Annotated in this window: 50 protein-coding genes and 2 riboswitches (1 of these 52 running past the window's edge); of the genes, 24 read left to right on the top strand and 26 right to left on the bottom strand. The window is 73.8% G+C overall.

The window, feature by feature from the left end; translation table 11 throughout:
• Nucleotides 1-374 carry the 3' end of an MFS transporter gene (locus tag ACLBXO_RS24400; protein WP_447686984.1) on the top strand. The gene continues 757 nt to the left of window position 1, outside the view, so the window shows 374 of its 1,131 coding nt (coding positions 758-1,131); its start codon lies off the left edge, out of view; it ends in the stop codon at nucleotides 372-374.
• Between the two features lie 4 nt (nucleotides 375-378).
• Here ACLBXO_RS24400 and ACLBXO_RS24395 read toward each other — a convergent pair whose 3' ends face one another.
• Both ACLBXO_RS24395 and ACLBXO_RS24390 read right to left on the bottom strand, forming a co-directional pair.
• A complete protein-coding gene (locus ACLBXO_RS24395) occupies nucleotides 379-804 on the bottom strand; it encodes a cupin domain-containing protein (RefSeq protein WP_447686983.1) in 426 nt (141 codons plus the stop codon).
• Nucleotides 805-808: 4 nt separating this feature from the next.
• Complete coding sequence (locus ACLBXO_RS24390; protein ID WP_331318824.1) at nucleotides 809-1,828, bottom strand: zinc-binding alcohol dehydrogenase family protein; 1,020 nt, start codon at nucleotides 1,826-1,828, stop codon at nucleotides 809-811.
• 109 nt (nucleotides 1,829-1,937) lie between these two features.
• On the opposite strand from ACLBXO_RS24390, the gene ACLBXO_RS24385 reads away from it, so the two are divergent.
• On the top strand, nucleotides 1,938-2,297 hold the full coding sequence (locus ACLBXO_RS24385; RefSeq protein WP_331318826.1) for a winged helix-turn-helix transcriptional regulator: 360 nt from the start codon (nucleotides 1,938-1,940) through the stop codon (nucleotides 2,295-2,297).
• Nucleotides 2,298-2,399: 102 nt separating this feature from the next.
• A complete protein-coding gene (locus ACLBXO_RS24380) occupies nucleotides 2,400-4,448 on the top strand; it encodes a methyl-accepting chemotaxis protein (RefSeq protein WP_447686982.1) in 2,049 nt (682 codons plus the stop codon).
• 18 nt (nucleotides 4,449-4,466) lie between these two features.
• Here the strand turns inward: ACLBXO_RS24380 and ACLBXO_RS24375 are convergent, their stop codons facing one another.
• From ACLBXO_RS24375 to ACLBXO_RS24365, 3 genes are all read right to left on the bottom strand, one after another.
• Entirely contained in the window at nucleotides 4,467-4,847 is a 381-nt protein-coding gene (locus ACLBXO_RS24375; protein ID WP_447686981.1) for a hypothetical protein, read from the bottom strand.
• Between the two features lie 244 nt (nucleotides 4,848-5,091).
• Complete coding sequence (locus ACLBXO_RS24370) at nucleotides 5,092-5,346, bottom strand: hypothetical protein (protein ID WP_024830472.1); 255 nt, start codon at nucleotides 5,344-5,346, stop codon at nucleotides 5,092-5,094.
• A 221-nt stretch (nucleotides 5,347-5,567) separates the two neighbouring features.
• Nucleotides 5,568-6,413, bottom strand: a complete 846-nt coding sequence (locus tag ACLBXO_RS24365; RefSeq protein WP_447686980.1) for a TrmH family RNA methyltransferase — start codon at nucleotides 6,411-6,413, stop codon at nucleotides 5,568-5,570.
• A gap of 906 nt (nucleotides 6,414-7,319) precedes the next feature.
• On the opposite strand from ACLBXO_RS24365, the gene ACLBXO_RS24360 reads away from it, so the two are divergent.
• From ACLBXO_RS24360 to ACLBXO_RS24350, 3 genes are all read left to right on the top strand, one after another.
• Nucleotides 7,320-8,414 carry a replication protein RepA gene (locus tag ACLBXO_RS24360; RefSeq protein ID WP_447686979.1) on the top strand — a complete coding sequence of 365 codons (1,095 nt, stop codon included), beginning with the start codon at nucleotides 7,320-7,322 and terminating at the stop codon, nucleotides 8,412-8,414.
• A gap of 121 nt (nucleotides 8,415-8,535) precedes the next feature.
• Nucleotides 8,536-9,147, top strand: coding sequence for a hypothetical protein (locus ACLBXO_RS24355; RefSeq protein WP_447686978.1), 612 nt, complete (start codon nucleotides 8,536-8,538; stop codon nucleotides 9,145-9,147).
• 137 nt (nucleotides 9,148-9,284) lie between these two features.
• The gene (locus tag ACLBXO_RS24350; RefSeq protein ID WP_447686977.1) at nucleotides 9,285-9,500 is read left to right on the top strand and encodes a hypothetical protein; all 216 of its coding nucleotides are present in this window, start codon (nucleotides 9,285-9,287) and stop codon (nucleotides 9,498-9,500) included.
• Nucleotides 9,501-9,542: 42 nt separating this feature from the next.
• On the opposite strand, the gene ACLBXO_RS24345 is transcribed toward ACLBXO_RS24350, so the two are convergent.
• The 7 genes from ACLBXO_RS24345 to ACLBXO_RS24315 all read right to left on the bottom strand — a co-directional run bounded on the left by ACLBXO_RS24345 (nucleotide 9,543) and on the right by ACLBXO_RS24315 (nucleotide 16,778).
• Nucleotides 9,543-9,899 carry a hypothetical protein gene (locus ACLBXO_RS24345; protein ID WP_447686976.1) on the bottom strand — a complete coding sequence of 119 codons (357 nt, stop codon included), beginning with the start codon at nucleotides 9,897-9,899 and terminating at the stop codon, nucleotides 9,543-9,545.
• 290 nt (nucleotides 9,900-10,189) lie between these two features.
• A complete protein-coding gene (locus ACLBXO_RS24340; protein ID WP_447686975.1) occupies nucleotides 10,190-11,770 on the bottom strand; it encodes a SulP family inorganic anion transporter in 1,581 nt (526 codons plus the stop codon).
• Between the two features lie 2 nt (nucleotides 11,771-11,772).
• Nucleotides 11,773-12,450 (bottom strand): carbonic anhydrase, encoded by a 678-nt coding sequence (locus ACLBXO_RS24335; protein WP_331318832.1) that lies wholly within the window; start codon nucleotides 12,448-12,450, stop codon nucleotides 11,773-11,775.
• Between the two features lie 257 nt (nucleotides 12,451-12,707).
• Nucleotides 12,708-13,061 carry a hypothetical protein gene (locus ACLBXO_RS24330; protein ID WP_331318833.1) on the bottom strand — a complete coding sequence of 118 codons (354 nt, stop codon included), beginning with the start codon at nucleotides 13,059-13,061 and terminating at the stop codon, nucleotides 12,708-12,710.
• A 312-nt stretch (nucleotides 13,062-13,373) separates the two neighbouring features.
• The gene (locus ACLBXO_RS24325) at nucleotides 13,374-15,329 is read right to left on the bottom strand and encodes a sensor histidine kinase (protein WP_447686974.1); all 1,956 of its coding nucleotides are present in this window, start codon (nucleotides 15,327-15,329) and stop codon (nucleotides 13,374-13,376) included.
• 194 nt (nucleotides 15,330-15,523) lie between these two features.
• Nucleotides 15,524-16,390 carry an alpha/beta hydrolase gene (locus tag ACLBXO_RS24320; RefSeq protein WP_447686973.1) on the bottom strand — a complete coding sequence of 289 codons (867 nt, stop codon included), beginning with the start codon at nucleotides 16,388-16,390 and terminating at the stop codon, nucleotides 15,524-15,526.
• Nucleotides 16,391-16,457: 67 nt separating this feature from the next.
• On the bottom strand, nucleotides 16,458-16,778 hold the full coding sequence (locus ACLBXO_RS24315) for a hypothetical protein (RefSeq protein WP_331318836.1): 321 nt from the start codon (nucleotides 16,776-16,778) through the stop codon (nucleotides 16,458-16,460).
• Between the two features lie 272 nt (nucleotides 16,779-17,050).
• Between ACLBXO_RS24315 and argE the strand changes: the two genes are divergently transcribed.
• Nucleotides 17,051-18,283 (top strand): acetylornithine deacetylase, encoded by a 1,233-nt coding sequence (gene argE / locus ACLBXO_RS24310; RefSeq protein WP_331318960.1) that lies wholly within the window; start codon nucleotides 17,051-17,053, stop codon nucleotides 18,281-18,283.
• A 91-nt stretch (nucleotides 18,284-18,374) separates the two neighbouring features.
• Here argE and ACLBXO_RS24305 read toward each other — a convergent pair whose 3' ends face one another.
• A complete protein-coding gene (locus ACLBXO_RS24305) occupies nucleotides 18,375-19,172 on the bottom strand; it encodes a glycosyltransferase family 2 protein (protein WP_331318837.1) in 798 nt (265 codons plus the stop codon).
• A 433-nt stretch (nucleotides 19,173-19,605) separates the two neighbouring features.
• Here ACLBXO_RS24305 and ACLBXO_RS24300 point away from each other — a divergent pair, with 433 nt between their 5' ends.
• Complete coding sequence (locus tag ACLBXO_RS24300) at nucleotides 19,606-20,079, top strand: DoxX family membrane protein (RefSeq protein ID WP_331318838.1); 474 nt, start codon at nucleotides 19,606-19,608, stop codon at nucleotides 20,077-20,079.
• A 23-nt stretch (nucleotides 20,080-20,102) separates the two neighbouring features.
• On the opposite strand, the gene ACLBXO_RS24295 is transcribed toward ACLBXO_RS24300, so the two are convergent.
• The 3 genes from ACLBXO_RS24295 to ACLBXO_RS24285 all read right to left on the bottom strand — a co-directional run bounded on the left by ACLBXO_RS24295 (nucleotide 20,103) and on the right by ACLBXO_RS24285 (nucleotide 21,581).
• On the bottom strand, nucleotides 20,103-20,708 hold the full coding sequence (locus ACLBXO_RS24295; RefSeq protein ID WP_331318840.1) for a glutathione S-transferase N-terminal domain-containing protein: 606 nt from the start codon (nucleotides 20,706-20,708) through the stop codon (nucleotides 20,103-20,105).
• A 95-nt stretch (nucleotides 20,709-20,803) separates the two neighbouring features.
• Nucleotides 20,804-21,055 (bottom strand): hypothetical protein, encoded by a 252-nt coding sequence (locus tag ACLBXO_RS24290; RefSeq protein ID WP_331318842.1) that lies wholly within the window; start codon nucleotides 21,053-21,055, stop codon nucleotides 20,804-20,806.
• Between the two features lie 166 nt (nucleotides 21,056-21,221).
• Nucleotides 21,222-21,581, bottom strand: coding sequence for a hypothetical protein (locus tag ACLBXO_RS24285; protein ID WP_447686972.1), 360 nt, complete (start codon nucleotides 21,579-21,581; stop codon nucleotides 21,222-21,224).
• A 217-nt stretch (nucleotides 21,582-21,798) separates the two neighbouring features.
• Nucleotides 21,799-21,900: riboswitch (glycine riboswitch) on the top strand.
• A 3-nt stretch (nucleotides 21,901-21,903) separates the two neighbouring features.
• Nucleotides 21,904-22,013, top strand: a riboswitch (glycine riboswitch).
• Between the two features lie 65 nt (nucleotides 22,014-22,078).
• Between ACLBXO_RS24285 and ACLBXO_RS24280 the strand changes: the two genes are divergently transcribed.
• From ACLBXO_RS24280 to ACLBXO_RS24255, 6 genes are all read left to right on the top strand, one after another.
• Nucleotides 22,079-23,341: a D-amino acid dehydrogenase gene (locus ACLBXO_RS24280; RefSeq protein ID WP_447686971.1), complete on the top strand. Its 1,263-nt coding sequence runs from the start codon at nucleotides 22,079-22,081 to the stop codon at nucleotides 23,339-23,341.
• 156 nt (nucleotides 23,342-23,497) lie between these two features.
• A complete protein-coding gene (locus ACLBXO_RS24275; protein WP_331318846.1) occupies nucleotides 23,498-24,637 on the top strand; it encodes a pyridoxal-phosphate dependent enzyme in 1,140 nt (379 codons plus the stop codon).
• A 44-nt stretch (nucleotides 24,638-24,681) separates the two neighbouring features.
• Nucleotides 24,682-25,803 (top strand): DSD1 family PLP-dependent enzyme, encoded by a 1,122-nt coding sequence (locus ACLBXO_RS24270; RefSeq protein ID WP_331318848.1) that lies wholly within the window; start codon nucleotides 24,682-24,684, stop codon nucleotides 25,801-25,803.
• Nucleotides 25,804-25,943: 140 nt separating this feature from the next.
• Complete coding sequence (locus tag ACLBXO_RS24265; protein WP_447686970.1) at nucleotides 25,944-26,882, top strand: ornithine cyclodeaminase family protein; 939 nt, start codon at nucleotides 25,944-25,946, stop codon at nucleotides 26,880-26,882.
• A gap of 43 nt (nucleotides 26,883-26,925) precedes the next feature.
• Nucleotides 26,926-27,714, top strand: coding sequence for a precorrin-6A synthase (deacetylating) (gene cobF, locus ACLBXO_RS24260; RefSeq protein WP_447686969.1), 789 nt, complete (start codon nucleotides 26,926-26,928; stop codon nucleotides 27,712-27,714).
• 9 nt (nucleotides 27,715-27,723) lie between these two features.
• Nucleotides 27,724-29,433, top strand: a complete 1,710-nt coding sequence (locus tag ACLBXO_RS24255) for a DEAD/DEAH box helicase (RefSeq protein WP_447686968.1) — start codon at nucleotides 27,724-27,726, stop codon at nucleotides 29,431-29,433.
• A 760-nt stretch (nucleotides 29,434-30,193) separates the two neighbouring features.
• On the opposite strand, the gene ACLBXO_RS24250 is transcribed toward ACLBXO_RS24255, so the two are convergent.
• The 3 genes from ACLBXO_RS24250 to ACLBXO_RS24240 form a co-directional block, all read right to left on the bottom strand.
• The gene (locus ACLBXO_RS24250; RefSeq protein WP_447686967.1) at nucleotides 30,194-31,138 is read right to left on the bottom strand and encodes an alpha/beta hydrolase; all 945 of its coding nucleotides are present in this window, start codon (nucleotides 31,136-31,138) and stop codon (nucleotides 30,194-30,196) included.
• Nucleotides 31,139-31,227: 89 nt separating this feature from the next.
• On the bottom strand, nucleotides 31,228-32,361 hold the full coding sequence (locus ACLBXO_RS24245) for a hypothetical protein (protein ID WP_447686966.1): 1,134 nt from the start codon (nucleotides 32,359-32,361) through the stop codon (nucleotides 31,228-31,230).
• A 104-nt stretch (nucleotides 32,362-32,465) separates the two neighbouring features.
• Nucleotides 32,466-33,779: a sensor histidine kinase gene (locus tag ACLBXO_RS24240; protein WP_331318855.1), complete on the bottom strand. Its 1,314-nt coding sequence runs from the start codon at nucleotides 33,777-33,779 to the stop codon at nucleotides 32,466-32,468.
• 250 nt (nucleotides 33,780-34,029) lie between these two features.
• Here ACLBXO_RS24240 and ACLBXO_RS24235 point away from each other — a divergent pair, with 250 nt between their 5' ends.
• The 6 genes from ACLBXO_RS24235 (at nucleotide 34,030) to ACLBXO_RS24210 (ending at nucleotide 39,765) form a co-directional block, all read left to right on the top strand.
• On the top strand, nucleotides 34,030-34,293 hold the full coding sequence (locus ACLBXO_RS24235) for a hypothetical protein (RefSeq protein WP_331318857.1): 264 nt from the start codon (nucleotides 34,030-34,032) through the stop codon (nucleotides 34,291-34,293).
• 91 nt (nucleotides 34,294-34,384) lie between these two features.
• On the top strand, nucleotides 34,385-34,615 hold the full coding sequence (locus tag ACLBXO_RS24230) for a hypervirulence associated TUDOR domain-containing protein (protein ID WP_331318858.1): 231 nt from the start codon (nucleotides 34,385-34,387) through the stop codon (nucleotides 34,613-34,615).
• Nucleotides 34,616-34,731: 116 nt separating this feature from the next.
• Nucleotides 34,732-35,226 (top strand): (2Fe-2S)-binding protein, encoded by a 495-nt coding sequence (locus ACLBXO_RS24225; protein ID WP_210035279.1) that lies wholly within the window; start codon nucleotides 34,732-34,734, stop codon nucleotides 35,224-35,226.
• Complete coding sequence (locus tag ACLBXO_RS24220) at nucleotides 35,223-36,266, top strand: FAD binding domain-containing protein (protein ID WP_331318860.1); 1,044 nt, start codon at nucleotides 35,223-35,225, stop codon at nucleotides 36,264-36,266. Before ACLBXO_RS24225 ends, ACLBXO_RS24220 begins: the two co-directional genes overlap by 4 nt.
• Nucleotides 36,267-36,437: 171 nt before the next feature.
• Nucleotides 36,438-38,714: a xanthine dehydrogenase family protein molybdopterin-binding subunit gene (locus ACLBXO_RS24215; RefSeq protein WP_331318861.1), complete on the top strand. Its 2,277-nt coding sequence runs from the start codon at nucleotides 36,438-36,440 to the stop codon at nucleotides 38,712-38,714.
• Nucleotides 38,715-38,829: 115 nt separating this feature from the next.
• The gene (locus ACLBXO_RS24210) at nucleotides 38,830-39,765 is read left to right on the top strand and encodes a dihydrodipicolinate synthase family protein (RefSeq protein ID WP_331318863.1); all 936 of its coding nucleotides are present in this window, start codon (nucleotides 38,830-38,832) and stop codon (nucleotides 39,763-39,765) included.
• A gap of 82 nt (nucleotides 39,766-39,847) precedes the next feature.
• Here ACLBXO_RS24210 and ACLBXO_RS24205 read toward each other — a convergent pair whose 3' ends face one another.
• Together ACLBXO_RS24205 and ACLBXO_RS24200 are read right to left on the bottom strand one after the other, a co-directional pair.
• Nucleotides 39,848-42,277 (bottom strand): membrane-bound PQQ-dependent dehydrogenase, glucose/quinate/shikimate family, encoded by a 2,430-nt coding sequence (locus ACLBXO_RS24205; protein ID WP_447686965.1) that lies wholly within the window; start codon nucleotides 42,275-42,277, stop codon nucleotides 39,848-39,850.
• Nucleotides 42,278-42,472: 195 nt separating this feature from the next.
• Nucleotides 42,473-43,744 (bottom strand): efflux RND transporter periplasmic adaptor subunit, encoded by a 1,272-nt coding sequence (locus ACLBXO_RS24200; protein ID WP_447686964.1) that lies wholly within the window; start codon nucleotides 43,742-43,744, stop codon nucleotides 42,473-42,475.
• Nucleotides 43,745-43,949: 205 nt separating this feature from the next.
• On the opposite strand from ACLBXO_RS24200, the gene ACLBXO_RS24195 reads away from it, so the two are divergent.
• From ACLBXO_RS24195 to purD, 3 genes are all read left to right on the top strand, one after another.
• The gene (locus ACLBXO_RS24195) at nucleotides 43,950-45,176 is read left to right on the top strand and encodes an oxalate decarboxylase family bicupin (protein ID WP_331318866.1); all 1,227 of its coding nucleotides are present in this window, start codon (nucleotides 43,950-43,952) and stop codon (nucleotides 45,174-45,176) included.
• A gap of 86 nt (nucleotides 45,177-45,262) precedes the next feature.
• Nucleotides 45,263-45,589, top strand: coding sequence for a hypothetical protein (locus tag ACLBXO_RS24190; RefSeq protein ID WP_331318867.1), 327 nt, complete (start codon nucleotides 45,263-45,265; stop codon nucleotides 45,587-45,589).
• Nucleotides 45,590-45,698: 109 nt separating this feature from the next.
• A complete protein-coding gene (gene purD, locus ACLBXO_RS24185; protein WP_331318868.1) occupies nucleotides 45,699-46,973 on the top strand; it encodes a phosphoribosylamine--glycine ligase in 1,275 nt (424 codons plus the stop codon).
• A gap of 117 nt (nucleotides 46,974-47,090) precedes the next feature.
• On the opposite strand, the gene ggt is transcribed toward purD, so the two are convergent.
• Nucleotides 47,091-48,860, bottom strand: a complete 1,770-nt coding sequence (ggt, locus tag ACLBXO_RS24180; protein ID WP_447686963.1) for a gamma-glutamyltransferase — start codon at nucleotides 48,858-48,860, stop codon at nucleotides 47,091-47,093.
• Between the two features lie 220 nt (nucleotides 48,861-49,080).
• A complete protein-coding gene (locus ACLBXO_RS24175) occupies nucleotides 49,081-50,091 on the bottom strand; it encodes a 1-aminocyclopropane-1-carboxylate deaminase (RefSeq protein ID WP_331318870.1) in 1,011 nt (336 codons plus the stop codon).
• 250 nt (nucleotides 50,092-50,341) lie between these two features.
• Between ACLBXO_RS24175 and ACLBXO_RS24170 the strand changes: the two genes are divergently transcribed.
• Nucleotides 50,342-50,806: an Lrp/AsnC family transcriptional regulator gene (locus ACLBXO_RS24170; protein ID WP_020095546.1), complete on the top strand. Its 465-nt coding sequence runs from the start codon at nucleotides 50,342-50,344 to the stop codon at nucleotides 50,804-50,806.
• A gap of 6 nt (nucleotides 50,807-50,812) precedes the next feature.
• Here ACLBXO_RS24170 and ACLBXO_RS24165 read toward each other — a convergent pair whose 3' ends face one another.
• From ACLBXO_RS24165 to ACLBXO_RS24155, 3 genes are all read right to left on the bottom strand, one after another.
• Nucleotides 50,813-52,156, bottom strand: a complete 1,344-nt coding sequence (locus ACLBXO_RS24165) for a replication-associated recombination protein A (RefSeq protein WP_331318871.1) — start codon at nucleotides 52,154-52,156, stop codon at nucleotides 50,813-50,815.
• A gap of 102 nt (nucleotides 52,157-52,258) precedes the next feature.
• Complete coding sequence (locus ACLBXO_RS24160; RefSeq protein ID WP_331318872.1) at nucleotides 52,259-53,716, bottom strand: Do family serine endopeptidase; 1,458 nt, start codon at nucleotides 53,714-53,716, stop codon at nucleotides 52,259-52,261.
• A gap of 131 nt (nucleotides 53,717-53,847) precedes the next feature.
• Nucleotides 53,848-54,339: a MucR family transcriptional regulator gene (locus ACLBXO_RS24155; protein ID WP_331318873.1), complete on the bottom strand. Its 492-nt coding sequence runs from the start codon at nucleotides 54,337-54,339 to the stop codon at nucleotides 53,848-53,850.
• Nucleotides 54,340-54,965: the final 626 nt, after the last annotated feature.

The raw sequence follows: 54,965 nt of genomic DNA, 5'->3' as shown, positions 1-54,965 counted from the left end.
GGCTCGGCGGGGACGCGATCGTGGCCCGCCTCGGCCGGCGGCCCGTGGTGATCCTCGGCGGCCTGCTGGCGGCGGCCGGCCTCGCGCTCTCGGTCGTCATCCCGGCCTGGGAGGCGGCGCTCGCCGGCTACGCCCTGGTCGGGGCGGGCTGCGCCAACATCGTCCCGGTCCTGTTCACGGCGGCGGGGCGCCAGACCGCGATGCCCGCGCGCGTGGCGGTGCCGGCGGTGACGACGCTGGGCTATGCCGGGGTGCTGGCGGGGCCCGCGCTGATCGGCTTCGCCGCGCAGGCGCTCGGCCTGCCCGCGTCCCTGCTGATCGTGGCGGCGCTGCTCCTCGGCGTGGCGGCGGCCGGCCGGTCCCTGCGGGTGTGACCCCTCACGCCTCGGCGTTGCGCGCCATGAAGGTCGCGGGCGTCCCGTCCTCCGGGTTCACGAAGACGATGTCGGTCGGCGCCCGCCGGGGCGTGTCGATCGACAGGAACACCACCGGGTCCCCGGGCTCGAGCGCCGGCATCGCGTGGACCGTGCCCTTCTCGAAGAACAGGAGCTGGCCCGGGCCGAACGCCGTCTCGGCGGCCGGATCGCCCAGCCAGACCCGGCCCCAGCCCGAGAGGCAGTAGAGGTACTCGTCGCAGGTGGCGTGATAGTGCGGCGGGGTCGGCCGGTAGACCCGGAACACCCGGGCGCTCGCCGCCTCCCGGTCGGTCAGGTAGGTGTCGACCAGGAGGGTCTGGGCGCTGTCGGGCAGACCTGCCGCCAGCGCCGCCACGTCGAAGAGGCCGGTCCCCGCCGCTTTCGCCATCGCTTCACCCCGTAAAGCCCTCGAGCACGATCTTGCCCTTGGCGCGCCCGCTCTCGATCAGCGCGTGGGCGCGTTTCAGGTTCGCGGCGTCGATCCGCCCGTAATGCTCCCCCAGGGTGGTGCGCAGGCGCCCGGAATCAACGAGGCGGGACACCTCGTCGAGGAGCGCCCCCTGGGCGGCGATGTCGGCGGTGGCGAACATCGAGCGGGTGAACATGAACTCCCAGTGCAGCGACAGGCTCTTGCGCTTGAGGAGCCCGACCTCGAGCCGCTCCGGATCGTCGATCAGGGCGAGGCGGCCCTGCGGGGCGATCAGCTCCACGATCTCCCCGAGATGGGCGTCGGTGCTGGTCGTGGAGAAGACGAGGCCCGGCGCGCCGATCCCCAGGGCCGCCACCTCCGCCGCCAGGGGTCTGGAATGGTCGACCACGTGGTGGGCACCGAGGTCCCGGCACCAGGCCGCCGTCTCCGGCCGCGACGCGGTGGCGATCACGGTGAGGTCGGTGAGTTCCCGGGCGAGCTGGATCGCCACCGAGCCGACGCCCCCCGCGCCGCCGACGATCAGGATCGCCGCGGCGGCACCCGGAACCGGCTTTCCCGTGTCGAGCCGGTCGAACAGGGCCTCCCAGGCGGTGATCGCCGTGAGCGGCAGGGCGGCGGCCTGCGCCCAGTCGAGGCTCTTCGGCTTGTGCCCGACGATGCGGGCATCGACGCAATGGTATTCGGCGTTCGTCCCCGGCCGGGTGAGGTCGCCCGCGTAGAACACCGCGTCGCCCGCGGCGAAACCCTGGACCTCCGCGCCGGCGGCGACGACCGTGCCGGCCGCGTCCCAGCCGAGCACCTTGGTGCCGCCTGCCTCCGGCTCGGCCCGCCGCCGGACCTTGGTGTCGACCGGGTTCACCGAGACCGCCTCGACCTTCACCAGCAGGTCGCGCGGGCCGGGCTCGGGCTGGGGCAGGTCGAGATCGACCAGGGCCTCGGGATCGGTGATCGGCAGGGACTTGCGGTAGCCGACGGCGCGCATGGTGATCTCCTCGGATTGTCGCCGCAGGAGATGCCGCCCGCCTTCACGGGCCGCAAGTACGCACATAAAACGCCACTGGTGCCGGAAATGATACCGTCGGAGACAGCCCATGCCCCGCACCCGCCGCCACACGGGCGCCTGCAGCCCCGGCTGCGCCGTCGAGGCGACGCTCCGGCTCATCGACGGCAAGTGGAAGGGCGTGATCCTCTATCACCTGCTGGAGGGGACCCTGCGCTTCAACGAGATCCGGCGGCGCCTCGCCAGCGTGACCCAGCGCATGCTCACCAACCAGCTGCGCGAAATGGAATCCGACGGCCTGATCACCCGGACGGTCTACGCCGAGGTTCCCCCGAAGGTGGAATACAGCCTGACCGAGCGGGGGCGGTCCCTCGATCCGGTCATCCGCGCGCTGAAGACCTGGGGTGATCTGCACGCCGAACTGGCAGATGCTGCCGAGAACGCCGCCTGATTGGGCAGACCGGTACCGAATATGGGCGAGACCGCATAACCGGATCTTTATGACTTGGCCGGAAGGTGGCGCGTCTCCCGCCGGACGGTTCCAGAACTTCCGATGCCGATCCTCGCCTCGCTCCGCGCCCGCATCCTGGCGGTGGCGCTCGCCCCGTGCCTCGCCTTCGCGGGGGCGGCGGGCCTCGCCGTGTCGGACCAGTGGGCGCGGCGCGCCGAGATGGGCCGGGTGGAGAGCTTGGTCGGCCTCGCCTCCCGGATCAGCGCCTTCGTGCACGAGGCCCAGCGGGAGCGCGGCGCCTCGAGCCTGTTCCTGGGCGCGCAGGGCGCGCAGTTCGGCCCGGAGCTGGCGGCCCAGCGCGAACGCACCGACGCGGCCCTCGCCGGGCTGCCCGAGGCCATGACGGCCGCGACGGGCTCCGGGCCGGTCTTCGCGGCGCGGGGCGAGGGCTTCGCGCGGGCGCTCACCGGGCTGGCCGCGCAGCGCCGGGCGGTGGATGGCCTGACGGCGGCCCCGCCGCAGGCCGCGGCCTACTACACGGGCCTGATCGGGGAGGGGCTCGGCCTGGTGCGGGCCATGGGCGGCGCGATCGACGAGGCCGGCCTCGCCGCCCGGGCGAACGCCTACGCGGCCTTCCTGGCGCTGAAGGAGGCCGCCGGCCAGGAGCGGGCCGTCGCCTCGGCGGTGTTCGCCTCCGGCAACCTCGACCTCGCGGCCGCCCGCCGCCTCGCGACCCTCGCGGCCGAGCAGGCGACCTATGCCGCCCTGTTCCGGGCCGGCGCCGAGGCCGGGCAGGCGCACCTGCTCGACGCCGCGGAGGCGACCGAGCCGGCCCGCGCGGTCGCGCGGCTGCGCGCGGGCGCCCAGGAGACCATGCCGGGGACGCCCCTCGGCTTCCGCGACGCGCCGGCGTGGTTCCGCCTCGCCACGCAGCGCATCGACGCCCTGAAGGGCGTGGAGGACCGGCTCACCGCCGACCTGGTGGCGGCCGCGGGGACCGTGCGCGCCCGCGCCGAGCGGGCGCTGGCCCTCTGGGCCGCCGGCGGGCTCGCCCTGTTCGCCCTCTCGGCCGGCCTCGCGGTCTGGCTCGGCACGGCCATCGCCCGGCCGCTCTCCCGGATGGCCGGGGTGCTGACCGCGATCGGCCGGGACGCGGGCACGGCCGACCTGACCGTCCCGACCGGCGGGCCGCGCGAGGTCCGGGCGATCGCCGCGGCCGCCCTGGCGTTCCGCGACAGCGTCGCCGAGCGCCGGGCGGTCCGAGCCGCCCAGGAGCGGCGCGCCGCCGAGACCGCGGCGGCGCAGCGCGCGGCCGCCCTCGGCCTCGCCGACAGCTTCGAGCGCCAGGTCGGCGGGATCGTCGCGGCCGTCTCGGCGGCGGCGGCCCGGCTGGAGGCCTCCGCGCACGGCATGGCCCGGGCCGCCCGGGACACGACCGATCTCAGCCGGGCGGTGGCGGTGTCGGCCGATTCGGCCGCCCGCTCGGCCGACACGGTGGCGGCGGCCACCGAGGAGCTCACGGCCTCGGTCCGGGAGATCGGCGTGCAGGTCGGGTCCTCGGCGGACCTCGCGGCGGCCGCCGCGCGGAGCGCCGACGGCATGGCCGGGGAAGTCCACCGCCTCGCCCAGGCGGCCGGCAGCATCGGGGCGATCGTCGCGATCATCTCGCAGATCGCCGGCCAGACCAACCTGCTGGCGCTCAACGCGACCATCGAGGCGGCCCGCGCCGGGGAGGCCGGGCGCGGCTTCGCGGTGGTGGCCGGCGAGGTCAAGCACCTCGCCGAGCAGACCGCCCGGGCCACCGAGGAGATCGCCGGCAAGGTCGCGGAGATCACCGGATCGACCGAGGCCTCGGTCCGGTCGATCGGCGGCATCACCGCGGTGATCCGCGACCTCGCCCGGATCGGCGCCGAGATCGCCGCCATGGTCGAGCAGCAGGGCGCGGCGACCGCCGAGATCGCCCGGACCACCGCGCAGACCTCGCGGGACACAAGCGGCGTCTCGGACCACATGGCGGGGGTCGGCGCGGCGGCCGGCACGGCGAGCCAGGGCTCGGCCCAGGTGCTCCAGGCGGCGGCCGACCTGTCCCGGCAGGCGGGCGACCTGCGCGGCGCGGTCGAGGATTTCCTCACCCGGGTGCGCGCAGCCTGACGCGGGATCCGAGGGGGCTCAGCCCTCAGGCGGGGTGTCGGAGCGGCGCCCCGACCTTCGGGCCGCGCCCGCGAAGGGTGCCGGCCCCTTCGAGGCGGGGCCTTCCCTGCGCGCCGAGGCCGGGCCCGAGGAGCCGGTCGGCGTCGCGCCGGAGGGCGGCCTCCAGGGCCCCCCGGACAGGCCGAGGCCGCGGAAATCCGCGACGCCCTGGCCCAGCGGGCAGAACGGGAAGGAGGCACCGAACAGGAACTGGTCCTTCATGAACCCGTTCGCCGCCTCGTCGTGGAGGCCGCCGCCGGGCGCGAACGTGTCCATGTCGGGCGAGACGAAGACGTTCGCGTTGCGGAACGCCACCGTCACCATGTCGGCGACGTTCGGGTAGAGCCCGTGGCAGCGCACGACTCGCCGCCGCGGGTCAGGACCGGAAGAGCGGTGATCAGGAAGTTGCCGGCGCCGACCCGGATGGCGCCGATCCGGCCGAAGGCCGGGGCGAAGCCGGCGCCCCAGGCCCGGGTCGGGTCGGGTCGGGCCCGCGGATCCGGTACAGCACGCCGGAGGCCCGGAGCAGGGACGGTGCGCGCGAGGCACCGGTGCGTCACGGAGCGGGACCGGATCGCGTCCGGGTTTCCGGTTCAGTCGGGAATCAGTCGGGAATCGCGAAGCCGATCGACAGGCACAGGGCCGCGACGGCCGTCAGGGCCATGGCAGCCTGACGGACCTGGTGCCAGCGCGCGCTGCGCGCGCGCTCCTCCGGGCTGGCGCCGAGCCGGAGCTCGTCGTCGAAGCCCGTCACGAAGGATTCGAAGCTCGGGAAGGCGCGCCGCGCGAGCCAAATCCACACGCCGACGGCGACCAGGCCGAGGGCCCAACCGCCGTAGGTAAACGCATCGTCCAACATCCGGCGCAGCCCTCGAGCCGACGCCCCCCTCGCCGCGTATTCTACGGGAAGTTGCGAAGATTGCCTAGGCGGAAGAGGGGCTTCCGGAGCCGGTTCCGTGTTTCCGAACGTGTCGCGGCGGGACCGATCGGGTGCCGGGCCGGCCGCGCCTAGGCCGCGGCCCCGTCCGGCCCCGTGTCAGCGCCCTGTCAGTGCCCTGTCAGCGCCCTGTCAGCGCCCTGTCAGTCCCGCTCCCGGCCGAGGGCGTAGAGGGTGATGGCGGCGGCGTTCGAGACGTTGAGGCTCCGGATCGCGCCCGAGAAGGGGATCCGGGCCAGGACGTCGCAGCAGCTCCGGGTCCGCTCGCGCAGGCCCTTGCCCTCGGCGCCCAGCACGATCACCAGCGGCCGCGCGACCGTCAGCGCGTCGAGGCTCTCGGGCGCGTCCGAATCGAGGCCGACCCGGGTGAAGCCGCGCTCGCCCAGTTCGATCAGGGCCTCGGCGAGGTTCCGGACGGTCACGAAGGGGACGTGCTCCAGGCCGCCGGAGGCGGATTTCGCCAGGACCCCGGTGGCGCCCGGCGCGTGGCGCGCCGTGGTGACGATCCCGGCCACCCCGAAGGCCGCGGCGGTGCGCACGATCGCCCCGACATTGTGCGGGTCGGTGATCTGGTCGAGCGCCAGCAGCAGCGCGTCGGCGGGCAGGTCGTCGAGGCCGGGAGCGGGCAGGGGCTCGGCCTCCAGGTACAGCCCCTGGTGGACCGCGTCCGGTCCGAGCAGGCGGCCGATGTCGCTCGGCCGCACCAGCTCCGGGGTGATCCGCACGGCGCCGCCGAACTCGGCTTCCAGGCGCGCGGCCGCGTTCTCGGTGGCGAGCAGCCGGTGCAGGCCGCGCTGGGCGTTGCCCAGGGCCTGCACGACGGGATGCCAGCCGTAGAGCACGGTCGGCCCGTCGCCGCCCGCCTCCCACGGGCGGGACGCCCCGCCCGGGCGATCTCCGGACCGGGGGGCGGCGCGCCGGGGCCCGTGCGGGCGGGGCCGGGCGGGGCGGCCGCCGGGCGACCGGCCGTCGTCGCGGCGATCCGTCATCGGGCCGCGATCGGCGAAGGGGCCCTGGGCCGGGCGAGGCTAGGTCGGGCGAGGCTGGGCCGGACGAATTCGGGCAAGGGGGGCATCGGCGCGCTCTTCTCTGAGGGCCCTCTCGGAAGGAGCCGAGAAACCGGGCGGCATCGCCCGCGTCAAGCCGGCATCACACCGGGACCCCGGCGCTGTCCAGGAGGCCGCCGATGTCGGCGACGGAGCGCGGCGGCACCGTGCTGGATTCCCTCGCCGATCCGTCAAGCCGGGACGACCGTTCCCCGTAGGAATGTGGAAAACCAGCTCATATTCCCTTTGCGCCCTGTGCATCACGAGACGCGACACGGTCGTTCGTCAGAACGAACGAGCTCGCCCGAGCTAGGAAGATTATCTGGACGAATCTTTCAGAGAGTCAGTTCTGCAGGTTATATGGGCTGGCGAATTCCGGAACCGGTCCAAGGGTTTGGTGCGCGATCGCGCATCCAACTCTGCGCGGGGACGCATGGAACTCTGCGCGGCCCCGTATCCGATTCTGCGCCCGGTCCGCCCCCCGGCGCATCGGAATCTGCGCGGCCGCGTATCCGATTCGGCGCGGATTCGGGACCGGATCGGTGGATAACGGGGACGGTCCCCGCGCGGCCGCGCGTATCGAACTCTGCGTCGGATCCCGCACCCGACCCGGCCGCGGATCGGCGCGGGACGGGGTCCGTATCGAACTCTGCGCGCCGGGGCGGGAGCCGGCCGCGCGGCGACCGGCCTCGGCCCGCTCTCGGGCGTGACCCCGCCTCGGGGAATCGTGGATAGCCGGGACAAGGCCCGCCGGGCGGGCGCCCCGGCGGGCGAATCGTGGCATGGCAGGATCGGGCCGTCCGTCCGCCTGACGGATCGGCGGCCCGTGTTCCGCGGGCCTGAGGGGCGATGAGCATCGAGGAGAAGATCGCCGGGATCCACGACCCGGACCTGCGGGCCGAGATCGAGGCGGCGCGCGGCGGCTTCCTGTTCGCGCAGATCGTCGAGCACGTGCTGCACCGGCAGCGCGAGCGCGATGCCCGGGCCGCCCTCCTCGGGGAGGAGGAGAGCCGCCGGGCCGGGCTGTCGCGCGACCAGCGCCGCCGCGACGCGGTGCGCCTCGTGATCGAGAACGAGCCGGCCCTGCCGTCGAGCCTCCAGCACATCCACTCGGTCCTGGCCCTGTGCGGCCTGCCCTACCGCGATCCCGGGCCGGTCCGGGAATTCTCCCGCAGCTACGGCCGCAACTCGCTCAACCTGATCGCCGGCCGGATCAAGGACCCGGAGACCGGCGCCTTCGAGCCCCAGGGGCTTCCCTACGGCCCGAAGGCCCGGCTGGTCCTGCTGCACCTCTGCACCGAGGCCGTGCGCCAGCGCAGCCCCACCGTGAAGGTGGCCGAGACCCTGTCGGGCTTCATGCGCGAGATGGGCTTCGCGGTGACGGGCGGCGAGCGCGGCACCATCCGGCAGTTCAAGGAGCAGCTGAACCGGCTGGCCGCCTGCTCCATGCAGATCGGCCTCTGGGACGGGCGCGACAGCGCCACCACCCTCAACGTCCCGCCCTTCCGCAGCCTGGAGCTGTGGCGCCCCCGCGCCGGGGAGGGCGAGGACGAGGCCGGCCGCACGGTGCGCTTCGATCCCGAATTCTACGAGACCCTGATCCGGCACGCCCTGCCGGTGGACGTGCGGGCGGCCCGGGCCTTCTCGGGCTCGGCGCGCAAGCTCGACCTGCTGTTCTGGACCGGCTACCGCCTGCGGTCCCTGCAGCGGCCGCTCCGCCTGACCTGGGCCAACCTCCACGCGCAGTTCGGGGCCGAGAACGCCTCGATCCGCAGCTTCCGCCAGGCGTTCAAGGCCGACCTCGCGCATCTGCGCGAGGTGTTTCCCCGGCTGCCGCTGGTGCTCGACGACGGCGGCCTGACCCTGCACCCGGCCGATCCCAGCGCGCTGCTCGTGCCGCCGCGCCCGGCCGGGAAGGGAATGCGGAGGCGCATAAAGGAATAGAACGGAACACGGCGCGATTCGCCCCGTTGAGGAATGAGCGAGAAGGGAATATCGCGGATCCGCCTGTTCCGTTCGCCGATCGGAAGCCGTATGTGTTCCGTCCGTTCGGAGGGAACATCACGTGGGCCTGTCGGAGTCCGAGATCGCGGCGCGGCTCGCGGCGCTGCGACGCCAGCGCGAGGCGCTCGATCGGGAGATCGCCGATCTCGTCCTCTACCAGGAGCTCGGTCGCCGGCTGGCGGCCGGCGGGGCCGGCGCGCCGCCGCCGCGGAGCGAGGACGTGCCGGCGATCCGGCCCGGAGCGGCGGTCGACGGGGAGGGCGTGCCCCGCGGACGGCGGGGCGCCGAGGCGGGTCCGGGTCCGGGGGCGCGGTCCGCGGGGGCTCCCGATCCCGCCGGCGCCGCCGGACCGATCCCGCCGCCGATCGCCTTCACGGAGGACGCTGCCGGCGCCCGCCGCTACGGCCGGGCCGTGGTGCAGGCGGCCTGCGCGGCGATCGCGCGGGCGGGCCGGCCGCTGCACGCGGCCGAGATCCTGGCGGTGCTCGCCGCGCAGGGCTTCACCCTGCCCGGCCGCGATCCCGTGGCGGCCCTCAACACGCGCCTGTGGAAGCGGGCGGGGCCGGGCGGCCCCCTGAACCGGGTCGCCGAGGCCACCTACGCCCTGGCGTCCGCTCCGGCGCCCCCCCTGGAATCCGTCCTCCCCGCCTCGCCGGGGCCGGACCCCGCCTGAGGGGCGCCGGTCGCGAAGACGTGACGCCGGACCCGCCCGCCGCCGCCCCCATACTGGGCGCGCCGGGAAGCGGCGTCTCGGTCGGGGAGGGGTGCCATGGACAGGATCGGCCGTGATCGGATGACCGGAGCGGCGCGATGACCGCGGCGCTCGCCGCGCCGGTCACGCAGCTCTGCGCCTTCGTGCTCGGCTGCGCGCTGATCCACGCCGCCCGCGCCCACGCGGAGCTGATCACGCGGCTGCTCGCCGTCGCGGCGGTCGGCGCGGCCGTGCTGGTGCTCCTCGTCGCCTCCCTCGACTACGCGCCGGAGGGCGGGACCTTCGACGAGGTCACGGTCTACGCGGCGTCCTGATCCGGCCGCCGGGCCCCGCGGGGGCGCCCCGGGCGGGCCGCGTCAGTTGACCAGGCAGAAGCCCTGACCGGTGCCGACCCGCCGCTCCTGCGCGCACCAGGGCTTGGACGCGCCGGAGCCGGTCGCCGGGGGCTTCAGGCTGGCGGTCGTCTGCGCGGGGTCGGCGGCGGTGCCGCGGAGGGTGAGGCTGCCGAGGGGCGCCCGGCCGGGCTCGGGCCGGAGCGCGGTCCGATCGGGGCCGGCTTCCGGCCGCGACCCCGACGCCGGGAGCGCGGGACTCGCCGCCACCGGCTGCACCGGGTCGGGCGGGCTCAGAGTCGCGAGGCCGGGCATGTCCTGCGCCGCCGCGGCGCCGCACAGGACCAGGCAGGCGGCCGGGGCCGCGAGGAACCTGATCATCGACGTAGCTCCTGACGAGAACCGATCCGCCGGCCCGCGGCGCGGGCCGGCCGTGGCGCTGAGTCTGGCCTTCCGCGCGTTAAAAGCGCGCGAAGATTCAGGATTAACCGGTTTTGAAGATCGCCGCGTTCCCGGAGCCGGACGGCCTTGACGGTCCGCGCGACCGCCCGGCGCGACCGTCCGGCGCGATGGCGCGCGATAGCGCGCGAGCGGCGCGGAGCCCCTCCCGATCGCGCCGGTGTCGGGAGCGGCTCCGCGCCGTCGTGTCGGGCCGCGCCCGCGGCGCGCCCTCAGCGGGCCGGGGCCGCCACCGCGGCGGCGAGCCGGTCGTGCGGGACGCCCGACCCGCCGACCACCGCGATCCGACTGCCGCCGGCGCTGCGCCGGCTCGCCCAGTCGCCGATCATCTCCAGGCAGGTGTGGTCGATGGCCGCGAGATTGTCGGTGGCGAGGCGGACCTCGCCGCCCGCGGGGGTGCGCTCCAGGGCCGCCGTGAGGCTCGGCAGCTGCAGGAAGGTCGCCGCCCCCGACAGGCGCAGCTCCGGCACGCCGGGCACTTCGGGGGCCGCCGCGTGCTCGATCCGGAGCCGTCCCTTGCGCAGGCTCGGCAGGGCCTGGATCAGGCTCAGGGCGAGGCCGGTGAGCACCCCGGTGAGCAGGTCCACCGCCACCACGGTGGCCATCGTGGCGAGCCAGATCGCCGCGGTCAGCCAGCCGTAGCGGGCCTGCAGGTGCAGGGCGTGGGCCGGGCTCGCCAGCCGCCAGCCGGTGACCACCAGGATGCCGGCGAGGCTCGCGGTCGGCACCAGGGCCAGCAGCCAGGGCAGCGCGAGCAGGAAGGCCAGGATCCAGCTCCCGTGCATCACCGTGGCGGCGCGGCTCACGGCGCCCGCCTGGACGTTGGCCGAGGAGCGCACGATCACCCCGGTCATCGGCAGCGCGCCGGCGAGCCCGCAGATCAGGTTGCCGATGCCCTGCGCGCCGAGTTCCCGGTTGAACTGGGTGCGGGGGCCGTCGTGCATCCGGTCGACGGCCGCCGCCGAGAGCAGGCTCTCGGCGCTGGCGATCACCGCGATCACCAGGGCCATCATCAGGATCTCGGCCTCGGCGAGGCGCGCCCACGACTCGACGGCCGGCAGGGCGAGGCCGGAGAACAGGGCCTCCGGCACCGCCACGCGCTTGACGGCGAGATCCCCGAGCCCCGCCGCGAGGCTGCCCGCCAGGACGCCGACGAGCGCCCCGGGCAGGAGCCGGAGCCGCGTCGGCCGCAGCCGCTCCCAGGCGATCATCGCCGCGATGGTGATCCCGCCGACGATCACGGCCCCGGTCCGGTCGCCCGCGCCGCTGACGAAGTTGAAGAACGCGGCCGGGATCGCCACGAGGTTGTCGAGGCCGCTCGCCCGGGGCAGGGCATCGGTCAGGACGTGGATCTGGGCCAGCACGATCAGGATCCCGATGCCGGCCAGCATGCCGTGCACCACGGCCGGCGAGATCGCCCGGAACCAGCCGCCGACCCGCAGGGCGCCGGCGGCGAGCTGGACGAGGCCCGCCACCACCAGGACGGGCCCCAGGGCGTCGAGACCGTGCGCCTGCACGAACCCGTAGACGATCACGGCGAGCCCGGCGGCGGGCCCGCTGACCTGGAGCGGCGAGCCGGCGAGGACGCCGACCACGATGCCGCCGACGATGCCGGTGATGAGCCCGCGCTCCGGCGGAACGCCGGAGGCGATGGCGATGCCCATGCACAGGGGCAGCGCCACCAGGAAGACCACCACGGAGGCGGGCAGGTCCCGGGCGAGGCTCGCCCGGACGGCGCCGCCCGGGACGAGGGCGCTCTGCAGGGTCGTGGTCAGACGGCCGGGCGCGCGCATGGTCAGGCCGCCTGCAGGCGGCTGCCGGCGGAGGAATCCTGCGCCACGGGCATGTCGGCCCCGGCGATCGGCCGGAAGCGCCCGCTCGCGCCGTCATAGGCCAGGAGGGCACCGGTCTCGATCTCGAAGAACCAGCCGTGCAGCCGCAGGGATCCCTTGGCCAGGGCGGCCGCGACGCTCGGATGGGTGCGCAGGTTGGCGAGCTGGACCACCACGTTCTCCAGGGCCAGGGCGTGGTGGCGGGCCTGCGCGTCCATCCCTTCGGGATAGGCCTCGCAGACGATCCGCTCGGCGGCCTCGGCGTGGCGCAGCCACGCCGCCACGCTGGGCATCCGCTTGAGCAGGTCCCGGTTCATCAGCCCCTTCATGGCGCCGCAATCCGAGTGGCCGCAGACCACGATGTCGCGCACGCCCAGCGCCACCACGGCGTACTCGATCGCCGAGGAGACGCCGCCGACCACGTCGGAGGCCGGGGGCACGATGTTGCCGGCGTTGCGGCAGACGAACAGGTCTCCGGGCCCCGCCTGGGTGATGTGCTCGGGCGAGACCCGGGAATCCGCGCAGGCGATGATCAGCGCGCTCGGGTGCTGACCGTCGCGCACCAGCTGCTGGTACATCTGCCGCTGGCCGGGGAAGACGCTGCCCTGGAAGCTGGCGATGCCCTGGATGATGTTGTTCATGAAGGGTCCCTGAGGCTGGGAGAACCGGAAGGCGAGACGGGGAAGGGCGATGCGCCGGCGCGCGCCCGCCGGACGGCGGCGCGGGACGGGAGCGCGGGACGGGAGCGCGGGACGGGAGCGCGGGACGGGAGCGCGGGCTCGGAGTGCGGGCTCGGAGTGCGGGACGGTGCTCGGTCGGGGCGGGACCGCCCGGCCGGGGGGCCAGGCGGTGAGGCCGGGCGGCGGGTTTCCGTGTCGGAGGCTCGGTGTCCGAAGTCTCAGCGACGGACCCGGCGGGGCTCCGCGGTTCCGGAGGCCCAGTGCGGGTCGACGACCTGGCCGCGCGCCACGGTGGCCCCGGCCCTGTCGTGAACCATCGGCGCCCCGAGGAGCTGCCCGGACCCGGAACGCTGCGAGTGCTGCGAGCGCGGGTCGTGGTGGGGGTCGGTGATGTAGGAGCTCATATGGCCGCCGCCGGCCGCCTGACGGCTCCCGCCGCCGCCTTCGCCGGCCTGCGCCGCCAGGGGCGCCCCGAGGATTCCGGTCAGGAGGCCCAGGGCGAGGCCGAAGGCGGGACCGGCGGTGCGGCCGCGGACCGGGAGCTGTACCGGGCGATGTCGGGACTGGGGCATGGCGTTTCCTCGCTGTTCGACCTGTGGCGAGGGACACCGCATCCCTGCCGACAAGTCGACCCTAGTCTACATTTCCGGAATAGCGTGTGCGCATCGGCACATTGTATCGATGAAGTCTTTAATCCTCGGCGTGATTACTGTCGCGTGCGTCCGCGCACGTCTTTGCTTCGTCTTGAAATCGGGATCGGGATTAAAGGGAGATCCGGCCTCGACGGCGCGCCCGTGTCGCGACGGCGCGCGCCCGCGCGGACCGCGCCGCGTCCGCGCGCCGTCGGTGAGGCCGGGACGACGGCCGCCCGGGCCGGGGCGGGATCAGGCCCGTCCGGCGCGCGGACGCGGCGCGGTCCGCGTGGGCGCGCGGCCGGCGGGGAGCAGGGGATTGGCCGCCGCGTAGACGAGGCCGCCGGCCTCGTAGGTGAGGCTGGCGGTCCTGCCTCCGGCGAAGCCGCGCTCGAGCAGGCGGGTGCCGAACCCCTTCCGCGACGGGGGAGCGACCGGCGGGCCGCCGCGCTCGCGCCAGGTCAGCCGCAGGGTCTCGGTGTCCGGACCCTTCTCCACCGTCCAGGCCAGCGCGGCCCGCCCGCCCGGCACCGACAGGGCGCCGTGCTTGACCGCGTTGGTGCACAATTCGTGCAGGATCATCGTGAGCGCGAGGGCGCCCTCGGGCGGCAGCCGCAGGTCGGGGCCGTCCAGGGTGATGCGCGGGGCGCTCGCACCCGGGACGTCCCGCGAAGTGTCCCGCGGGACGTCACCCGGGATATCACCCGGGATGTCCCGGTTCGGCGGAGCGCCGCCCGCGGAGTCCGGATCCAGGAAGGGCCGCACCGCCTGGGCGGCGATGCCGCGCAGATCCGCGCTCGCCCAGCTCTCGCGGGTCAGGATGTCGTGGGCGCGCGACAGGGCGAGGAGCCGCGCCTCGAAGGCGTCGCGCCCGGCCGCCGCGCCGGCGCCGAGATTCTTCAGGCTCTGGGCCGCCATCGCCTGCACGGTGGCGAGGGTATTCTTCACCCGGTGATTGAGTTCATCGATCAGCAGCCGGTGGGTCTCCGCGCGCCGGGCCCGCTCGTCCGCCGCCGCCGCCAGGGCGTCGGCGATCGTCGCGCCCTCGCGCACGAACGAGCGGGGCAGCGGCGGCAGGGGCTGGTCGCGGCCCAGGGTCTCGGCCGCGGCCGCCAGATCCAGCAGGGGGCGGGCGATCAGGCCGGCCAGCAGCCACGCGAGCAGCGCCGCCGCGAGGGCCACCGCGCTGCCCGCCGCCAGGATGCCCCCGCGCAGGGCCGCCACCGAGGTCAGGGCCCGGTCGGCCGTCTGCCGCACCACCACCTGCCAGCCGAGGCCCGGATAGTCGCGGTGGCCGCCCGTGGTCGCGCGGGCGCTGAGATACGCGGCGCCGTCCGGCCAGGACCCGATCCGGCTCGTGCCCTCCGGATCGAGGGACCGGCCGCCCGCCAGGACCGAACGGGGCAGGGGGGCGCCCTGCAGGGCGGGGGGACCGAGGAGCACGGTGCCGTCGCGGGACAGGATCAGGATCTCGGCGCCCCGGCGGTGGCCCCGGAGGGCGCCCTCGAGGATGCGCGCCATGTCGCGCGCCCAGGTCCAGTCGAGATGGGCGGCCAGCACCCCGAGGACGCTTCCGTCCGGCGCCCGGACCGGTGCCGCGACGTCGACGAGCCGCAGGGGCTCGCGCGCCGCCGCGCGCGCGGCGGCCGCGTCCGGGGGCACCGGCGCCTCGAGGAGCTTGGCCGGGTGCACGTCGCCCACGTAGGGGCCGGCGCGGCCGGCGCGGAAATAGGCGCGCCCGGAGACGTCGGCGCCCTCCAGGGCGCCGGTGCTGGTCACGGAGACGCGCCCGTCGGCGTCGATCAGCCCGATGATCGAGTAGGCCGGGTAGGTCGCCTGGAGCCGCGCCATCGCGGCGCGCTTGGCGGCCGTTCCGGTCCCGGGATCGCGCAGACTGTCCGAGGCGGCGGCGATCTGGATGTCGCGCCAGCGCTCGAACATCCCGACATCGAGGCTCCGGGCCATCTGCCCGGCGAGCTCGGCGAGCTGGCCGCCGACCTCCGCCTCGAGGCGTCGGGTCGCCTCCCCGCTCACCAGGGCGGCGAGCGCCAGGGTCGTCAGGAAGCCGAGCGTCCCGAAAGCCAGGGCCAGCACGACGCGCAGCCGCGGGGCGCGCCATCCGCCACGCCATCCGCCCCGGCCGGCGGCCCGCTCCGCGGGACCGGCGCAGGGCGCCGCGGGGATTTCCGATCGCGCGACCGCTTGCATCCGATCTCCCCGGGATCGGCCGGCTCCCGGTGGAGGGAGATCGTGCCCGCGGTCCCGTCTCAGCACGGGCGGCAAGCCTCAGCAAGACGGAAACGGCCCTCGGCGATGCGGAATTTCTATCGGGAGTTGCAAATCTGCACGCGGTCGTCCCGCGTCGTCCGGTCCGGAGCCGGTCCGGGCTGCCGGCCGGGGCCTCAGCCCTCGAGGAGGGCGTGCGCCGCCCGGACCAGGATCCCGCCGGGCCGGCGCAGGGCGTCGAGCACCGAGAAGTGCTCGGCCCCCGGGACCGGCAGCAGGGAGCCGGGTGCGTGGGCCGCCGCCCGCAGGGCGTGCAGGTTGCGGGCGTCGTGGATCAGCGCCGGCAATTCGCGGGAGCCGTAGGCGATGCAGAGCGGCTTCGCCACCGCCGGGAGGCGCAGGGGCGACAGGGTCTCGATCTCGCCGTCGGTGAGGCTCAGCTTGGCGTCCAGGTAGGTCTGGCGGATCGGCGCGAGGTCGTAGACGCCGGAGATCGCCAGGCCCGCCGCCACCGCCGGATGGCCGAGCTGCATCGCGGTCAGCAGCCCGCCCGCCGACCAGCCCGACAGGACCAGGGGACCGCGGATCCCGCGCGCGGTCCCGTGGGCGGCGAGCCAGTCGAGGGCCGCGCCGATCTCCGCCACGATCCGGGCGAGGCTCGCCTCCGGCGCCAGGGTGTAGCCGACCATCGCCACCGACCAGCCGGCGGCGTTCGGGCCCTGCGCGAAGCAGGCGAACAGCTCCCGGGCGCCCCGCTGCCAGTAGCCGCCGTGGACGAAGACTAGGCAGGGCGCCGCCGCGTCCCGCGCCGGGTAGAGATCGAGGGCGTTGCGGGCGCCGGGGCCGTAGGGCACGTCGAGGCCGGCCGGATGCGCGGCCCGGTAGGCGGCCGAGGCCGCGTCCCGGGCGGCGACCTGGGCGGCGCTGTCGGCGACCGCGCGGGTGTTGTCGTAGCAGGCGTCCCGCGCCTCCTGCCCGAGCGTGTCCCAGCGGCGGCGCGGATCCGCGGGGGTCGGGTCGTCCAGGCGGAACGCCAGCACCATCGTGTCCGTCTCGGGCCGCTTCGGTCGCCCGCACCATGGCAGGCGGTCGGGCCCGGGTCGAGGTGGTTCAGAAGCCGGGCACGGCATCCGGGACGGTGCCGCCGTAGCCCCACCCCGTGAACGGCGGCGCGGCGACCCGCTCGCGCGTCGCCGGGGCGACCATGCGGGCGAGGGGCCGGGGCTGCTGCCAGACCCGCCAGCGCGGCCGGTCGCGCGCCGCCATGCGGGTGAGGGTCAGATCCATGTCGGAGGCCGCGCGGTGATGCGGTCGCCCGGCGGGGGCGCCGGCCTGTCGGCGGGCCTCGGCCGGGGAAGCCAGCAGCAGGAGCGTCGGCAGCAGGAGCGTCCCTAGGCGGGCGGCGAGGATCGGGGCGGGACCGGGACGCATGGTCGGGGCTCCGGGACGGGCGACCTGAGGGGCTTCACCGGCGGCTACGCCCGAGCGGCGCCCCGGTTCCGGGACGCCGCTCGGGCATTGCCCGGAACCCCGGAAGCGCCGAGAACCCCTGGGACTCCGCGCGCCCTCGAGACCGATTCGCGCGGGTCGGCACGCCAGCCGCGACCCGGCCAACACCCGGCCAAGACCCGGCCAAGACCCGGCCAAGACCCGGCCAAGACCCGGCCAAGACCCGGCCAAGACCTCGCCACGCCATGGGATCCATGACAGAGCCCGCACAGACCGCCACGCCGCGCCCCGGCACGCCCGATCCGGCGGCGCTGCTCGCCACGCTCGTCGCCTTCGACACGGTGAGCGCCCGCTCGAACCTCCCGCTGATAGACTGGGCGGAGGCCTATTGCCGCGGCCACGGCGCCGCGGTCGAGCGGGTGCCGGATCCGACGGGCCGGAAGGCGGCGCTGCTGGTGAGCGTCGGACCGTTCGAGACCTGCCCCGGCTACGTGCTCTCCGGCCACAGCGACGTGGTGCCGACCGACGGCCAGCCCTGGTCGTCGGACCCGTTCGCCCTGCGGGAGGAGGGCGGGCGGCTCTACGGGCGCGGCACCTCCGACATGAAGGGGTTCCTCGCGGTCTGCCTCGCGCTCCTGCCCGAGATGGTCGCGGCCGAGCTCGCCACCCCGATCCACCTCGCGATCTCGTACGACGAGGAGATCGGGTGCCTCGGCGTGCGCCCGCTGATCGCCCGGATGCTCGAGCGCGTGCCGCGGCCGCTCGGCTGCTTCGTGGGCGAGCCGACCGGAATGGACGTGGTGGTCGGCCACAAGGGCAAGGCGGCCGCCCGCCTCACCTTCCGCGGCAAGGCCAGCCACTCGGCCCTGGCGCCCCAGGGGGTCAACGCGGTCGAGTACGCCGCCCGCTTCATCGAGCATGTCCGCCTGTCGGCGGAGGCCATCGCCCGGGACGGCGCCCGCGACCCGCTCTACGACGTGCCCCACACCACCGGCCTGTCGAGCGTGGTCCGGGGCGGATCGGCGCTCAACATCGTGCCCGACACCTGCAGCGTCGAGTTCGAGTACCGGGCGATCGGCGCGGACGATGCCGCCGCGCTGGCGGCGTCCGCGATCGCCTACGCCACCGGGACGCTGGCGCCGCTGATGCGGGCCGGCGATCCGGCCTGCGGCGTCGCGGTCGAGCCGCTGATCGACTACCCGGGCCTCGACACCGATCCGGAGGCGGAGATCGTGACCCTGGCCAAGCGCCTCGCGGGCCGCAACGGCCACGCCAAGGTCTCGTACGGCACGGAGGGCGGGCTGTTCGAGCGGCTCGGCGGCGTGCCGGCCGTGGTGATCGGGCCGGGCTCGATCGCGCGCGCCCACAGGGCGGACGAGTACGTCACCCGGGACGAACTCGAGGCCTGCGCGGGCTTCGTGCGGCGGCTGATCGGCGCCTGCGTGACCGGCCCCGCGCCGGCGTCCCAGGGTGCGCACCCGGGCTGAACCGGCCTCCGCGCCGGTCGGGCGCGCCGCCGGTCCGCTGAGCCTCCGCCGCGCGGCGCGATCTCACCAGGGCGATCTCACCAGGGCGATCTCACCAGGGGATGCGGCCGAAGCGGTCGACCAGCCGCCGGTACTCGGCCTCGCTCTCGGCCCGCGACGTCCCGCCCTGGCCGACATCCGAGCTTCCGGAGCCCGGATGCACGAGGCGGCACACCAGCGGCAGGACGAAGCCGTGGCGCGCGAGGGCTATGCTGGGACCGCCGAGCTGGAGGACGTTGGCGAGCCACGGGCGGACCAGGGCCGCGTCCTGCAGCGTGACGGGCGCGGTCGCCTCGACGAGGTGGGCGCGGCGCAGGCCGGTCTCGGCGAGGCGGCCGAGCCACTCGTTGTCGTAGTGCCACTTCGAGGCCGGGCTGATCGCGCCGACCTGCGCGAAGGTGGTGCGCCGCATCAGCCAGCCCGACGGCGTCGCGAAATCGTTGATCCGCACAACCTCGCCGGTCTCGTCCACCTCGAGCTGGGTCGAGGAGACGAAATCGAAGCTGTCCAGGGCGCGGACGGCGACGCCCAGATAGGGCGGCAGCCAGCGGTCGTCGTCCTCGAGGAAGCCGACGAGGTCCCAGCCGTCGTCGACGGCGCCGATGGCGGCGTTCAGCGCCGGGATCTGCCCCCTGCGCGCGCCGCGCGCGAAGGTGACCTGCGGGTGCGCGGCGAGCCGCGCCGGGATCTCGGTCCCGGGATCGATCCCGACGAAGAAGTGGAGCGTGACCGGCCGGTCGATCTCCTGGGCGTTGGCGCTCTCGATCGCGTGTTCCAGGAAGTACTGGCCGGCCTTGCCGGCCAGGGTCGAGGGCCTGAGCCGCGACGGCGTGATGATCGCGATGCGCATGGTCAAGACTCGACACTCTCACGGGCTCGGTTCCCCCGCCCGGCGCCCTGGCAAGCATCGTCGCCGCGGGTCGAGGGGGGAACCGTCGAGGAATCGAGCGATGAAGAGCGCGCGCCTGTCAAGATTTATGCGATTGGACCGAGTCGATGTTGAATAATGATCATGAAATCATCGAGAAGCGGCACGGGTGTCGATCTATCTATACATTGGAAGATGGATCCAAATTTCAGAAATATCCAGCGCTCCGTCATTTGCGCGAAACGGCTTGAACCATTGTTGCCGCGATGCCACCCTCGGGCGCGGAAGCGCGGCGTGCCGGGCGGCGCCGGCGCGTAGCCAAGGAAACCTTTGCGCCGCTCGCGGCTTGGATCAGCGCCCTGTTTCAGCGCCTTGGATCGGCGGGCCGGGCGGGTTGGGGGAGACCGTTCAGCGCATGGCCAGCCTCAGCGTCGCGATCGCGTTCGGCGTCCGCCTGCTCCTCGTGCTGCTGTTCCTGCCGTTCAGCGCCCTCGACAAGATCCTGAACTTCAGGGGCGCGGTCGGGCAGGCGCGGCAGGCCGTGCACGCCACGGCGCCCGCGGCGGCGCTGATCCTGATCGGGCTCTGCGTCGAGATCGGGATGTCGCTCTGCATCCTGACCGGGACCGCCGACCGCGCCGCCGCCTTCGTGCTCGCCGGCTATTGCGGGGTGACGGCGCTGCTGTGGAAGCAGTTCTGGGTGCCGGGGGATTTCTGGGCCGGGGGCAAGGGCCGCGAACTGTTCTGGGACTTCCTGAAGAACTTCGCCCTGGCGGGCGGCTTCCTGCTCATCACCTTCGGCACCGGCGCCGGGACGGTCCAGGACTTCCTCGCCGATCCGCTCGGATCGACCCATCCCTACGCGCTCGCCGACCGGGCCCCGCCGTAGCGGGGCCCGGCGCGGCGGGAGCCTCAGGCCTTCGGCACGGTGGCTTCCATGGACGGGCGGCGCGCGAACGCCGCGTACCAGGCGGCGATCGCCGGGCGACCCTCCCGCCAGGCGAGATCGGGGAAGCGCAGATCCAGGTAGCCGAGCGCGCAGCCCAGCGCGACCGTGCCGATATCCAGCGCCGGCGGCCCGCCGGCCAGGCTCTCGAACCGGTCCAGCGCCGCGCGGATCTTGCCGACCTGACCGGCCTCCCAGGCGTCCCAGCGCTGGGGCTCGGGACGCAGCGCCCGCTCGTAGCGGGTCAGCAGCGCCGCATCGAGCAGGCCGTCGGCCAGCGCCTGCCGGGTCAGCGCGTCCCAGCGGGCGGCGCCCTCGGGGAACAGGCGCGGACCGGACGAGAGGCCGTCGAGATACTCGCAGATCACCCGGCTGTCGTAGAGGGCGGTGCCGTCCTCCAGCACCAGGGCGGGGATCTTGCCCAGCGGATTGTGGGCGGCGACCTCCGCGGAGGGGCCGGTCGGCGAGGCGCCCGCGACGGTGACGGCGATCCGGTCGATCAGTCCCGTCTCGTGGGCGAGGACCAGCACCTTGCGGGCATAGGGCGAGGCGGGGGAGTAGAGGAGCTTCATCGGACCGTCCCGGTGAGTCTTGACGCCGTGATCGCGGCGCCGGGACCTTGCACCGATGCCGCGGGGAATCCAGTCCCCAGCGCGCCGCCGGAGGCTCAGACCTTCCGGGTCATCCTGGAGCCGGCATGGACCACCCGGCTCCGGCTCGGGCTCGGGCGTCGCGCCCGCATCCGCTGGCGCCAGACCAGGATCGCGCTCGCCACGCGATCGAGGGCGAGCATGCACAGGCTGCCGATGATGGCGAGCACGCAGGCGGCCCCGATCAGGACGCCCCAGATCCCGGGGGCCGGGATGATCATCAGGCACAGGAGACCGAAGACGGCCGCGCCAGGAATCCACTTCGCCATCGCGCCGTCCGCCTGAACAAGAAGGGTGTCGCTCGGGGACAACGTGCCCCGAGACCCTTAAGAGGGTTGGTTCGACTGGTGTGTAGGCGGATAGTTTTGTCCTTGAAAGATACAGATCTGTCGATCTAGGTTTATGTGCGGTAAATTCGGCGCCGAATATGGACGGTCATTGCCCTCCCGCGACCGGATCCTGATCCGCCAGCGGCAAGGTCCGTCCGGCGCTGACCAGATGGTAGAATCGGCCGTCGAACATCCGCATCACCGCCTCGGTGGCGGCGTGCGATTCCGGGCGGATCGGCGCGGCGAGGCAGGCGTCCAGGGCCGCCTGGTCGGGGAAGTCCATCTCCAGGATCATGGTGATCGGCCGCGCGTCGGCGTCCCTGGAGACGAGGCGCTGGACCCGCACGGCGGTGACGCCCGGGAACCGCCGCCAGAACGGCTCGAGCTCGTCCCGGACCCGGCGGAAGAACTCCTCCTCCCGCCCGTCGCGCACCGTGCCCTCGTAGATCGCGGTCCTGGTCAGCATCGGCCGTTCCCCGGAAGTCCCCGTCAAACCCCCGGGTCAACCGCCGGCGGCGGGGATCGCTCCCGCGATGATCCGGGAACGACTCGGGAACGACTCGGGAATGACCCGGCGGTGACCCGGCGGTGACAACGCGCAGCGGCTGTCGGCGGAATCGGTCGCCGGCGGGACCGGCAGGCTTCTCCCCCGCGGCCGATCGGCGTATCCAGGATCAGCCCATCGTGACGATGCGGGAGAGACCGGGATCTTCCCACAGAGGGGACCCGGCGCCGACGGAGCAACCGCCCCGGAAACTCTCAGGCACCGGAACCGTGTCGTCAGGGCGATCTGGAGAGCGGTGCAGCGGGTGGAGCCCGTGGGCACCCGCCGAAGGGGACGTCCGTGCCGCGCCTCGCCAGGGCGGGTCGGATCAAGCTCTCAGGCACCGGGACAGATGGGGCGCGCAACCGGCCGACCGCTCGCGGACGGCCTCCACGCGTCCAGTCCCGGAGACCAAGCCCATGACCCACATCGCCGTGATCGGCGCCGGCATCACCGGCGTGACGACCGCCTACGCGCTCGCCCAGCGCGGCTACCGCGTCACCGTCCTCGACCGGCAGCGCTACGCCGCCATGGAGACCTCCTTCGCCAATGGCGGCCAGCTCTCGGCCTGCAACGCCGAGGTCTGGAACAAGCTCTCCACGGTGATGCAGGGTCTGCGCTGGATGCTGCGCCGGGACGCGCCGCTGCTGATGAATCCCAAGCCTTCCTGGCACAAGCTGTCCTGGATGGCGGCGTTCGTCCGGGAGATCGCCCATTACCGCGCCAACACCGTGGAGACGGTGCGGCTGGCCCTGCAGGCCCGGGAGGCGCTGTTCGCCATGGCCGAGGCCGAGGGGATCGACTTCGACCTGAAGACCCGCGGCATCCTGCACTTCTACCGGGACCGGGCGAGCTTCGAGAAGGCCACGGCCGTCAACGCCCTGCTGCGGGAGGGCGGCCTGGAGCGCTACGCCGTGACCCCGGAGGAGATCCGGGCGATCGAGCCGACGCTGGCGGGGCGCTATCACGGCGGCTTCTTCACGCCCTCGGACGCCACCGGCGACATCCACAAATTCACCCGCGGCCTCGCGGCCGCCTGCGCGCGCAAGGGCGTCCGCTTCGTCCAGGACGCCAGCGTCGAGACCATCGCGCCGGGGGAGGGGGGCTACGCGGTTCGCTGGCGCGACGCGGGCCAGCCGGCCGGCGACGCGCGGGTCCTGCGGGCCGACGCGGTGGTGATCTGCGCGGGCTGCGCCAGCCGGCACTTCGCGGCGATGCTGGGCGACCGGGTCAACGTCTACCCGGTGAAGGGCTACTCGATCACCGTGAACCTGCTGAGTCCGGAGGCGCAGGCGGCGGCCCCGGAGGTGAGCATCCTCGACGAGGCGGCCAAGATCGTCACCAGCCGGCTCGGCGACGAGCGCCTGCGGGTCGCCGGCACCGCCGAGTTCAACGGCTTCAACCGCGACATCCGCCACGACCGGATCCAGCCGCTGGTCGACTGGACCCGGGAGCAGTTCCCCCGCGTCGACACCGACCGGGTGGTGGCCTGGAGCGGCCTTCGGCCGATGCTGCCGACCATGCTGCCCAGGGTCGGCCGCGGGCATCTGCCGGGCGTCTTCTACAACACAGGCCACGGCCATCTCGGCTGGACCCTCTCGGGCGCCACCGCCGAGCTCGTGGCCGGGGCGATCGCCGCCGAGCACGCGCCGGAGCGGACCGTTCTGCCGCTCGCGGCCTGACCCGGATTTCCGAAGGGCCCGAGGCCCTTCGGCGGGTTGTCGGGGCGGAGCCCCGACGGGCAGCACGGCGCGCTGTCCCATCCCCGGACGGGGGGGCGCGCCGCCGCAGATTATTTTGTATTCTCTTTCCGAACCACCCCCGGAAACCGAGCCGCGATGCCCTCGTCTCCCGCCTATCTCGACCCCGCGACCGGGGCGACCTACCCGATCGGGACGCCGCGCTGGCGCTCGGAGACGGGCGGTCCGCTGATGATCACCGACCTGCCGGGGCTCGGGCGGGCGGAGATCGACACGGGCCGGCGCTCCCTCTGGCGCTACGCCGCCGCCCTGCCGGTGGCGGTGGCCGACCCGGTCACGCTGGGGGAGGGCTGCACCCCGCTGGTGCGCCGGCCCTGGCGGGGCGGCCACGCCCATTTCAAGCTCGAGTGGTTCGCGCCCTCGGGCAGCTTCAAGGACCGGGGCGCCGCCGTGATGCTGTCGATCCTGCGCCAGCAGGGGATCGACGCGGTGCTGGAGGATTCCTCGGGGAACGGCGGCGCCGCGGTGGCGACCTACGCGGCCGCCGCCGGGATGCGGGCCAAGATCCTGGTCCCGGCCTCGACCTCGCCGGCCAAGACCGTCCAGATGCGGGCCGCCGGCGCCGAGGTCGAGCTGGTCCCCGGCACCCGCCAGGACACGGCCGACGCCGCGGTCGGCCAGGCGGAGTCGATCTTCTACGCCAGCCACAACTGGCAGGCCCACTTTCTCCAGGGCACCAAGACGCTGGCCTACGAGCTGTGGGAGGATCTGGGCTTCACCGCGCCCGACGCTGTGATCATCCCGTGCGGGGCCGGCAGCAACATCCTCGGCTGCGATATCGGCTTCTCGGAGCTGCTGCGCCGGGGGGAGATCGCCCGCCTGCCGCGGCTCTACGCGGTCCAGCCGGCCCACTGCGCGCCCCTGCACGCGGGTTTCGAGGCCGGCGCGGAGGATTTCCTGCCGGTGACGCCCCGCCCGACCCTCGCGGAAGGCGCCTCGATCGCCCAGCCGGTCCGCGGCCGGGAGGTGCTGGCGGCGCTCCGCCGCTCCGGCGGCGGCACCGTGGCGGTCTCCGAGGAGGCCATCGAGGCGGCCCTGATGGAGCTCGCCCGCTCGGGCCTCTACGTCGAGCCGACCTGCGCCATGGCGGCGGCGGCGCTCACCGACCTCACCGCGCGCGGCGCGATCCGGCCCGAGGAGACCACCGTGGTGGTGCTCACCGGCACCGGCATCAAGGCGACGCCGCGCATCGCCGAGCTTCTGGGCCTCGCCCCGTAATCCCGGCCCCCCACGAGATCCGCACGCGTTCAGGAGGACACACCATGCGCAACAACATCCCCGCCACCGTCGGGATGCCGGTCGAGGAGGTGGACACCCCCTGCCTGCTGGTCGACCTCGACGCCCTCGAGCGCAACGTCGACACGCTCGGACGCTTCATGAAGGCGCACGGCCTGCGCCACCGGGCGCACGCCAAGACCCACAAGTCGTCCGACATCACGGTCCTGCAGATCGAGCGGGGCGGGGCCTGCGGCGTCTGCTGCCAGAAGGTCAGCGAGGCCGAGGCGCTGGTGAGCGCCGGCATCCGCGACGTGCTGGTCTCCAACCAGGTGGTGGCGCCGAAGAAGATCGAGCGCCTCGCGGCGCTCGCCACCCGGGCGCGGGTGCTGGTCTGCGTCGACGACCTCGGCAACGTCGACGACCTCTCGGCGGCGGCGGTCCGGTACGGCGTCACCCTCGAGTGCCTCGTGGAGATCGACGTCGGCGCCGGCCGCTGCGGCGTCGCGCCGGGCGAGCCCGCCGTGGCGATCGCGCAGAAGATCGCGGCGGCGCCGGGCCTGCGCTTCGCGGGCCTGCAGGCCTACCAGGGCAAGGCCCAGCACGTGCGCGATTTCGGCGAGCGGAAGGCCCTGATCCAGACGGCGATCGACGAGACGAAGCGCACCGTCGACCTGCTCAAGGCCGAGGGGCTCGACTGCGCCATCGTGGCGGGGGCCGGCACCGGCAGCTTCGCCATGGAGGGCGGCAGCGGCGTCTACAACGAGCTGCAATGCGGCTCCTACGTCTTCATGGACGCCGACTACCAGCGGGTGAAGGACGCGGACGGGCGGCCGATCGCGGAGTTCGAGAACAGCCTGTTCATCTACACGGCGATCATGAGCAAGGCGAAGGCGGACGTCGCGATCTGCGATGCCGGCCTCAAGGCGCAGAGCATCGACAGCGGCCTGCCGGTGGTCTTCGGCCGGGACGACGTGGAGTACGTCAAGTGCTCGGACGAGCACGGGGTGATCAGCGATCCCGGCAACGTGCTGAAGCTCAACGAGCGCCTGAAGCTGATCCCCGGCCATTGCGACCCGACGGTCAACGTCTACGACTGGTACGTGGGCGTGCGGAACGGCCGCGTCGAGGCGATCTGGCCGGTCACCGCCCGCGGCATGACCCTGTAGGGGATTCCGAAGGGCCGAGGCCCTTCGGCGGGGTGTCGGGGCGGCGCCCCGACACCGATCCGCTCGAGGTCAGGGCTCCGCCCTGCACCCGCGAAAGGTCTCGACCTTTCGAAACCATGACGTGGGAGGCCCCTGAATCCATGCGCTTCATCTCCGAGGAGGACTCCGCCGCCCTGGTCGATCACGCCCTGGCGTTCGAGGCGGCCCGCGCGGCGCTGATCGCCGCGGTGGCGCCGGGCACCACCCTGTTCCCGGCGGTGCTCGGGCACGGCTCGGAGCCGACCAACCGGTTCTCGATCAAGTCGGGCTCCACGGCCGACTATGCCGGCCTGAAGGTCGGCTCGTTCTGGCCCGGCAACCCGGAGCGGGGCCTGCCGCGGCACAATTCGGTGATCCTGCTGTTCGACCAGGCCGTCGGCCGGGTCGACACGGTGATCGAGGCCGGGCGGGTGAACGCCTACCGGACCGCCGCCGCCGACGCGGTGGCGGCGAGCGTCCTGGCGCGGCCGGATTCGGCGGTGCTCGCCGTGTTCGGGGCCGGCAACCAGGCCGAGTTCGAGTGCGCGGCGCTCGCCCGGGTGCTGCCGATCCGGACGGTCCTGGTCGTCGCCCGGGACGCCGCCAAGGTCGCGGCCTTTGCCGAGCGGCTGGCGGGGCAGGGGGCGTCCGGGCTCGACGTGCGGGCGGCCGCGCCCCGGGAGGCCTGCGCGGCGGCCGACGTGATCGTCACGGCGACGCCGGCCCGGGCGCCGCTGTTCGAGGCCGACTGGGTCCGTCCCGGCACGCACGTCGCCGCCATGGGCGCGGATGCCAAGGGCAAGCAGGAGCTGCCCCCCGCCCTGCTGGAGCGCGCGGCCCTGTTCTGCGACCTGCCGGAGCAGTCGCGCACCATCGGCGAGTTCCAGCACGCCTCCGCGCAGGCTCAGGCGAGCCTCACGGCGCTCGGCGCCGTGCTGCGGCGCGGGGAGGGGGGCCGGGCGGACCGGGACCAGATCACCGTGTTCGATTCCTCCGGCATCGCCCTGCAGGACCTGACCATCGCCCGGGCGATCCTCGCCAAAGCCGACGCGCGCCTGTAGGGGGAGGCCGGCGCCGGCCCTCCCCGCCCCGGCGGAGGACGGCATGCAGGACAGGCAGATCCGGGTCATCGGCATCGGCACGGGCGATCCCGAGCACCTGACCCTCCAGGCGGTGCGGGCGCTCGCCGACGTCGACGCGGTGTTCGTCCTCGACAAGCGCGCCGAGACCGCCGACCTCGTCGAGATCCGCCGCCGGATCTGCGCGGCCCATATCCGAAACCCCCACCGGGTCGTCACCGTCGCGGACCCGCCCCGGGAGCGCCGCCCGGCCGATTACGGCCGCACCGTCGAGGCCTGGCACGCGGCCCGGGCCGAGCGGCTGGAGGCGGCCTTCGCGGCCCATCTCGGGGCCGGGGAGGTGGGGGCGATCCTGGCCTGGGGCGACCCGGCCCTCTACGACAGCGTCCTGCGCATCCTCGACCACATCCTGGCCCGCGGGCGCGTGCCGTTCCGGCGCAGCGTCGTGCCCGGGCTGTCCAGCGTGCAGGTCCTCGCCGCCCGCCACGGCGTGCCGCTGAACGGCATCGGCGGGTCGGTGCTGATCACCACCGGCCGTCGCCTCGCCGCGGGGTGGCCGGCCGAGGCGGAGAGCGTCGTGGTGATGCTCGACGGCGACCCGGCCTTCGCGCATCTCGACCCGGACCTGGCGATCTACTGGGGCGCCTATCTCGGCGGCCCGGACGAGATCCTGGTCTCGGGCCGGCTCGGCGACGCGGGCGAGGAGATCCGCCGGGTCCGCGCCGAGGCCCGGGCCCGGCACGGCTGGATCATGGACATCTACCTGCTGCGCCGTGACCGCGCCGCCACGGACAGGGCCGGCGCGGCCGGCTAGACCGCCGCCATGCTGCGCCTGCGGGACTACCAGCGCGCCAGCCTCGACGCGCTCTCGGCCGCCTGGGCGCGGGGAGGGGCGGACGACGCGGCGCCCGGCCACCTGATCGTGCTCCCCACCGGGGCCGGCAAGGCACTCGTGATCGCGGCCCTCGCGCGGGAGGCCTTGGAAGAAAATCCCCTCGCCCGGGTGGCGATCGTCACCCACAGCCGCGAGCTGGTCGCCCAGAATTTCTCCGAGCTGACCCGGTCGTGGCCGGGGGCGCCGGCCGGGATCTTCTCGGCCGGGCTCCGGCGGCGGGAGGCCGGGGCGCAGGTGCTGGTCTGCGGTATCCAGTCGGTGGCCGACCGGCTCGACGCGATCGGCCCGCGCGACCTCGTGATCGTCGACGAGGCCCACCTGATCCCCCGCGCCGCCGACACCCGGTACGGCCGCTTCCTGGCGGGCCTGCGGGCGCGGACCCCCGGGCTGCGGGTGGCGGGCCTCACCGCGACGCCCTACCGGCTCGATTCGGGCCGCCTCGACGAAGGCGAGCACCGGCTGTTCTCCGGCATCGCCTACGAGGCCGACACGTTCACGCTGATCCGGCGCGGCTACCTCGCGCCCCTCGTCTCCAAGGCGACGCTCACCCAGCTCGACGTCTCGGGCGTCGGCCGGCGCGGGGGCGACTACATCCCGGGCGAGCTGGAGGCGGCGGTCAACCGCGACTGGATCACCCGGGCGGCGGTCGCGGAGCTCGCCGAGTACGGGCGCGCCCGCCGGGCCTGGCTCGCCTTCTGCGCCGGCCTCGCCCACGCGGACGCCGTGCGCGACGCGGTGCGGGCGGAGGGGTATTCCTGCGAGAGCGTCTCGGGCGAGACACCCCGCCGGGAGCGCGACCGGATCGTGGCGGCGTTCCGGGCGGGACAGATCCGCTGCCTGACCTCGGTCGGTGTGCTCGGCACCGGCTTCAACGTGCCCGAGGTCGATCTGGTGGCGCTGCTGCGCCCGACCCGCAGCACCGGCCTCTACGTGCAGCAGGTCGGCCGGGCGCTGCGCTGCGCGCCCGGCAAGGCCGACGCGCTGATCCTGGACTATGCCGGCCTGGTGCGGATGCACGGGCCCGTGGACGCCGTGACGGTCCGGAGCGCCACCCAGGGATTGGGCGGGGCAGGGGCCGCGCGCGCCAAGCCCTGCCCCGGCTGCGGCGCCCTGATCGCGCTGAACGCCTCCACCTGCGAGGCGTGCTGGACCGAGCCGGAGGCGGACCCGGATGCCGAGGCCCCGCACGAGGCCGCCGCCGACGACGAGCTGGCGATCCTCTCGGCGGATCCCGGGCTGCCCGGCCCCGAGCCGGCGGGCCCTGCCCCGGCGACCGAGGCCGGATGGCGGGAGGCCGCCTGGCATCCGGTCACAGCCCTGGATCTGGAGGCCGCGCCGGACGGGCTCGACCTCGTGCTCGGCTGGCGGGACGGTCCCGCCGCGGCGTCGTGGCGCGTCCGCCTGCGGCCCGAGCGCAGCGGCTACGAGCGGGAGAAGGCGGTGTCGTGGTGGCGCGGCCTCGGCGGCGGCCGGGACGCGCCGATGAGCGCCGCGGAATTCCTGGAGCGCGCCGCGTTCCTGGCCCGGCCGGCCTCGGTCCGGATCCGGCCGGGCCGGCTGTCGGAGCATATCGACTGCCGGACGCGGGACGGTCGGATTCTCGGCGACGTGCGCCGTCTGGCCGGGCGCGCCGCGTGAGGCCGCGCGGGCGGCCCGGGCCGCGGGGAGGGGGCTCGGACCGCCCTCGCCCGTTCCGGAAGCCGCCGAGCCGGACGGGGCCCGCCACCGGGCCCGCCACCGGGGCCGCCACGCCCGGATCCGGGCATCGCGCGGCGGCCGTCCGGGCTGCCAGGCGGCGGCCCGAACGGCAGGCCACCCCTCACCCCGCCCGAATTGGCCCCTGTATTCCATAATATATCTTATGCGAATATCGGAGATGGTTCCGTGGGGCCGGATCGTGGGGCCGGATCGTCCGGTGTCCGGGCGCCCCGGCCTCGAGGCTGCACGGGTGGATGACGGCCGCTGATCGGACGTCACGTCGAGGCCGCAGGGATGGAAGGCCGCGCGCACCGCCGCCGGGCACGTGGGACGGAGGGGCCAACGGGGCGCCGAAGCCCGACGCGCCCGGGCAGGGCGGTCGGCTCAGGGGGCCGGAGGCCCCTCCCCGCGGCGGATGGACCGGGCCGACGCACGGCCGAGCGCCGCTGCGGCGCCCCAGCATCGCCCAGCGCCCCGCGCGGCAGTGGCGGCGTCCCGGGTCTCAGGGCGTGACCGCCCGCGAAACCGGCGGCGATCTCCGACGCGCCCGGCGCGGTGCTGTCCGTGCGGGCGAGGGCCCCTGCGGGCAGGCCGGGGGCTCGCCGGTCCCCTGCCCTGCCTGCCCGATGGCTCCGGAGATGGCTCCGGAGCCGGATGGCAGACCCGTTGGGACCGCCGCGGGGCGACGGTGCGCGCCGCGTCAGCGCATCACCGACACGCTGGTCAGCCAGAGCCGGCAGAGCCTCGGCCAGAGGGCGACCGGCGCCTCCGACCGGCCGATCCCGAAACCGTGACCGCCGACCGCGAAGCGGTGGTACTCGACCGGCACGCCCGCTCTGCGGCAAGCCGCGTCCAGGATGCGGCTGTGCTCCGGGCTGATGACCGCGTCGTCGTCCGCCTGCACGAGGAACAGCGTGGGGCAGCCGGACCCGATATGGGTCTGGAGCGACCAGTCCCGGCTCGCCTCCGGGCTCGGGGTCTCGCCGACCAGGGAGCGGCGGGTGGTCGTGCGGTCGTAGGGCGGCTCCAGGCTCACCACGGGGTAGATCAGCGTCGCGAAGTCGGGCCGCGCCGACAGGTCGTCGGCCGCGTCGACGGGGTCGTAGGCCCGGAACGCGGAGCGCGCGGCGACGAGGCCGCCGAGGTGCCCGCCGGCGGAGAAGCCGAGCACGCCGACGCGGGCGGGGTCGATCCGGAAGCGGGCGGCCGCGGCGCGGATCAGGCGCAGGGCCCGCTGCCCGTCCTGGAGCGGCGCCAGGGGGCCCGCCGCCCAGCCCTCGCCCGGCAGGCGGTAGGTGAGCACGAAGGCCGTGATGCCCTGCGCGGCGAGCCAGAGCGCGGCGGGGAGCGCCTCCTTGACCATCCCGATCCGGGCGTAACCGCCGCCGCCGGCGACGAGGACCGCCACGCCGGTCGGCGTCTCCGGGGCGTACACCTCCAGGACCGGCACGGCGACGTTCTTCACGGCGCCGCTGTCGTCGCGGACCGGCGGACCCTGCGGACCGCCGCCGCCCGGCGGCTCCCCCGGCCAGAGCGGGATCCGCTCCGGTGCCCCGACGGCGTCGGCCCCCCGCGCGGACAGGACGGCCGAACCCGCGGCCAGGGCGAGGAGCAGAGAGCGGCGGTCGGGCACGAAACCGGGCATGGGCCCCCTCGCGACGGGCGCGGTCCCGTGCGGCCCGGTAGGCAAGACCGCCGTGCCGGATCGGTTCCCGGTCGGGCGCCGGTCCGGGTCTACAGGACCCGCGGCAGCAGCCGGCCGAGGAGATCCCGGCCCGGGAACCGGACCGGCGGCATCGGCAGCTCCGGCGCCGGCTCGTCCCCCGGGATCGGCCCCTCGGCGAAGCGGGCCCCGGCGGACCAGAACCCGTCCCGCCGCGTGCCGATCATGCCGAGCCCGACGGGCTCCCGCGTCGCGTCGGGGCGCAGCCGTCCCGCCGCCCAGACGCGCTGCCAGCACCGGCGCCGCGACAGGTCGGCGTCCCGCCAGCCGAGCCGCGCGTAGCCGGCCGCCGCGAAGACCCGGTCCCCGGCGAAGTCCTCCGGAATCCACACCCAGCTCGAGAACACGTGGACCGTGTCGGCGCGGAAGCCGGCCGGATCCACCGCCCGCGTGTAGGCGCTCAGAGCCGTCGCCCGGTGCCGGCCGACGTGCCGGCGCAGGCGTCCCGGCAGCGTCAGCGCCTCCGGGAAGGCGGCGGCGTCGAGGCGGGTCGGCGCCGCGCCGCGCTCCAGCGCGTAGGCGCTGTCCACGAGGTGCATCCAGGGTTCGAGGTCGACCTCCCAGGCCTGCTCCACCGGTGCGAACCGGCGGACTTGTCCCTCGATCAGCCGGTCGGCGACGCGCCGGGCCGGTACGGGGGCCCAGTCCGGCCCGGCCTCGGTCACGCGGAGCAGCGTCGCGGGCCCGTGCGCCCGGACCGCCTCGACCAGGCGGGCGAAATCGGATTCGGGCTCGTCGCGGCCGACCTTGCGCACCAGGATCTTCGAGCCGTCGGCGAGCTCGTCCAGCAGCTTGCGCTTGAGATGGGCCAGCCGGCCGTACTCCCGCTCCAGCAGCGCCTCCGGCTCGATCGAACCGGCCGGGTGCCCGGTATTCGCCCAGATGTTGTAGGCGACGCTGTGGCAGTAATAGGTGCCGCCGGAACTGACGGAGAGCCGCAGATCCCCCGGCACGCCGAAATCCGCGAAGCCGCAGCGCAGGCCGCGGATCAGGTCCGCCATGGGCGTGTAGGAGAAGCGCAGCAGGCCGGAGGGCTCGACCCCGCCGTAGCGCTGCACGAACCCGAATTCGCAATTGTCGCCGAGGCTCCGGAAGGCGTGGAGCCGTTCGGCGAGGAGCGCCGCCGTCGTCCTGTTCTCGGTCACTGCATCCGCTCTGTCTCGCGCCCTGTCTCGCCGCGCCCGTCGCGCCCGGGCCCGGCGGGGCAGGGCTATTGTCCAGTCCCGGCCCGGTCGGGGCGCACGCCGCCTCAGCCGGCCGGCGGCACCTCCGGGGATACCGCAGGCGGCACCTCCGGGGACACTTCGGGGGGCACCTCCAAGGGCACCTCCAAGGGCACCTCCAGGCGGAAGCAGGCGCCCTTCCCCCGGCTCGGGATCGTCAGGCTGCCGCCGAGCTGGCGCGTGAGGCTGCCGATCACCCGCATGCCCAGGCTCTTCGAGTCGCGCCCGATCGCGAACCCCGCCGGCAGGCCGATCCCGTCGTCGGCAACCTCGACCACGAGCCCCTCGGGCCGCCGCTCGGCGCGGACCCGGATCTCGCCGCCGGCCGGGTGCGTCTCGGGGGGGTAGGCGTATTTCAGCGCGTTGGTGACGAGTTCGTTGACCAGGAGGCCGATGGGAATCGCCCGGTCGGCCGAGATCCGCTGCGGGCAGGCCGTGCAGGCGAGCCGCTGGCCCGGCACGCCGCTGGCGAGGTTGGCCACCAGCTTCTCCAGGAAGGGCGCGAGGTCGAGCTCGCCCGGCACCCCCTCCCCTTCACCCGCGACCGTGTCACCCTGCCGCCAGAGCTGGTCGTGGACGCCCGCGATCGCCTCGACGCGGCTGCGCGCGTCCGCCAGGGCCGCCTGCACGGCCGGGTCCTCGGCGGCCCGGGCCTGCAGGGCGAGGAGGCTCGCCACGATGGCGAGGCTGTTCTTGACCCGGTGGCTCATCTCGCGGGCGAGCAGGTCCTGCCGGGCGAGGGCGGCCCGCAGCAGGCTCTCGGTGCGCTGGCGCTCGATGGCGCCGCCGAGCAGGTTGGCGAAGCCCTGCATGAAGGCGATGTCGGCCTCCGCGAACATGCCCTCGCGGGTGTCGTCCACCTCCAGCACGCCGAAGGCACCGTCCCGGTTCTCGATCAGCACGTTGATCGCCCGGCGGATGCCGTGCTCGGCCATGAGCTGCGGCGTGCGGAACCGGGTCTCGTCCGCGAGGTGGTTGGAGATCACAGGCCGGCCGGTCTTGAGGGCGAATCCGGCCGGGGAGGCGAGATCGGCCCCGATTCGGGCCTTGCCGATCACGTCGGGCCCCCAGCCGACACCGGCCCGGACCAGCAGGGTGTCGGCGCCGCGCCGATACTCCAGGGCCTTGCAGAACTCGGCGCCCATGCCCTGCGCGCACAGCTCAGCGGCCCGCTGCAGCAGGTGGTCGACATCGGTGCCGCGCAGGGCCTCGACGCCGAACTCCGACAAGATCGCCTGCTGGCGCAGGCGATAGTCGAGATCGGGCGGCGCGGGCGCGCGGCGCGGCTCGGGGCTCGGTTCCACTTCGGTCTGGTCGGTCTGGTCGGTCTGCGGAGTCATGGAGGGCGGCAGGGTAGCAGGAAGGTGGCCCCGGCGCGAAGCGGCGTCGCCCGGAGGAGCGCGTCCGTCCTCGCACCCGTCGTCGCAAGTGTCTTCGTACGTGTCGTCGCACGTGTCGTCGCACCCCGGCGACCGCCCGGACCCCCCGGCCCCGTCCGGCGTTCGTCCGTCGAACACGCTTCGAGAAACGCTTCGAGGAACGAGAAACGCTTCGAGGAACGCGTGGAGAAACGCGCAGAGGAACCCACGCATGGCCGACGACCTGAACGGACTGTCCGACAAGGCCCTCTCGATCCTCGCCTTCGCGGCCTATCACCGGCTCGTCAGCGGCGAGACGGTCACCTCGGTGATCCGCCGGGACGGCGCCGGCCACGAGGCCGACCCGGAGGGCGTGCAGGAGCTGGAGGGGCGCGGCCTCGTCACCGCCGGCGCGCGCGCCATCGACCTCGGCGAGACCGCGCAGGCGGCGGTCGAGACGATGGTCGCCGCCCTGCGCCGGGAGGTCGGCCGCTGAGTGCGGCATTCCGGCCGTGGAAACCCGGGAACGCGCCCGCTCCCGGGGGCCTTTCCCCGCATCCACGCCCACATCCACCATGGAGACACGCATGACCGCCAAGGCGAAGGTGAAGACCGGGGACGACGTCACCTACAAATGGGGCACGGGTACCGTCTCGGGTGAGGTGACCAAGGTCCACACGCGGGACGTCGAGAAGACCATCAAGGGCAACACGGTGAAGCGCGAGGCCTCGAAGGCCGAGCCCGCCCTCGAGATCAAGACCGCCAAGGGCAAGACGGTGCTGAAATCGGCCTCGGAGGTCCGGGTCAAGTCGGCGTGAGCGCGCAACCTTCGCGTGCCGTGATCTTGCGCACATCGCTTTCTGCTTAAGGTCTCGCCGGGAGCGTGGCGGCGGCTATCTGTAACGGTTCCAGCCTCGGTAGCCGGGACCCCCGCATGACCATTCCCCTCAGGCTCACCCTGAACGGGCAGCCGCGCGAGATCGCCCTCGACGATCCGCGCGTCACCCTCCTCGATCTCCTGCGCGAGCGCCTCGGTCTGACCGGCGCCAAGAAGGGCTGCGACCGCGGCCAGTGCGGCGCCTGCACGGTCCTGGTGGACGGGCGCCGGATCAACAGCTGCCTGACCCTCGCCGCGAGCCTCGACGGCGCCGAGGTGCTGACCATCGAGGGGCTCGCCGAGGGCGACCGGCTGCACCCGGTCCAGGCGGCCTTCATCGCCCATGACGGCTTCCAGTGCGGCTTCTGCACCCCCGGCCAGATCATGAGCGCGGTCGGCCTGATCCGCGAGGGCCACGCCGGCACCGATCCGGAGCGCATCCGCGAGGGCATGAGCGGCAATCTCTGCCGCTGCGGCGCCTACGCGGGGATCCTGGACGCCGTGCAGGACGCGGCCGCCCGGACCTCGGAGCAGCGGGAGGACGCGGCGTGAGGACCTTCGATTACATCCGCCCCGCGAGCGTACCCGAGGCCGTGGCGGCCGGCCAGCAGCCGGGGACCGCCTTCCTCGCCGCCGGCACCAATCTCGTCGACCTGATGAAGGGCGGCGTCGCCACGCCGGAGCGGGTCGTCGACATCACCCGCCTCCCCGGCCTCTCGGCCATCGAGCGGCTGCCGGACGGCACCGCCCGGGTCGGCGCCCTGGTCCGCAACAGCGACCTCGCCCACGATCCGGCCTTCGCCAAGGCCTACCCGATGGTCGCCGAGGCCCTGCTGGCCGGCGCCTCGGCGCAGCTGCGCAACGCCGCCACGGTCGGCGGCAACCTGATGCAGCGCACCCGCTGCCAGTACTTCACCGACGCGGTCTCGCCCTGCAACAAGCGCGCGCCCGGTTCCGGCTGCGCGGCCCTGGGGCACGCCACCCGCATCCACGCGGTCCAGGGCTGGAGCGAGCACTGCATCGCCACCCACCCGTCCGACTTCTGCGTGCCGCTCGCCGCCCTCGACGCGGTGGTCGAGATCGCCGGGCCGGACGGCACCCGGGAGGTGCCGCTCACCGCCTTTCACCACCTCCCCGGCGATCACCCGGAGCGGGAGACCGACCTGCGGGCCGGCGAGCTGATCACCGCCCTGCGCCTGCCCCCCGAGGCGGCCGCGTTCCGGGGCAACGCCCGCTACCTCAAGGTCCGCGACCGCACCTCCTACGCCTTCGCGGTCGTCTCGGCGGCGGCGGCCCTCACCCTGGAGGCCGGCGGCCGGATCGGGCAGGCCCGGCTCGCCCTGGGCGGGCTGGCGCTCAAGCCCTGGCGGGTGGCGGAGGCCGAGGCGGCGCTCGCCGGACAGGCACCCTCCCCCGAGGCCTTCGCGAAGGCCGCAGACGCGGCGCTCGCCGGCGCCAAGCCCACCGGCGAGGCCAACGCCTTCAAGGTCGAACTCGCCCGCCGAGTGGCGATCCGCGCCCTCGCCCAGGCCGCCGCGGGCACGCCCGCCCGGATCCCGGCGCTCCCCGCCTCCCCGTTCGGCATCGTCTGACACGCGGTCGATGGCTTGGCACCGCCGTCCCTGCGAGCGGAGCGAAGCAGCCCAGTCGGCGCCGCGACCTGCGATGTCGCGCTGCCCCGGGTCACTTCGCGCCGCTCGTGATGGCGGCGGGAGCCGCGTCGACCGGAAGCCCCAACCCGAACCCGTCTCGAGGAGACCCGCATGACCGCGACCTCCAAGCCGTCGAACATGACCGCCTCGAACCTCCCCGCCGGCGCGATCCGCCACGGCTCCAGCATCGGCCAGCCGCTGACCCGGCGCGACGGCCCCCTCAAGGTGACGGGCCAGGCCCGCTTCTCCGCCGACAACCTGCCCCCCGGCACGCTCCACGCGGCGCTCTGCGTCGCACGGATCGCCCGCGGCCGCGTCACCGGCCTCGACGTGGCCGCCGCCGAGGCGCATCCCGGCGTCGTGGCGGTGATGCGGCCGGGGCACGCCCCGACGCTCGCCAAGGACCCGGACGCCAAGGACGGGCCATTCACGTTCCGCCTGGACCTCCTGCAGAACGACCGCGTCCGCTACGCCAACCAGCCCATCGCCGTGGTGATCGCCGAGACCCTGGAGGCCGCCACCGAGGGCGCCCGGCTGCTCGCCCCGACCTACGCGGCCGAGACGCCGCGGATCGGGCTCGATTCCGGCGAGGCCTTCACGCCGGATTCGGTCGGCGTCGGCGCGCCGCCCGTCGAGACGGACGGCGACGTCGAGGCCGGGCTCGCGGCCGCGTCCAGGACGATCGCCGCCACCTACGAGACGCCGGCCCAGTACCACAACGCCATGGAGCCGCACGCGGCCGTCGCCAGCTGGGACGGGGACCGGCTGACGCTGTTCATGCCGACCCAGGCGCTCGCCATGTCGCAGGCGAGGCTCGCCGGGCTGTTCGGCATCGGCCCCGACGACATCCACATCGAGAGCCCCTATCTCGGCGGCGGGTTCGGGTCGAAGGGCGTCCCGGCCGGGCCGCAGGTGCTCGCCTGCATGGCGGCCAAGCTCGTGGGCCGGCCGGTGAAGCTCGTCCCGACCCGCACCCAGATGTACGGCCCGATGGGCCATCGCGGGCCGACCCGGCAGACTCTCCGGCTGGGCGCCGACGCCTCCGGCAAGCTGACGGCCCTCGACCACCACATCCGCACCGCCTCGTCGAGCTTCGACGACTTCTTCGAGCCGGCGGGCCGGGCGACCAGCACCCTCTACGCGAGCCCGGCCATCGCCATCCGGCACGAGGCCGTGCGGCTCGACACCGGCACGCCGCTGTTCATGCGCGCGCCCGGCGAGGCCACCGGCAGCGTCGCCCTGGAGAGCGCGCTGGACGAGATGGCCCACGCGCTCGGCATGGACCCGCTGGACTTCCGGCTCGCCAACTACGCGGAGGTCGAGCCCATCACCGGCAAGCCGTTCTCCTCCAAAGCCCTGCGGGACTGCTACCGCCGCGGCGCCGAGGCCTTCGGCTGGGCCGGTCGCCCGCTGCAGCCCCGCCAGACCCGCGACCGGGACGGGTTCCTGGTCGGCACCGGCATGGGCACCGCCACCTTCCCGGCGCTGATCTTCGAGGGCATGGCCCGGGCCGAGATCCGCGCCGACGGCACCGGCACGGTGGAGCTCGGGGCGATCGACATGGGCCAGGGCTCGTGGACGGCGCTCGCTCAGATCGCCGCCGACGGGCTCGGGATCGGGATGGACGCCCTCACCTTCCGGATGGGCTCGTCAGACCTGCCGAATGCCGGCATCGCGGGCGGCTCGGGCCACACCGCCACGGCGGGCGGCGCGGTCCACGCGGCGGCCGGCGACGTGATCCGGCAGCTCGCGGAGCTCGCCACCAACGATCCCGCCTCCCCGCTCTACGGCGCGGGCAATGCCGGCGTGACCGCCGCGGGCGGGCATCTGACCCGGCGCGACGATCCGGGCCGGAGCGAGTCCTTCACCGACATCCTCCGGCGGGCCGGCCGGTCGCGCATCGAGGGCCAGGGCAAGGCCGGCGCTGACCCGGCCGCGCAGGCCTCCTACGCCATGCACGCCCACGGGGCGGTCTTCGCCGAGGTGAAGGTCGATCCCGATCTCGGCCAGATCCGCGTGAGCCGCCTGGTGGGCGCCTTCGCGGCCGGCCGGGTGATCAACCCGCGCCTCGTCCAGAGCCAGTATTACGGCGGGATGATCTGGGGCCTGTCCTTCGCCCTGCACGAGCGGGCCGAGATGGATCCGCGCACCGGCCGGTTCCTCAACGACAACCTCGCCGAGTACCACGTGCCGGTGAACGCCGACGTGCCCGCCATGGAGGCGATCCTGGTCCACGAGGACGACGCGGTGGTGAACAACCTCGGCGTGAAGGGGGTCGGCGAGATCGGGATCACCGGCACGGTGGGGGCCATCGCCAACGCGGTCTGGCACGCCACCGGCGTGCGGGTCCGCGAGATGCCGATCACCCTCGACAAGCTGCTGGGCTGATCGGGCGGGTCGGGCGCGTGGAACCGGTCCCGGGCGCGTCGCGTCGCCCGGGATTTTCCGGTATGGGGCAGGCCACCCGGCGGCCGGCGGCGGCCGCAGCAGCGCGGAGACCGGCATGCCTCTCACCAGCGACATCGGCGGCGTCGTCCCGATCGCGCCGACGCCGTTCCATCCGGACGGCCGGATCGACGAGGTCTCCCTCGACCGGATGACCGACTTCTTCGGGGCGGCCGGCGTCGACGGCCTGACGATCCTCGGCCAGCTCGGCGAGGCCGGCAAGCTCGACCACGCGGAGGGGATCGCGGTGGCGCGGCGCGTCCTCGGGCGCACCCGGCTGCCGGTGATCGTCGGCGTCACGGCGCCGGGCTTCGCGGCCATGCGCTCCCTCGCCCGGGAGGTGATGGAGCTGGGCGCGGCCGGCGTGATGATCGCGCCGCCCAACACGCTCCGCACCGACGACCAGGTGGTCGGCTATTATCGGAACGCCGCCGAGGCCGTGGGCCCGGACGTGCCCTTCGTGCTTCAGGATTATCCCCTCACCTTCTCGGTCCAGATGACCCCCGGCGTGATTCGCCGGATCGTGTCTGAGAACCCCTCCTGCGTGATGCTCAAGCACGAGGACTGGCCGGGGCTGGAGAAGATCTCGACGCTGCGCGGCTTCGAGGCGGACGGCTCGATGCGCCACATCTCCATCCTCGTGGGCAACGGCGGCCTGTTCCTCGATTTCGAGACCGAGCGCGGCGCCGACGGGGCCAATACCGGCTACGCCTTCCCGGAGATGCTGGTCGACGTGGTCCGCCTCGGCCGGTCCGGCGAGCGCGACGCCGCCCACGACCTGTTCGACGCCCACCTCCCCTATCTCCGCTACGAGCAGCAACAGGGCCCGCTGGGGCTCGCGGTCCGCAAATACGTGTTCATGCGCCGGGGGATCTTCGCGTCCGACGCGCAGCGCAAGCCGTCCCAGGCGCTGACCGCGCAGGCGAAGGCCGAGGTCGAGTACCTGCTGGCCCGCCTCGCCCGCACCGACGCGCGGGCCCGGCTCTCCGCTTAGGGCACCCTGCCCCGCCTCGCCCCGGCCGAGCGGCCGAAGCCGCCGCCGCGCCCGCTCCGGCGGGCGGCCGGCGCGCGACGGCTCACTCGAGCCTGAACGCGACGACCGAGTCGCCCGGCGTGGTGCCGAGGGCGCCGTGGCCGCCCGCCGCGACCACCACGTACTGCCGCCCGTCCCGGCCGCGATAGGTCATCGGGGTGGCCTGGCCGCCGGCCGGCAGCTTCGTGGACCACAGCACCTCGCCGGTCTGCATGTCGTAGCCGCGGATGCGGTCGTCGAGCGTGGCGGCCGTGAACGCGACGCCGCCGGCCGTGGTCAGGGTGCCGCCATGGGCCAGCATGCCCATCTCCAGGGGAAGGGGGACGGCCAGGCCGCCGACCTTCTGCCCCGCGACCGTGCCGTTGCGGCGCTTCCAGGCGACGGTGCCGTCGGCGAGATTCACGCCGACGCGCACGCCCCAGGGCGGCGCGCTGCAGGGGATGCCGAGGGCGGAGCGCATGTGCGCGATCGCGATCGCGTAGGGGCCGCCGAGATTCTCGTTGACCGGGCTCGCCTCGGGATCGGCGCCGAGGAGGCGCCTCTCCGGCTCGCCCGGCGGGCGCGGGAGCAGGCGGTAGATGTAGGGCAGGTATTGCGGCGTCGCGATCATCCAGTGATGGACCGGATCGACCGCCACCGACCCCCAGTTGAACACCCCGATATTGCCCGGCCAGACGATCGCGCCCGCCGAGGCCTGGGGCGGCGTGAACGGGTTGCCGTCGTAGCGGTTCGACCGGAAGGCGAGGCGGCACTGGATCTGGTCGAAGGGCGTGACGCCCCACATGCCGGCCTCCGTCAGCGGCGGCGGCGTGAAGCGGAGGGACGACATCGGCTGGACCGGGGACGGCGTCTCCCCCGGGATGTCGGTCCGGGTCGAGACCGGGATCTCGGAGACCGGCCGGACCGGGACGCCGGTGCGGCGGTCGAGGACCCAGACGTTGCCGACCTTGGTGGGGATCAGGATCGCCGGCACCGTCCCGTCGCCCTGCGGCAGGGTGAGGAGGACCGGCTGGGACGGGTTATCGCGGTCCCACAGGTCGTGATACGTGGTCCGGAACGCCCAGCGCAGCGTGCCCGTCTCCAGATCCAGCGCCGCCAGGGCGTCGACGAGGGCCTCGTCCGCCTTCGACCGGGCCACGCCCACCTGATCGGGCGCCCGGTTGCCGAACGGCACGTAGACGAGTCCCAGCGCCTCGTCCGCCGAGAACTGCGTCCAGGCCACCGCCGAGTTGGGCTCGTAGCGCTCGTGGGGCCGCAGCGGCGCGGTCGCGTCGGGCCTGCCGGCGTCGAATTTCCAGACGACCGCGCCGGTGCGCACGTCGAAGGCGCGGATCACGCCCGAGGGGTTGTCCGCGTAGTAGTTGTCGGCGATCGCGCTGCCCAGGACGATGAGGTTCCGGGTCACCAGCGGCGCCGAGGTCTGCTGATAGCTGGCGCGCCGGAGGTTCGGCATCTGCGCTTTCAGGTCGACGAACCCGTCGGCCCCGAAGGTCCTGCACGGGGCCCCGGTCTCGGCGTTCAGCGCGTAGAGGCGCGCGTCGACCGAGGCCGCGATGATCCGGCGCGGGCACTCGGCGACCGCGGCCGCGACGGCGGCGGCCCGGTCCGCGTCGGTCTCCGCGGGCGGCACGTAGCCGGTCGAGTCGTTGTAGGACACGCCGCGGCAGGTCTGGTGCTGGTACTGGCCGTCCCGCGCCATCTTCGGGTCGAAGGCCCAGACCAGCCGGCCCGTCTCGGGCTCCAGGGCCTGGACGATGTTGTGCGGCGTGCAGAGGTAGAGCAGCCCGTTCACCTTGATGGGCGTGGCCTCGAACGTGAACTCCTTCGCATCCGCCCGGCTGTCACCCCGCAGGTCCCCGGTATGGTGCTCCCAGGCCACGACGAGGCCCCGGACATTGGCCGTGCCGATATCCGCCAGCGCCGAGTAGCGCTGGCCGAGATTGGTGCCGCCGTAGGCGATCCAATCGTCGGCCGGATAGGGAACGCCGCTCGGATCGACGGCGGCGGGCCCCGCCCCCGCGACCTTCGGCAGGCTGCCCCGCGTCTCGACCGGGTCGACGAACCAGGCCGCGGCGCCCGAGGCCGCGACGAGCAGCACGACGACCCGGAGGGCGAGCGGGCCGTTCTCGAGGCCGGGCCTCCAGGGCCGCTCGGGCGCGTCGCGCAGGCGCCGCACCACGGAGGGCAGGCAGAGCACGGATCCGACGAGCAGGAGCAGCGCCCCGCGCGGGATCCATTGCCACTTGTCGAGCCCGACCTCGCCCACCGTCCAGGCGAAGGCCGCCGCCAGCACCAGCGCGTAGAGGCCGAGACCGTGCTGGCGCCGCCGGGCCAGCGCGACGCCGGAGGCCAGCAATCCCGCGCCCAGCGCGACGTAGAACCAGGATCCCCCCGCGAGCGCCAGCGTCAGACCGAGGATCGCGAGGGCGAGCCCGAGCAGCGCGATCGACAGCGCTATCGTTCCGAGTACCACGGCGGTGATGTCCGCTTCCTGAGCCGTCCGGTCACGGCGGTGCCGGGGTCTGCCCCCGCCTCGGCCGCCGCGTGCCCGACGCTTATCGCCGCCGGAGCTGTCCCGGAGCTGTCCCAGGGCTGGACACGGCGACCGGACGGCGGCGCCCCGCCGCGTGACGCTCACACCGCCGCCCACACCGCCGCTCGCGCCCGCTCACGCCCCTGCCCGATCCTCCGGACGCAGGCTGACCCTGTCGCCGTCGCGCAGCGCGGCCGGCGGGCCCACGACGACGCGCTCGCCGCCGCTCAGGCCGTCCCGCAGCTCCAGCAGCGTGCGGGTCTGGCGGAAGATCGTGACCGATCGCATCCGCACCACGCCGCTCCCGTCGCCCGCCGGCTCGACCACGGCCACGCGGGTCCCGTGCTGGTCGAAGATCAGCGCGTCGTTCGGCACCGTCACGGCGGGCGAGACGCGCGGGATCTCCAGCGTGATGGTGATGTAGAGCCCCGGCCGCAGCGCGCCGTCGGGATTGGGGATGTCGACCTGCGTGACCAGCGTGCGCGCGGCCGAGAGCAGCGTCGTCGACGAGCGCGAGACCGTGCCGGGGAAGATCCGGCCCGGGATCTGCGCCACCTCGACCTTGGCGGCTAGCCCGTCGCGGACGCCGTCGGCGGCGTATAGCGGCACGTTCACCGCCATGCGGAGCACGTCGTCGCGGTTCAGCGTGAGGAGCGGCGCCCCCGTATTCGTGTCCGCCGTGACCGCGTCGCCGACATCGTTGTTGCGGGCCGTCACCACCCCGTCGAAGGGCGCGCGGATCTCCTCGAACCCGGTCAGGACCTTGAGCCGGGCGACCTGCGCCTCCTGGGCGGCGATGTTGGCCTCCGCGACCTTCACGGCGGCCTTGGCGGCGTCGACGTTGGCGGTCTGCGCCAGCACCCCGGCCTGGGAGGTGTCGGCGTTCTGCCGGGTCTCGACCCCGTTGCCGGCGAGCGTCGAGGTCCGCCGGTTGGTCACGTCGGCGAGGTGGCGGTTGGCCTCGGCCTGGTCCACCATCGCCCGCGCCTGGATCAGCGCCGCCTGGAGCTGCAGCACCTGCGACTGGGCCTGGACCAGCTGCTGGTCGAGGTCGGGCGCGCTGATCCGGAACAGCAGGTCGCCCGCCTTCACGTGCGAGCCGATATCGACCTTGCGCTCGACGATGTAGCCGGTCGCCCGCGGGTAGAGGTTCGCGGTGTCGAACGCCTGGGTGGTGCCCGTCTGGGTCAGGCTGAGGGTGTCGGGGGCCCGGGCCGCGGTGGCGACCCGCACGGTCGGCGGCTTCGCCTCGGCCCCGGCGGCCGGACTCGCCGCGCGGGACGCGTCCGGCCACAGGCGGTATCCGAGGGCGCCGAGGCCCGCCAGCGCCAGCAGGGCGAGCCAGCGGCGGCGGCCGCGGGCGGGCGGGACGGTTCCGTCCGCGGCTGAACTGTCCCGGTCCGCCATCCTCGCCCTCGGGTCGCGCCGCGCCTGAACCGCCGCCTCGGCGCCCGGCCGGGACGCGCGCGGTGCCGTATCCAGTGCGCCGTATTCAATGCATAGACCGCGCGCGGGCTCCGGGCGAGATGCCGCAGCGCACAGTGCGGCCCGCCCGCGGATCCTCCGAGCACGCGACCGGTTCTCCTGCCACCGACTCAGGGACCGATCCACGATGACCGAGATCTCCAGGCGCGCCGTCATCGCAGCCGCCGGCGGCGCGATGGTGGCGTCATCCGCCGCGGCGCAATCTGCCGGGCCGGCCGCGCCCCGCCCCGAGCGCGGCGGCAAGGGCGCCGACATCCTGGGCCCGCAGAACCGGCCCCGCGCCGCCGAGGAGCCCTTTACCCTGGCGCCGCCCGCCACCGACCACGGCACGATGCCGAACCTGAAATGGTCCTTCGCGGACAGCCACATGCGGCTGGAGGAGGGTGGCTGGGCGCGCCAGACCACGATCCGCGAGCTGCCGGTCTCCAAGGCCATGGCCGGGGTCAACATGCGGCTCAAGGCCGGCGCGGTCCGCGAGATGCACTGGCACAAGGAATCCGAGTGGGCCTACATGATCAAGGGCAGGGCCCGGATCACCGCGGTCGACCAGGACGGGCGCACCTTCGCGGACGATGTCGGCGCGGGCGACCTCTGGTACTTCCCGGGCGGCATCCCGCACTCGATCCAGGGGCTCGCCGCCGACGGGGTCGACGGCTGCGAGTTCCTGCTCGTGTTCGACGACGGCGGCTTCTCGGAGGATTCCACCTTCCTGCTGACCGACTGGCTGGCGCACACGCCCCGGGACGTGCTCGCCAAGAATTTCGGCCTGCCCGAGAGCGCCTTTGCGAAGATTCCCGAGACGGAGCTCTACATCTTCCCCGGTCCGACGCCCGGCCCGCTCGCCGCCGACAGGATGGGCGGTTCCGGGCCGGTGCCGAAGACCTTCAGCCACCGTATGCTGGCGCAGGAGCCGGTCCGCACCCGGGGCGGCAGCGTGCGCATCACCGATTCCACGGTGTTCCCGGCCTCCGTCACGATCGCGGCGGCGCTGGTCGAGGTCGAGCCCGGAGGGCTGCGCGAGTTGCACTGGCACCCGAACGGCGACGAGTGGCAGTACTACCTCTCCGGCCAGGGCCGGATGACGGTGTTCGGCTCGGAATCGAAGGCCCGGACCTTCGACTACCGGGCCGGCGACGTCGGCTACGTGCCCTTCGCCATGGGGCACTATATCGAGAATACCGGCGACACGACCCTGACCTTCCTGGAGATGTTCAAGAGCCCGCGCTACGCCGACATCTCCCTGACGCAGTGGCTGGCCCTGACCCCGCACCCGCTGGTCCAGGCCCATACCGGGCTGGATCCCGAGCGCGTCGAGGCCCTGCCGGAGACGAAGTCCCCCGTCGTGCCGGGTTGACGCGCCCGGGAACCCGGACCGATCCTGGCGCGTCGACTTCGGGCAATCGTATCCGAAGACCGCACGAATCTCGCACGGAGGGACCCATGCGTGCCGCGTCCCGCGCGCTCCTCACCCTGGCGCTGGCTCTCCCGGCGGGCTCCGCCTGGGCGCAGGTGCAGCAGAACGACCCGAATGCCGCCAACGCCTCGTTCGCCCTGCAGGGCCAGATCCGGTCGCTCAACCAGCAGCGGGTCTCGGACTTCAACACGCTGAACCAGACGATCCAGCGCAACGTCCAGGCCGATTCCTACGGGCCCTACCTGCCCTATCGGGGCGTCCGCGGGGATGTGTACCGGGGCCGCCATATCGGTCGCAACGGGATCGTGCGGCGGGGCGGCGGCCTCAACACGAGCGTCTGCACCGGCTGCTGACAGCGGCCTCCGCGCCGCCGGGATATCCGCGCAGAGCGGGGAAAGCCCGAAAAAAACCTTTTCCCGCGGGCACGCTTCCCCCACAAGCTGGGCCCATGGTGGCGTGCGCATGAATATCCTGCTGATCGGCTCCGGCGGCCGCGAGCACGCCCTGGCCTGGCGACTGGCCCAGAGCCCGCTCTGCACCCGCCTGTTCACGGCGCCGGGCAATCCCGGCACGGCCCGCCACGGGACCAACCGACCGGACCTCAAGGTCACGGACCACGCGGCCGTCGCCGCCTTCTGCGCGGCGGAGTCGATCGGCCTCGTGGTGGTCGGACCCGAGGCGCCCCTCGTCGCCGGCCTGGTGGACGACCTGAAGGCTGCCGGGATCCGCGCCTTCGGGCCGACCCGCGACGCCGCCCGTCTCGAGGGCTCGAAGGGCTTCACCAAGGATCTCTGCGCCGCCTGCAACATCCCGACGGCCGCCTTCGCGCGCTTCACCGAACTGGAGCCGGCGCTGGCCTATGTCCGCCAGCAGGGCGCCCCGATCGTCGTGAAGGCCGACGGCCTCGCCGCCGGCAAGGGCGTCACCGTGGCCGAGACGGTCGACCAGGCCGAGGACGCGCTGACCGGCCTCTTCGCCGAGCCCGGCGCCGAGGTGGTGGTCGAGGAGTGCCTGTTCGGCGAGGAGGCGAGCTTCTTCGCCCTCTGCGACGGCACGCGGGCGATCTCCCTCGGCACCGCCCAGGACCACAAGCGGGTCTTCGACGGCGACCGCGGGCCCAACACCGGCGGCATGGGCGCCTATTCCCCGGCCCGGGTGGTCACCCCGGAGATCGAGGCCCGGGTCATGGCCGAGATCATCGCGCCGACGCTCGCCGGCATGCGGGCCCGCGGCTGCCCGTTCACCGGCATCCTGTACGCCGGCCTCATGCTCACCGCCGACGGCCCCAAGCTGATCGAGTACAACACCCGCTTCGGCGACCCCGAGGCGCAGGTGCTGATGCCGCGCCTCGCCTCCGACCTCGTGCCGGCCCTGCTCTCGGCCTGCGAGGGCGACCTCTCCGGCGTGAGCCTGGAATTCGATCCCCACCGGGCGGCCCTCACCGTGGTGATGGCGGCGGCGGGCTATCCGGGCGCCGTGGTCCGGGGCTCGGTGATCCGGGGCGTCGACGCGGCCGAGGGCGACGGGGTCCACGTGTTCCAGGCCGGCACCCGCGCCGAGGACGGGCAGCTGCTGGCCGATGGCGGCCGGGTCCTGGCGGTGACGGCCGTCGGCGACAGCGTCACGGACGCCAAGGCCCGCGCCTACGCGGCGGTGGCCCGGATCGACTGGCCGGAGGGTTTCTGCAGGCGCGACATCGGGTTCCGCGCGGTGGCGCGGGAGGCGGAAGAGGGCTGAACCCCCGGTCTCGCGATCGCCGGGTACGCTGCGCCCTGCCCCACCCCACCCTGCCCTCCCGGACGAGGGCCGGCGTGCCCGGGACGACGGGGTTGTCCGGAGCAAGCCGCCCGCCCCCTACTCCCCCACCGCCGCGCCCGCCGGCCGGCGGTTGTCGTTGGCGCCGTAGAGCAGGCCCGGCCGCATGCGCTCCGTGCGCGAGGCGTCGTTGCCCGACGACGCGGACTCCGGCAAGGCGGGCGCCGCGGCCCGGACCGCGATGAGCTCCTGCGCCCCCCAGGGCTTCTGCTCGACGAGCGTGTGGCCCATGCCCCTGAGGATCGCCTGCGTGTCCGCCGAGAGCGCGAAGGGCTCGGCGTAGACCGTGTCGGGCAGCCACTGGTGATGGATGCGCGGAGCGTCCACCGCCTCCTGCGGCTCCATGCCGAAATCCAGCATGTTGATCAGCGTCTGCGCGTTGATCGTGATGATCCGCGAGCCCCCCGGCGAGCCCGCCACCATCGCGACCTTGCCGTCGCGCAGCACGATCGTCGGCGCCATGGACGAGAGCGGGCGCTTGCCCGGCTGGATCGCGTTCTTGGTCCCCTGCACGAGGCCGAACAGGTTCGGCACCCCGGTCTTGACCGTGAAGTCGTCCATCTCGTCGTTGAGGAAGAACCCCGTGTCGCCGGCGATCACCCCGGCGCCGAAATAGCCGTTGATCGTGTAGGTCAGCGATGCCGCGTTGCCGGCCCTGTCCATCACCGAGATGTGGGTGGTCTCGGGCCGTTCCCGCGCCTCCGGGCCGGGATCCGGGCGGATCTCCACCGACGGGGTCGCCCGGTCCGGGCGGATCGAGGCCCGGAGCGTCTCCGCGTAGGCCGGCGACAGCAGCCTTTCCACCGGGTTCTCCACGAAGGCCGGGTCGCCGAGCAGCAGGTTGCGGTCAGCGTAGGCGCGCCGCATCGCCTCGACCATCAGGTGCACCGTCCGGGCCGAGTTGAACCCCGCCGCCCGCAGGTCGTAGCCGTCGAGGATGTTGAGGATCTCGCAGAGCGTGGTGCCGCCCGACGAGGGCGGGGGGGCCGACAGGATCGTCGCGCCCCGGTAGCGGCAGGTCAGCGGTTCGGACTGCGTCACCGTGTAGGCGGCGAAGTCGGACGCCGTCAGCAGGCCGCCGCCCGCCCGGGAGGCCGCCTCCACGGCTGCCGGGATCGCGCCCCGGTAGAACGCGTCCGCGCCGTGCTCGGCGATGGCCTGGAGGGTGCGGGCGAGGTCGGCCTGGACCAGCCGGTCCCCGGGCCGCCAGGGACTGCCGTCCGGGCGCAGGAAGATCCGGGCGACGTTCGCATGGGCGGCGAACAGCTTGGTGCCGGATTCGAGGATGTCGGTGTCGCCCCGGGTCAGCACGAACCCGTCGCGGGCGAGCGCGATCGCCGGCGCCATCACCTGCGCCAGCGGCAGGGCCCCGTATCGGGCGAGCGCGGTGTTGAGGCCGAGCACCGTGCCGGGCACGCCGGCCGCCTTCCAGCCGCGCAGGCTCGCGCCCTTCACGACGTTGCCGGCGGCGTCGAGATACATGTCCCGGGTGGCGGCCGCCGGGGCGGTCTCGCGGAAATTGACGAAGCGGCTGCGCCCGTCGGCGCTGTGGAGCACCAGGAAGCCGCCGCCGCCGAGATTGCCGCAGCACGGGTTCACCACCGCCTCGGCGTAGGCCACCGCCACCGCGGCGTCGACGGCGTTGCCGCCGGCCCTCAGGATGTCGGCACCCACCTGCGAGGCGAGGCGCTGGGACGACACCACCATCCCGTTCTCGGCCTCGACGGCCGGTCCCGAGGCGGAGCGCGCGGCGGGCGCGCCCAGGGCGAGCAGGGCCGTCAGGAGCAGCGCGCGTGCCGGTGCGATCATCCCTGCCCTCTCCGGTGCGGGTTCCGCGCCGTTTCTGGCGCAGGCCGCCATATAGGGCGGGACGATGCGGTCGCCTGCCGACATCGCCACGCGCGACCTCATCCTGAGGCGCCGGAGCGCAGCGCGGGCCTCGAAGGAGGGCGCCTTCGAGGCGGCTTTGCCGCACCTCAGGATGAGGGCGGGTGGATGGGAGAGGCCGGGCCGGCCTTCCGATTCCGCCTCAGCCGTTGCGGAACGTGTAGCTGTAGCCGTTCAGCGCCGGCGCGCCGCCGAGATGGGCGTAGAGCACCTTCGAGCCCTTCGGGAAGAAGCCCTTCTTCACGAGGTCGATCATGCCCTGCATCGACTTCCCCTCGTAGACCGGGTCGGTGATCATCCCCTCGAGCCGGGCCGAGAGGCGGATCGCCTCCACGGTCTCCTTGGAGGGCACGCCGTAGACCGGGTAGGCGTAATCCTCGTTGAGAACCACGTCGTCGGCCACGATGTCGCCGGCGCCGACCAGGGCGGCGGTGTTCTGGGCGATGTCGAGGACCTGGGCCTTGGTCTGGGCCGGGGTGCAGGAAGCGTCGATGCCGATGACGTTGCGGGCGCGCCCGTCGGCCGAGAAGCCCACCAGCATGCCGGCATGGGTCGATCCGGTCACCGTGCAGACCACCACGTAGTCGAAGCGCAGGCCCATCTCGGCCTCCTGCCTGCGCACCTCCTCGGCGAAGCCGACATAGCCGAGCCCGCCGTACTTGTGCACCGAGGCGCCGGCCGGGATCGCGTAGGGCTTGCCGCCCTCGGCCTCGACCTCGGCGAGCGCCCGCTTCCACGAATCGCGGATGCCGATATCGAACCCGTCATCCACGAGCTGCGTCTGCGCGCCCATGATCCGCGACAGGAGGATATTGCCGACCCGGTCGTAGACGGCGTCCTCGTGGGGCACCCAGGCCTCCTGGATCAGCCGGCACTTCATCCCGATCTTGGCGGCGACCGCCGCGACCATGCGGGTGTGGTTCGACTGCACGCCGCCGATCGACACCAGCGTGTCGGCGCCGCTCTTGATCGCGTCCGGCACGATGTACTCGAGCTTGCGCAGCTTGTTGCCGCCGTAGGCGAGGCCCGAATTGCAATCCTCGCGCTTGGCGTAGAGCTCCACCTCGCCGCCGAGATGCGCGGTCAGGCGCTTGAGCGGCTCGATCGGCGTCGGGCCGAAAGTCAGGGGATAGCGCTCGAACTTGTCCAGCATCGGGTCTCTCCGGGTCTCGGGGCGCGGCCGGGGGCAGGAGCGGTCTCGGTCCGCCCGGGCGCGTCGAAGCGAGGCCTCGGCGACGGCCCGGCGCGAGGCCCGGCTCCGTCTTCGAGGCGCACGGAAAACTACCCGATCCCCGATGAAAGGTGCTCTCGATCTTTCGCCTCGGACAGCCGATGGCTTGCGTCAAAGAGGGTCCTGGCGTCACAGAATTCCGTATCACGCGCCGTATCTGAAAGAATCGTCCATGTCTGCAGGGCTCGACCGGATCGACCAGAAGATCCTCCGCCTCCTCCAGACGGACGGGCGCATGGCGAATGCCGAGATCGCCGAGCGGGTCGGCACCAGCGCGGCCACCTGCCATCGCCGGATCCAGCGCCTGTTCGCGGACGGGTTCGTGCGGGCGGTCCGGGCGCTGATCGACCCGATGCGGGTCGGGCGCGGCACCCTGGTCTTCGTCGGCGTCGTGCTCGACCGCTCGACGCCCGAGAGCTTCTCCGAGTTCGAGGCCGCCGTGCGGGCGATTCCCGCGCTCCTCGACTGCCACCTCGTGGCCGGCGACTTCGACTACATGCTGAAGATCCGGGTCTCCGACATGGCCGATTTCAACCGCCTCCACAGCGCCACGCTGATCGGCCTGCCGGGGGTGCGCCAGACCCGGACCTTCTTCGTGATGAAGGAGGTGATCGACAACGCGCCGCTCGATCTGTGAGGCGGCCTACCCCTCCCCGCGCCGCGCCTTCCGCAGGGCCTCCCACCGGTCGAGGCGCTCGGCGAGCCGGGACTCGTAGCCGCGCTCCGTGGGCGCGTAGAGATGCTGGCGCCCCAGCGCGTCGGGCCAGTAATCCTGGCCCGAGAAGGCGTCGGGCTCGTCGTGGTCGTAGCGGTAGCCCTCGCCGTAGCCGATCCGCTTCATCAGCTTGGTCGGCGCGTTGAGGATGGTCCGCGGCGGCGGCAGGGAGCCCGCCTCCTTGGCCAGCCGCGTCGCGGCCTTGTAGGCGGTGTAGACGGCGTTCGATTTCGGCGCGCAGGCGAGGTAGATAGCCGCCTGGGCGAGGGCCAGCTCACCCTCGGGGCTGCCGAGGAAGTCGAACGCGTCCTTGGCGGCGTTGGCCACCACCAAAGCCTGCGGGTCGGCGAGCCCGATATCCTCCACCGCCATGCGCACCAGCCGGCGGGCGATGAACAGCCGGTCCTCGCCGGCATCGAGCATCCGGCAGAGATAGTAGAGCGCCGCGTCCGGATCCGAGCCGCGCACGGTCTTGTGGAGCGCCGAGATCAGGTTGTAGTGGCCCTCCTGCGCCTTGTCGTAGATCGGCGCGCGCCGCTGCACGATCTCCTGCAGCGCCTCGGCGTCGAGGGTCTCGCCGGGCCGGGCCGAGCGCCAGACCTCCTCCGCCAGGGTCAGGGCCGCGCGACCGTCGCCGTCGGCCATGCGGACCAGCACCCCGCGTGCCTCCTCGGTGAGCGGCAGGGCCTGGCCCGTCAGCGCCTCGGCCCGGACCAGCAGCCGGGCGATCGCCCCCGGGTCGAGCGCCCGGAACAGCAGCACCCGGGCGCGGGACAGGAGCGCGGCGTTCAGCTCGAAGGAGGGGTTCTCCGTCGTCGCGCCCACCAGCGTGACGGTCCCGTCCTCCATCACCGGCAGGAAGGCGTCGAGCTGCGCCCGGTTGAACCGGTGGATCTCGTCGACGAACAGCAGGGTCCCCTGCCCGGTCGCCCGCCGCTTGCGCGCGGCCTCGAACACCTTCCGCAGGTCGGGCACGCCCGAGAAGATCGCCGAGATCTGCTCGAAATGCAGGTCGGTGCCCTGGGCGAGCAGCCGCGCCACCGTGGTCTTGCCGGTGCCGGGCGGCCCCCAGAAGATCAGCGAGCCGAGCGTCCGGCCCCGCAGGAGGCGCGTGAGCGCCCCGCCCTCCCCGGTCAGGTGCTCCTGGCCGACGACCTCGGCGAGGGTCTGCGGGCGCAGCCGGTCCGCCAGCGGGCGGGCGGCCTCGAGACCGGGGGCGCGGCCGGGATCCGGCGCGGCGGGAGGCTTCGCGGAGGCGAACAGGTCGGACATCCGCGCATCAACACCGGGCGCGGCCGGGGGCGCAAGCCGGGAGCCGGGGCTTGCCCACGGCCACGGACTTGGCGCCCCCGGACCTGGCGCCCCCGGACGGGATCAGCCGCCGAACACCGAGGTCAGGATCTCGCCGTTGCGGTTGATCGCGACCTCCCAGGAATTGAGGCTGTTGCGGGTGACCCGGTCGAGATCCTTGGTGGTCGCCATCGGCACGCCGTTGACCGCCACGATCACGTCGCCCTTCTGCAGCCCGACCCGGGCCGCGATGGAGTTCTCGTCCACCGCCTGCACGGCCACGCCCTCGGCCGGGAAGTCCACCTGCATCTCCTCGGCCACCGCCGGCGAGGTGTTGACCAGGGTCGCGCCGACGAACGGCGAGCGGGTCTTCACCTTGAGCGCGTCCCGCGGGCGCGTCTCGGGTGCCGGCGCGAGCTTGACCGAGACCGTCTGCCGGGCCGTGCCGCGCAGGATCCCGAACCGGGCGTGGCCCTGCACGCCCTTCAGGGCGAAGCGGTAGCCGAAGGCCTCCGGGTCGGCCACCTCCTGGCCATCGACCGTGAGGATCAGGTCGCCGCGCTTCAGGCCCGCCTCCTCGGCCGGGCTCTTGGGCTGCAGGCTCGCCACCAGCACGCCGGTCGGGTGGTCGAGACCCATGCTGTCGGCGATGTCGGGGGTCACGCTCTGGATCCGCGCCCCGAGCCAGGGCCGGCGCACCACGCTCGCCCCGTCGCGGGCGGCGTCGACCACCGCCTTGACCATGCCCACCGGGATCGCGAAGCCGATGCCGTGGCTGCCGCCCGACTGCGAGTAGATCGCGGTGTTGATGCCGACGAGCTGGCCGCGCAGGTCCACCAGCGCGCCGCCGGAATTGCCCGGGTTGATCGCCGCGTCGGTCTGGATGAAGTACTGGTAGTCCGCCGAGCCGACCTGCGTGCGCGCCAGCGCCGAGACGATGCCCTGCGTCACCGTCTGGCCGACGCCGAACGGGTTGCCGATCGCCATCACGAAGTCGCCGACCTCCAGGGCGTCGGCATCGCCGAACGGCATCGGCACGAGGCCCTTCGGCGGCTCCTTGATCTTGAGCACCGCGAGGTCGGTGCGGGTGTCGCGCATCACGATCGCGGCCTCGAACTCGCGGCGATCCGCCAGGGCGATCCGGACCTCGTTCATGTTGTCGATGACGTGGTTGTTGGTGATGACGAGCCCGTCGGCATCGACCAGGACGCCCGAGCCCAGGGAGCGCTGCGCGCGGTCACCCCGGGGGCCGCGGCCGCCCTCCGCCTCGCCGAAGAAGCGGCGCATGAACTCCTCCATGGCGCTGGTGCGCGCGCTGGAGCGCTTGTCCACGTGGGAGGCGTAGACGTTCACCACCGAGGGCGCGGCCCGCTTCACCACGGGGGCGAAGGAGAGCTGCACGTCGGCCTTGCTGAGCGGCACGACCTTCGCGGTGCCGTCCTTCGCGGGCTCCCGGGTCTCCGTCCGCGCCATCTGCGCCGCGGCCGGGCTGGCGGCCAGCAGGGCTGCGACGAGGGCGGGCAGGGTGAGGCGGGTCAGCATGCAGGGCTCCGGCGTCTGGGCGGGCGCGCCGTCCAGGCCGAGAGAAGGCAGGCGCACCGTGCGGCCTCACGCTATCGAGGCCGATTGCGGCAGGTCGACGACACCTTCGCTGCGAGCGGGGCGTGTCGCCGTCAGACGGCTTCCTTGCTGCGGGTCCGCCGCTTCCCGGCAGGTTGCGGCGCGGGCTGCGGCGCGGGCTCGGCCTCGGGTTCCGGCGCTGCGGCGCGCGGCTGCCCGAGGCCCAGGGAGCGGGCGAGCTGCGAGCGCTGCTCGGAGTAGCTCTGGGCCGTCATCGGGTAATCCGAGGCGAGACCCCACTTGGCGCGGTAGGCCTCCGGCGTCAGGCCGCGCAGGGTGAGGTGCCGGCGCAGCGTCTTGTAGGGCTTCCCGTCCTCGAACGAGATCAGGAAGTCCGGATTGATCGAGCGCCGGATCTCCTGCGCGGTCGCCTTGGCGATCGGCTGGCTCTGGCCGGCGTCGCAGATCCCCCGGATCGCCGCGTGTACCTCGTTGAGGAGGCCGGGCAGATCCGCGCTCTGCACGTGATTGTGGCTCACATAGGCCGAGACGATCTCGGAGGCGAGCGTGACGAAGCGGAGGGAGTCGCCGTTCGACTGGGCCATGTCTCGTGCGTTGCCTTCTCGTGATGACGAAACTCGCCAGAACGCAAGCACTGCGTCGCGATTCGGACGCCTGATACAATCGCATTCGGAAGAAGGGTCAAGTCTTAAATTCGGAATTGGGGTATACGATCCCAAATAGCGTAAGAAGAGTGATCTTGATCGCTCAACCTCAAGGAGCAATGCCTGTCAAAGTCTCGCTTGTGCACAATCGATATTGCCAGTTTATCCCTGCGATCGGGCGAGGCCTGCACTCTACAGCCGAAGGCGCGCTGCAATGCCAGCTATAGAGCTTTCGAGGCCATTTCTGCCCATCGATTGTGCATTCGGAAAGCGTGGCCGGCCGATACCTCAAGGCCGATAGGACAACCTCAGCGACGCTTTCCGGCGGTCGCACCTTGGCGGTGCGCGACGGAGGGTCTGGAAGCGGACCGACAATGGTACGGAGGCGCAACCTGACGGCGAACCGGTTCAGGCGTCCGGGCTCGGTCCGTGGCCGGACAAACGCGAAACCCGCCGCGCTTGTGGGCGCGGCGGGTTTCGTGTGTCGGGATTTGGTTGCGGGGACAGGATTTGAACCTGTGACCTTCAGGTTATGAGCCTGACGAGCTACCGGGCTGCTCCACCCC

The sequence above is a fragment of the Methylobacterium sp. C33D genome (genome assembly GCF_053345825.1).
Note: the sequence above shows the minus strand (reverse complement) of the source record. Positions and strands in the feature narration are given on the sequence as shown.

Bases quoted from the DNA above. Each gene is read 5' to 3' on its own strand.
- ACLBXO_RS24295 (WP_331318840.1), bottom strand. From the start codon at position 20,708: ATGAAGCTCCTCTACTCCCCCGCCTCGCCCTATGCCCGCAAGGTGCTG.
- ACLBXO_RS24160 (WP_331318872.1), bottom strand. From the start codon at position 53,716: ATGCTGACCCGCCTCACCCTGCCCGCCCTCGTCGCAGCCCTGCTGGCC.
- ACLBXO_RS24215 (WP_331318861.1), top strand. From the start codon at position 36,438: ATGACCGCGACCTCCAAGCCGTCGAACATGACCGCCTCGAACCTCCCC.
- cobF (WP_447686969.1), top strand. From the start codon at position 26,926: ATGCAGGACAGGCAGATCCGGGTCATCGGCATCGGCACGGGCGATCCC.
- ACLBXO_RS24360 (WP_447686979.1), top strand. From the start codon at position 7,320: ATGAGCATCGAGGAGAAGATCGCCGGGATCCACGACCCGGACCTGCGG.
- ACLBXO_RS24385 (WP_331318826.1), top strand. From the start codon at position 1,938: ATGCCCCGCACCCGCCGCCACACGGGCGCCTGCAGCCCCGGCTGCGCC.
- ACLBXO_RS24165 (WP_331318871.1), bottom strand. From the start codon at position 52,156: ATGTCCGACCTGTTCGCCTCCGCGAAGCCTCCCGCCGCGCCGGATCCC.
- ggt (WP_447686963.1), bottom strand. From the start codon at position 48,860: ATGATCGCACCGGCACGCGCGCTGCTCCTGACGGCCCTGCTCGCCCTG.
- ACLBXO_RS24380 (WP_447686982.1), top strand. From the start codon at position 2,400: ATGCCGATCCTCGCCTCGCTCCGCGCCCGCATCCTGGCGGTGGCGCTC.
- ACLBXO_RS24305 (WP_331318837.1), bottom strand. From the start codon at position 19,172: ATGCGCATCGCGATCATCACGCCGTCGCGGCTCAGGCCCTCGACCCTG.
- ACLBXO_RS24270 (WP_331318848.1), top strand. From the start codon at position 24,682: ATGCGCAACAACATCCCCGCCACCGTCGGGATGCCGGTCGAGGAGGTG.
- ACLBXO_RS24240 (WP_331318855.1), bottom strand. From the start codon at position 33,779: ATGACTCCGCAGACCGACCAGACCGACCAGACCGAAGTGGAACCGAGC.
- ACLBXO_RS24350 (WP_447686977.1), top strand. From the start codon at position 9,285: ATGACCGCGGCGCTCGCCGCGCCGGTCACGCAGCTCTGCGCCTTCGTG.
- ACLBXO_RS24300 (WP_331318838.1), top strand. From the start codon at position 19,606: ATGGCCAGCCTCAGCGTCGCGATCGCGTTCGGCGTCCGCCTGCTCCTC.
- ACLBXO_RS24190 (WP_331318867.1), top strand. From the start codon at position 45,263: ATGCGTGCCGCGTCCCGCGCGCTCCTCACCCTGGCGCTGGCTCTCCCG.
- ACLBXO_RS24170 (WP_020095546.1), top strand. From the start codon at position 50,342: ATGTCTGCAGGGCTCGACCGGATCGACCAGAAGATCCTCCGCCTCCTC.
- ACLBXO_RS24395 (WP_447686983.1), bottom strand. From the start codon at position 804: ATGGCGAAAGCGGCGGGGACCGGCCTCTTCGACGTGGCGGCGCTGGCG.
- ACLBXO_RS24235 (WP_331318857.1), top strand. From the start codon at position 34,030: ATGGCCGACGACCTGAACGGACTGTCCGACAAGGCCCTCTCGATCCTC.
- ACLBXO_RS24250 (WP_447686967.1), bottom strand. From the start codon at position 31,138: ATGCCCGGTTTCGTGCCCGACCGCCGCTCTCTGCTCCTCGCCCTGGCC.
- ACLBXO_RS24280 (WP_447686971.1), top strand. From the start codon at position 22,079: ATGACCCACATCGCCGTGATCGGCGCCGGCATCACCGGCGTGACGACC.
- ACLBXO_RS24230 (WP_331318858.1), top strand. From the start codon at position 34,385: ATGACCGCCAAGGCGAAGGTGAAGACCGGGGACGACGTCACCTACAAA.
- ACLBXO_RS24340 (WP_447686975.1), bottom strand. From the start codon at position 11,770: ATGCGCGCGCCCGGCCGTCTGACCACGACCCTGCAGAGCGCCCTCGTC.
- ACLBXO_RS24390 (WP_331318824.1), bottom strand. From the start codon at position 1,828: ATGCGCGCCGTCGGCTACCGCAAGTCCCTGCCGATCACCGATCCCGAG.
- ACLBXO_RS24330 (WP_331318833.1), bottom strand. From the start codon at position 13,061: ATGCCCCAGTCCCGACATCGCCCGGTACAGCTCCCGGTCCGCGGCCGC.
- ACLBXO_RS24195 (WP_331318866.1), top strand. From the start codon at position 43,950: ATGACCGAGATCTCCAGGCGCGCCGTCATCGCAGCCGCCGGCGGCGCG.
- ACLBXO_RS24285 (WP_447686972.1), bottom strand. From the start codon at position 21,581: ATGCTGACCAGGACCGCGATCTACGAGGGCACGGTGCGCGACGGGCGG.
- ACLBXO_RS24265 (WP_447686970.1), top strand. From the start codon at position 25,944: ATGCGCTTCATCTCCGAGGAGGACTCCGCCGCCCTGGTCGATCACGCC.
- ACLBXO_RS24370 (WP_024830472.1), bottom strand. From the start codon at position 5,346: ATGTTGGACGATGCGTTTACCTACGGCGGTTGGGCCCTCGGCCTGGTC.
- ACLBXO_RS24345 (WP_447686976.1), bottom strand. From the start codon at position 9,899: ATGATCAGGTTCCTCGCGGCCCCGGCCGCCTGCCTGGTCCTGTGCGGC.
- ACLBXO_RS24175 (WP_331318870.1), bottom strand. From the start codon at position 50,091: ATGCTGGACAAGTTCGAGCGCTATCCCCTGACTTTCGGCCCGACGCCG.
- ACLBXO_RS24335 (WP_331318832.1), bottom strand. From the start codon at position 12,450: ATGAACAACATCATCCAGGGCATCGCCAGCTTCCAGGGCAGCGTCTTC.
- argE (WP_331318960.1), top strand. From the start codon at position 17,051: ATGACAGAGCCCGCACAGACCGCCACGCCGCGCCCCGGCACGCCCGAT.
- ACLBXO_RS24200 (WP_447686964.1), bottom strand. From the start codon at position 43,744: ATGGCGGACCGGGACAGTTCAGCCGCGGACGGAACCGTCCCGCCCGCC.
- ACLBXO_RS24225 (WP_210035279.1), top strand. From the start codon at position 34,732: ATGACCATTCCCCTCAGGCTCACCCTGAACGGGCAGCCGCGCGAGATC.
- ACLBXO_RS24325 (WP_447686974.1), bottom strand. From the start codon at position 15,329: ATGCAAGCGGTCGCGCGATCGGAAATCCCCGCGGCGCCCTGCGCCGGT.
- ACLBXO_RS24210 (WP_331318863.1), top strand. From the start codon at position 38,830: ATGCCTCTCACCAGCGACATCGGCGGCGTCGTCCCGATCGCGCCGACG.
- ACLBXO_RS24255 (WP_447686968.1), top strand. From the start codon at position 27,724: ATGCTGCGCCTGCGGGACTACCAGCGCGCCAGCCTCGACGCGCTCTCG.
- ACLBXO_RS24315 (WP_331318836.1), bottom strand. From the start codon at position 16,778: ATGCGTCCCGGTCCCGCCCCGATCCTCGCCGCCCGCCTAGGGACGCTC.
- ACLBXO_RS24155 (WP_331318873.1), bottom strand. From the start codon at position 54,339: ATGGCCCAGTCGAACGGCGACTCCCTCCGCTTCGTCACGCTCGCCTCC.
- ACLBXO_RS24365 (WP_447686980.1), bottom strand. From the start codon at position 6,413: ATGACGGATCGCCGCGACGACGGCCGGTCGCCCGGCGGCCGCCCCGCC.
- purD (WP_331318868.1), top strand. From the start codon at position 45,699: ATGAATATCCTGCTGATCGGCTCCGGCGGCCGCGAGCACGCCCTGGCC.
- ACLBXO_RS24290 (WP_331318842.1), bottom strand. From the start codon at position 21,055: ATGGCGAAGTGGATTCCTGGCGCGGCCGTCTTCGGTCTCCTGTGCCTG.
- ACLBXO_RS24320 (WP_447686973.1), bottom strand. From the start codon at position 16,390: ATGGTGCTGGCGTTCCGCCTGGACGACCCGACCCCCGCGGATCCGCGC.
- ACLBXO_RS24275 (WP_331318846.1), top strand. From the start codon at position 23,498: ATGCCCTCGTCTCCCGCCTATCTCGACCCCGCGACCGGGGCGACCTAC.